Annotated in this window: 53 protein-coding genes and 1 pseudogene (2 of these 54 cut by a window edge); 34 read left to right on the top strand and 20 right to left on the bottom strand. The window is 59.0% G+C overall.

From position 1 onward, the window contains the following. The 4 genes from relA to eno all read left to right on the top strand — a co-directional run. Nucleotides 1-328, top strand: the end of a protein-coding gene (gene relA / locus CK911_RS13140; protein ID WP_042023639.1) for a GTP diphosphokinase. Its footprint begins 1,886 nt before the window's first position; 328 of the gene's 2,214 nt are visible here — the last part of the coding sequence; its start codon lies off the left edge, out of view; its stop codon occupies nucleotides 326-328. Nucleotides 329-517: 189 nt separating this feature from the next. Beyond that, entirely contained in the window at nucleotides 518-1,315 is a 798-nt protein-coding gene (gene mazG, locus CK911_RS13135) for a nucleoside triphosphate pyrophosphohydrolase (RefSeq protein ID WP_098970468.1), read from the top strand. Nucleotides 1,316-1,456: 141 nt separating this feature from the next. Beyond that, on the top strand, nucleotides 1,457-3,094 hold the full coding sequence (gene pyrG / locus CK911_RS13130; protein WP_068977696.1) for a glutamine hydrolyzing CTP synthase: 1,638 nt from the start codon (nucleotides 1,457-1,459) through the stop codon (nucleotides 3,092-3,094). An 89-nt stretch (nucleotides 3,095-3,183) separates the two neighbouring features. Further along, nucleotides 3,184-4,485 (top strand): phosphopyruvate hydratase, encoded by a 1,302-nt coding sequence (gene eno / locus CK911_RS13125; RefSeq protein ID WP_042023643.1) that lies wholly within the window; start codon nucleotides 3,184-3,186, stop codon nucleotides 4,483-4,485. A gap of 123 nt (nucleotides 4,486-4,608) precedes the next feature. Here the strand turns inward: eno and CK911_RS13120 are convergent, their stop codons facing one another. The 4 genes from CK911_RS13120 to CK911_RS13100 all read right to left on the bottom strand — a co-directional run bounded on the left by CK911_RS13120 (nucleotide 4,609) and on the right by CK911_RS13100 (nucleotide 8,195). Beyond that, nucleotides 4,609-5,094 (bottom strand): GNAT family N-acetyltransferase, encoded by a 486-nt coding sequence (locus CK911_RS13120; RefSeq protein WP_098970466.1) that lies wholly within the window; start codon nucleotides 5,092-5,094, stop codon nucleotides 4,609-4,611. Nucleotides 5,095-5,340: 246 nt separating this feature from the next. Further along, on the bottom strand, nucleotides 5,341-5,805 hold the full coding sequence (locus CK911_RS13115) for a hypothetical protein (protein ID WP_172954016.1): 465 nt from the start codon (nucleotides 5,803-5,805) through the stop codon (nucleotides 5,341-5,343). Nucleotides 5,806-6,388: 583 nt separating this feature from the next. After that, nucleotides 6,389-7,033: a hypothetical protein gene (locus CK911_RS13105; RefSeq protein WP_098970464.1), complete on the bottom strand. Its 645-nt coding sequence runs from the start codon at nucleotides 7,031-7,033 to the stop codon at nucleotides 6,389-6,391. 565 nt (nucleotides 7,034-7,598) lie between these two features. Next, complete coding sequence (locus tag CK911_RS13100) at nucleotides 7,599-8,195, bottom strand: MliC family protein (protein WP_098970462.1); 597 nt, start codon at nucleotides 8,193-8,195, stop codon at nucleotides 7,599-7,601. Nucleotides 8,196-8,506: 311 nt separating this feature from the next. Here CK911_RS13100 and CK911_RS13095 point away from each other — a divergent pair, with 311 nt between their 5' ends. Continuing rightward, nucleotides 8,507-8,860 carry a hypothetical protein gene (locus CK911_RS13095; protein WP_223290163.1) on the top strand — a complete coding sequence of 118 codons (354 nt, stop codon included), beginning with the start codon at nucleotides 8,507-8,509 and terminating at the stop codon, nucleotides 8,858-8,860. Between the two features lie 189 nt (nucleotides 8,861-9,049). Here CK911_RS13095 and CK911_RS13090 read toward each other — a convergent pair whose 3' ends face one another. Beyond that, the gene (locus tag CK911_RS13090; RefSeq protein WP_068977701.1) at nucleotides 9,050-9,412 is read right to left on the bottom strand and encodes a DUF2061 domain-containing protein; all 363 of its coding nucleotides are present in this window, start codon (nucleotides 9,410-9,412) and stop codon (nucleotides 9,050-9,052) included. Nucleotides 9,413-9,604: 192 nt separating this feature from the next. Here CK911_RS13090 and CK911_RS13085 point away from each other — a divergent pair, with 192 nt between their 5' ends. Then, entirely contained in the window at nucleotides 9,605-9,811 is a 207-nt protein-coding gene (locus CK911_RS13085; protein WP_098970460.1) for a hypothetical protein, read from the top strand. A gap of 117 nt (nucleotides 9,812-9,928) precedes the next feature. Here CK911_RS13085 and CK911_RS13080 read toward each other — a convergent pair whose 3' ends face one another. Genes CK911_RS13080 through CK911_RS13070 form a run of 3 tightly spaced genes read right to left on the bottom strand, consistent with a single transcriptional unit; the run spans nucleotide 9,929 to nucleotide 13,156 of the window. Further along, the gene (locus tag CK911_RS13080; RefSeq protein WP_098970458.1) at nucleotides 9,929-10,798 is read right to left on the bottom strand and encodes a 23S rRNA (adenine(2030)-N(6))-methyltransferase RlmJ; all 870 of its coding nucleotides are present in this window, start codon (nucleotides 10,796-10,798) and stop codon (nucleotides 9,929-9,931) included. Then, a complete protein-coding gene (locus CK911_RS13075; RefSeq protein ID WP_172954015.1) occupies nucleotides 10,792-11,253 on the bottom strand; it encodes a DUF2390 domain-containing protein in 462 nt (153 codons plus the stop codon). The genes CK911_RS13080 and CK911_RS13075 overlap by 7 nt, the downstream gene beginning before the upstream one ends. After that, nucleotides 11,246-13,156 carry an ABC transporter ATP-binding protein gene (locus CK911_RS13070; protein WP_098970456.1) on the bottom strand — a complete coding sequence of 637 codons (1,911 nt, stop codon included), beginning with the start codon at nucleotides 13,154-13,156 and terminating at the stop codon, nucleotides 11,246-11,248. The genes CK911_RS13075 and CK911_RS13070 overlap by 8 nt, the downstream gene beginning before the upstream one ends. 154 nt (nucleotides 13,157-13,310) lie before the next feature. On the opposite strand from CK911_RS13070, the gene CK911_RS13065 reads away from it, so the two are divergent. Then, complete coding sequence (locus CK911_RS13065) at nucleotides 13,311-13,724, top strand: CBS domain-containing protein (RefSeq protein ID WP_068977705.1); 414 nt, start codon at nucleotides 13,311-13,313, stop codon at nucleotides 13,722-13,724. 132 nt (nucleotides 13,725-13,856) lie between these two features. On the opposite strand, the gene CK911_RS13060 is transcribed toward CK911_RS13065, so the two are convergent. From CK911_RS13060 to CK911_RS13050, 3 genes are all read right to left on the bottom strand, one after another. After that, on the bottom strand, nucleotides 13,857-15,518 hold the full coding sequence (locus CK911_RS13060; protein ID WP_098970454.1) for a hypothetical protein: 1,662 nt from the start codon (nucleotides 15,516-15,518) through the stop codon (nucleotides 13,857-13,859). 169 nt (nucleotides 15,519-15,687) lie between these two features. Further along, nucleotides 15,688-16,155, bottom strand: coding sequence for a hypothetical protein (locus CK911_RS13055; RefSeq protein WP_098970452.1), 468 nt, complete (start codon nucleotides 16,153-16,155; stop codon nucleotides 15,688-15,690). 42 nt (nucleotides 16,156-16,197) lie between these two features. Further along, nucleotides 16,198-17,589 (bottom strand): PLP-dependent aminotransferase family protein, encoded by a 1,392-nt coding sequence (locus CK911_RS13050; RefSeq protein WP_098970450.1) that lies wholly within the window; start codon nucleotides 17,587-17,589, stop codon nucleotides 16,198-16,200. Nucleotides 17,590-17,707: 118 nt separating this feature from the next. Here CK911_RS13050 and CK911_RS13045 point away from each other — a divergent pair, with 118 nt between their 5' ends. From CK911_RS13045 to CK911_RS13010, 8 genes are all read left to right on the top strand, one after another. Further along, a complete protein-coding gene (locus tag CK911_RS13045; protein ID WP_098970448.1) occupies nucleotides 17,708-18,304 on the top strand; it encodes a LysE family translocator in 597 nt (198 codons plus the stop codon). A 125-nt stretch (nucleotides 18,305-18,429) separates the two neighbouring features. Then, nucleotides 18,430-19,020, top strand: a complete 591-nt coding sequence (locus tag CK911_RS13040) for a LysE family translocator (protein WP_042021424.1) — start codon at nucleotides 18,430-18,432, stop codon at nucleotides 19,018-19,020. A 126-nt stretch (nucleotides 19,021-19,146) separates the two neighbouring features. Then, a complete protein-coding gene (locus tag CK911_RS13035) occupies nucleotides 19,147-19,845 on the top strand; it encodes an aspartate/glutamate racemase family protein (RefSeq protein WP_098970446.1) in 699 nt (232 codons plus the stop codon). A gap of 129 nt (nucleotides 19,846-19,974) precedes the next feature. Further along, nucleotides 19,975-21,081 carry a 1-acyl-sn-glycerol-3-phosphate acyltransferase gene (locus CK911_RS13030; protein WP_098970444.1) on the top strand — a complete coding sequence of 369 codons (1,107 nt, stop codon included), beginning with the start codon at nucleotides 19,975-19,977 and terminating at the stop codon, nucleotides 21,079-21,081. Between the two features lie 314 nt (nucleotides 21,082-21,395). Then, entirely contained in the window at nucleotides 21,396-21,866 is a 471-nt protein-coding gene (locus CK911_RS13025; RefSeq protein ID WP_098970441.1) for a YhcH/YjgK/YiaL family protein, read from the top strand. A gap of 241 nt (nucleotides 21,867-22,107) precedes the next feature. Beyond that, nucleotides 22,108-23,307: an acetate kinase gene (locus tag CK911_RS13020; protein ID WP_042021432.1), complete on the top strand. Its 1,200-nt coding sequence runs from the start codon at nucleotides 22,108-22,110 to the stop codon at nucleotides 23,305-23,307. Between the two features lie 141 nt (nucleotides 23,308-23,448). After that, the gene (locus CK911_RS13015) at nucleotides 23,449-24,690 is read left to right on the top strand and encodes a mechanosensitive ion channel family protein (RefSeq protein ID WP_042021433.1); all 1,242 of its coding nucleotides are present in this window, start codon (nucleotides 23,449-23,451) and stop codon (nucleotides 24,688-24,690) included. A 187-nt stretch (nucleotides 24,691-24,877) separates the two neighbouring features. After that, entirely contained in the window at nucleotides 24,878-25,804 is a 927-nt protein-coding gene (locus tag CK911_RS13010) for a L,D-transpeptidase family protein (protein WP_068977714.1), read from the top strand. 68 nt (nucleotides 25,805-25,872) lie between these two features. Here CK911_RS13010 and CK911_RS13005 read toward each other — a convergent pair whose 3' ends face one another. Beyond that, nucleotides 25,873-26,766, bottom strand: coding sequence for a DUF535 family protein (locus tag CK911_RS13005; RefSeq protein ID WP_098970437.1), 894 nt, complete (start codon nucleotides 26,764-26,766; stop codon nucleotides 25,873-25,875). A 325-nt stretch (nucleotides 26,767-27,091) separates the two neighbouring features. On the opposite strand from CK911_RS13005, the gene putP reads away from it, so the two are divergent. From putP to rpoS, 10 genes are all read left to right on the top strand, one after another. Further along, complete coding sequence (putP, locus tag CK911_RS13000) at nucleotides 27,092-28,609, top strand: sodium/proline symporter PutP (protein WP_098970435.1); 1,518 nt, start codon at nucleotides 27,092-27,094, stop codon at nucleotides 28,607-28,609. Nucleotides 28,610-28,816: 207 nt separating this feature from the next. Next, nucleotides 28,817-29,134 (top strand): cell division protein FtsB, encoded by a 318-nt coding sequence (gene ftsB, locus CK911_RS12995; protein ID WP_042021440.1) that lies wholly within the window; start codon nucleotides 28,817-28,819, stop codon nucleotides 29,132-29,134. After that, on the top strand, nucleotides 29,127-29,819 hold the full coding sequence (gene ispD / locus CK911_RS12990; RefSeq protein ID WP_098970432.1) for a 2-C-methyl-D-erythritol 4-phosphate cytidylyltransferase: 693 nt from the start codon (nucleotides 29,127-29,129) through the stop codon (nucleotides 29,817-29,819). Before ftsB ends, ispD begins: the two co-directional genes overlap by 8 nt. 113 nt (nucleotides 29,820-29,932) lie before the next feature. Next, nucleotides 29,933-30,409 (top strand): 2-C-methyl-D-erythritol 2,4-cyclodiphosphate synthase, encoded by a 477-nt coding sequence (ispF, locus tag CK911_RS12985; protein WP_042021443.1) that lies wholly within the window; start codon nucleotides 29,933-29,935, stop codon nucleotides 30,407-30,409. After that, nucleotides 30,409-31,467, top strand: a complete 1,059-nt coding sequence (truD, locus tag CK911_RS12980; protein WP_098970429.1) for a tRNA pseudouridine(13) synthase TruD — start codon at nucleotides 30,409-30,411, stop codon at nucleotides 31,465-31,467. The genes ispF and truD overlap by 1 nt, the downstream gene beginning before the upstream one ends. Then, on the top strand, nucleotides 31,448-32,194 hold the full coding sequence (gene surE / locus CK911_RS12975) for a 5'/3'-nucleotidase SurE (RefSeq protein ID WP_068977720.1): 747 nt from the start codon (nucleotides 31,448-31,450) through the stop codon (nucleotides 32,192-32,194). The genes truD and surE overlap by 20 nt, the downstream gene beginning before the upstream one ends. Nucleotides 32,195-32,198: 4 nt before the next feature. Continuing rightward, complete coding sequence (locus tag CK911_RS12970) at nucleotides 32,199-32,816, top strand: protein-L-isoaspartate(D-aspartate) O-methyltransferase (RefSeq protein WP_098970427.1); 618 nt, start codon at nucleotides 32,199-32,201, stop codon at nucleotides 32,814-32,816. Next, a complete protein-coding gene (locus CK911_RS12965) occupies nucleotides 32,813-33,394 on the top strand; it encodes a YqaA family protein (RefSeq protein WP_042021449.1) in 582 nt (193 codons plus the stop codon). Before CK911_RS12970 ends, CK911_RS12965 begins: the two co-directional genes overlap by 4 nt. Nucleotides 33,395-33,403: 9 nt before the next feature. Continuing rightward, on the top strand, nucleotides 33,404-34,474 hold the full coding sequence (locus CK911_RS12960) for a peptidoglycan DD-metalloendopeptidase family protein (protein ID WP_042021451.1): 1,071 nt from the start codon (nucleotides 33,404-33,406) through the stop codon (nucleotides 34,472-34,474). A gap of 45 nt (nucleotides 34,475-34,519) precedes the next feature. Next, nucleotides 34,520-35,518 (top strand): RNA polymerase sigma factor RpoS, encoded by a 999-nt coding sequence (gene rpoS / locus CK911_RS12955; protein WP_042021453.1) that lies wholly within the window; start codon nucleotides 34,520-34,522, stop codon nucleotides 35,516-35,518. A gap of 113 nt (nucleotides 35,519-35,631) precedes the next feature. Here the strand turns inward: rpoS and CK911_RS12950 are convergent, their stop codons facing one another. Beyond that, complete coding sequence (locus tag CK911_RS12950) at nucleotides 35,632-36,669, bottom strand: alkene reductase (protein WP_172954014.1); 1,038 nt, start codon at nucleotides 36,667-36,669, stop codon at nucleotides 35,632-35,634. Nucleotides 36,670-36,869: 200 nt separating this feature from the next. On the opposite strand from CK911_RS12950, the gene CK911_RS12945 reads away from it, so the two are divergent. Further along, nucleotides 36,870-37,436: a TetR/AcrR family transcriptional regulator gene (locus tag CK911_RS12945; protein ID WP_005343372.1), complete on the top strand. Its 567-nt coding sequence runs from the start codon at nucleotides 36,870-36,872 to the stop codon at nucleotides 37,434-37,436. A 163-nt stretch (nucleotides 37,437-37,599) separates the two neighbouring features. Here CK911_RS12945 and CK911_RS12940 read toward each other — a convergent pair whose 3' ends face one another. After that, on the bottom strand, nucleotides 37,600-38,553 hold the full coding sequence (locus CK911_RS12940; protein WP_098970422.1) for a LysR family transcriptional regulator: 954 nt from the start codon (nucleotides 38,551-38,553) through the stop codon (nucleotides 37,600-37,602). Nucleotides 38,554-38,710: 157 nt separating this feature from the next. On the opposite strand from CK911_RS12940, the gene aguA reads away from it, so the two are divergent. Continuing rightward, nucleotides 38,711-39,808, top strand: coding sequence for an agmatine deiminase (gene aguA / locus CK911_RS12935; RefSeq protein ID WP_098970420.1), 1,098 nt, complete (start codon nucleotides 38,711-38,713; stop codon nucleotides 39,806-39,808). Nucleotides 39,809-40,088: 280 nt separating this feature from the next. Next, entirely contained in the window at nucleotides 40,089-41,792 is a 1,704-nt protein-coding gene (locus CK911_RS12930) for an amidase (protein WP_098970416.1), read from the top strand. A 163-nt stretch (nucleotides 41,793-41,955) separates the two neighbouring features. Here CK911_RS12930 and CK911_RS12925 read toward each other — a convergent pair whose 3' ends face one another. After that, nucleotides 41,956-42,810 (bottom strand): DUF4238 domain-containing protein, encoded by an 855-nt coding sequence (locus CK911_RS12925; RefSeq protein ID WP_098970413.1) that lies wholly within the window; start codon nucleotides 42,808-42,810, stop codon nucleotides 41,956-41,958. Nucleotides 42,811-43,279: 469 nt separating this feature from the next. Here CK911_RS12925 and CK911_RS12920 point away from each other — a divergent pair, with 469 nt between their 5' ends. Continuing rightward, nucleotides 43,280-44,029, top strand: a complete 750-nt coding sequence (locus CK911_RS12920; RefSeq protein WP_253860326.1) for a CphA family subclass B2 metallo-beta-lactamase — start codon at nucleotides 43,280-43,282, stop codon at nucleotides 44,027-44,029. Between the two features lie 227 nt (nucleotides 44,030-44,256). Beyond that, nucleotides 44,257-45,528 carry a hypothetical protein gene (locus CK911_RS12915; protein ID WP_098970409.1) on the top strand — a complete coding sequence of 424 codons (1,272 nt, stop codon included), beginning with the start codon at nucleotides 44,257-44,259 and terminating at the stop codon, nucleotides 45,526-45,528. An 82-nt stretch (nucleotides 45,529-45,610) separates the two neighbouring features. On the opposite strand, the gene CK911_RS12910 is transcribed toward CK911_RS12915, so the two are convergent. The 3 genes from CK911_RS12910 to CK911_RS12900 form a co-directional block, all read right to left on the bottom strand. Beyond that, nucleotides 45,611-46,870, bottom strand: a complete 1,260-nt coding sequence (locus CK911_RS12910; RefSeq protein ID WP_098970406.1) for a DEAD/DEAH box helicase — start codon at nucleotides 46,868-46,870, stop codon at nucleotides 45,611-45,613. 98 nt (nucleotides 46,871-46,968) lie between these two features. After that, nucleotides 46,969-48,444, bottom strand: a complete 1,476-nt coding sequence (locus CK911_RS12905; RefSeq protein ID WP_098970404.1) for a GGDEF domain-containing protein — start codon at nucleotides 48,442-48,444, stop codon at nucleotides 46,969-46,971. 156 nt (nucleotides 48,445-48,600) lie between these two features. Then, nucleotides 48,601-49,065 (bottom strand): hypothetical protein, encoded by a 465-nt coding sequence (locus tag CK911_RS12900; RefSeq protein WP_098970401.1) that lies wholly within the window; start codon nucleotides 49,063-49,065, stop codon nucleotides 48,601-48,603. 198 nt (nucleotides 49,066-49,263) lie between these two features. On the opposite strand from CK911_RS12900, the gene CK911_RS12895 reads away from it, so the two are divergent. Both CK911_RS12895 and CK911_RS12890 read left to right on the top strand, forming a co-directional pair. Next, on the top strand, nucleotides 49,264-50,172 hold the full coding sequence (locus CK911_RS12895) for an S-adenosyl-l-methionine hydroxide adenosyltransferase family protein (RefSeq protein ID WP_098970399.1): 909 nt from the start codon (nucleotides 49,264-49,266) through the stop codon (nucleotides 50,170-50,172). A gap of 193 nt (nucleotides 50,173-50,365) precedes the next feature. Next, entirely contained in the window at nucleotides 50,366-53,416 is a 3,051-nt protein-coding gene (locus CK911_RS12890) for a cytochrome c peroxidase (RefSeq protein WP_098970397.1), read from the top strand. Nucleotides 53,417-53,487: 71 nt separating this feature from the next. Here CK911_RS12890 and CK911_RS12885 read toward each other — a convergent pair whose 3' ends face one another. Continuing rightward, nucleotides 53,488-54,048 (bottom strand): carbonate dehydratase, encoded by a 561-nt coding sequence (locus CK911_RS12885; protein WP_005343397.1) that lies wholly within the window; start codon nucleotides 54,046-54,048, stop codon nucleotides 53,488-53,490. A 204-nt stretch (nucleotides 54,049-54,252) separates the two neighbouring features. Between CK911_RS12885 and CK911_RS12880 the strand changes: the two genes are divergently transcribed. Both CK911_RS12880 and CK911_RS12875 read left to right on the top strand, forming a co-directional pair. Further along, nucleotides 54,253-54,894, top strand: coding sequence for a ribonuclease (locus CK911_RS12880; protein ID WP_098970395.1), 642 nt, complete (start codon nucleotides 54,253-54,255; stop codon nucleotides 54,892-54,894). 131 nt (nucleotides 54,895-55,025) lie between these two features. Next, nucleotides 55,026-56,071 (top strand): annotated as a pseudogene (locus tag CK911_RS12875) (NAD(P)H-dependent flavin oxidoreductase). 124 nt (nucleotides 56,072-56,195) lie between these two features. Here CK911_RS12875 and CK911_RS21220 read toward each other — a convergent pair. Next, on the bottom strand, nucleotides 56,196-56,249 hold the end of the coding sequence (locus CK911_RS21220) for a hypothetical protein (protein WP_157774559.1). Its footprint extends 303 nt past the window's final position; 54 of the gene's 357 nt are visible here — the last part of the coding sequence; its start codon lies off the right edge, out of view; its stop codon occupies nucleotides 56,196-56,198.

Here is a 56,249-nt window from a genome sequence, read left to right as displayed (position 1 = left end):
CCATCGCGAGGATTGCGAGCAGCTCAAGGAGCTTTGCCGTCGTAACCCTGAGCGGCTGATCGATGCGGTGTGGGGGGAGAACTACTCCGGCGGCTACGGCCTCACCATCCGGATCATCTCCAACGATCGCTCCGGCTTGCTGCGCGATATCACCACTGTGCTGGCTAACGAGAAGATCAATGTGATGGGGGTACGCTCGCGCTCCAACGTGCGCGAACAGACCGCCGAGATCGACATGGAGCTGGAGATCTACAACATCAACGCCTTCAACCGGGCGTTGGCCAAGTTGAGCCAGCTTAACGACGTGATCAGCGCCAAGCGTCTCTGATTGTCATCAAGAACCAACTCGTGACCGACCGCCAGGTCGGTCACTGTTTTCCCCCAGTGGTACGCATCAACAAGCGAATACCCCATGTTCCAGCGTTACGACCGCTCTCACTTGCTCGACATGAGATTGACCGGCTGCGCGGCTTGATGTTGCTTGATCCCCCTTTAACGAATCGATAGTGAGTTGCCCATGTCCCAACGTTACGACCTTCCCCAACTGCTCGACATCATGGCTCGTCTGCGCGATCCGCAAACCGGTTGCCCCTGGGATCTGAAGCAGAACTTCCAGAGCATAGTGCCGCACACCCTGGAAGAGGCCTATGAAGTGGCTGATGCCATCGAGACCGAGGATTGGCAGGGATTGAAAGGGGAGTTGGGCGATCTGCTGTTTCAGGTGGTGTTTTATGCCCAGCTTGGTAAGGAACGAGGACTGTTCGATTTTGCCGATATCATCGATACGGTGAGTGAAAAGCTCATTCGCCGCCATCCTCACGTCTTTTCTGATGCAGACCTCGATAATGAGCAGGCGGTGAAGGCCAATTGGGAAGCGGAAAAAGCCAAAGAGCGCGCTGCCCTTGATAAAGAGAGCGTGCTGGACGATATCCCGCTCTCCTTGCCCGCCTTGAGCCGCGCCGCAAAAATTCAGAAACGCTGCGCCACCGTCGGCTTTGACTGGAAGACTCTCGGGCCGGTGGTGGACAAGATCCACGAAGAGATCGACGAAGTGATGGAAGAGGCCTTGATGGCCGATGTGGACGAGGCGCGGGTCAGCGACGAACTCGGCGATCTGCTGTTTGCCACCGTCAATCTGGTGCGCCATTTGGGCAAGGATCCGGAGCAGGTACTGCGGGGCGCCAATGGCAAGTTCGAGCGGCGCTTTCGTCAGGTTGAGCAGTTTATCGCCGCCGAAGGCTTGAAAATGACCGATTGCACCCTTGAAAAGCTAGATGCTGCCTGGGATCGGGCCAAGGAAACCGAGCAAAATTGATTTGGCGCAAGATGGGGTGACGATGAGCCTGATAGATTTTTGTTCATTGTTTGGGAGAGGGGTTTTTGCTATATTGTTTCCCCGTCCTGCTTCATCCCCGAAGCACCCCTTAAAACTCCCTAAACTTCTTTCAGGTTCAGCATGACGACAAAATATATTTTTGTAACTGGTGGCGTTGTTTCATCCCTCGGCAAAGGCATTGCCGCAGCTTCTCTGGCGGCCATTCTGGAAGCCCGTGGTCTGGATGTGACCATCATGAAACTGGACCCCTATATCAACGTGGATCCGGGCACCATGAGCCCGACCCAGCATGGTGAAGTGTTCGTAACCGAGGACGGGGCCGAAACCGATCTGGATTTGGGCCACTACGAGCGTTTCATCCGCACCAAGATGACCCGTCGCAACAACTTTACCACCGGCCGTATCTACGCCGATGTACTGCGTAAAGAGCGCCGTGGTGACTATCTGGGTGCCACCATTCAGGTTATCCCGCACATCACCAACGCCATCAAAGAGCGGGTGATTGCCGGTGCCGAAGGCCATCAGGTTGCCATCGTCGAAGTGGGCGGCACCGTGGGTGACATCGAATCCCTGCCGTTCCTCGAAGCGATTCGCCAGCTGGCGACCATCGTTGGCCGCAACAACGCCATGTTCATGCACCTGACGCTGGTGCCTTACCTGGCGGCTGCCGGTGAAGTGAAGACCAAGCCGACCCAGCACTCCGTTAAAGAGCTGCTCTCCATCGGTATTCAGCCTGATGTGCTGATCTGCCGCTCTGACCGTGCCATTCCGGCCAATGAGCGCGCCAAAATTGCCCTGTTCTGCAACGTGCCAGAGCGCGCCGTCATCTCCATGAAAGACGTTGACTCCATCTACAAGATCCCGGCACTGCTCAAGTCCCAGAATCTGGACTCCTACTTCACCGAGCGTTTCGGTCTGGAGTGCAAAGAAGCTGACTTGTCCGAGTGGGAGCAGGTTGTGTTCGAAGAGGCCAACCCGACTGCAGAAGTGACCATCGGTATGGTCGGCAAGTACGTATCCCTGCCGGATGCCTACAAGTCGGTCAACGAAGCACTCAAGCACGGTGGTCTCAAGACCCGTCTTTCCGTCACCATCAAGTACATCGACTCCCAGGATATCGAGACCCGTGGCTCCGAGCTGCTGGAAGGTCTGGATGCGATTCTGGTCCCGGGTGGCTTCGGTGAGCGTGGTGTGGAAGGCAAAATTCTGGCGGCCCAGTATGCCCGTGAGAACAAGATCCCCTACCTGGGTATCTGCCTCGGCATGCAGGTTGCCATGATCGAATTTGCTCGCAACGTTGCGGGTATGGCTGGCGCGCACTCTTCTGAGTTCAAGAAAGATTGTGCCTATCCGGTTGTCGGCCTCATCACCGAGTGGGTGGATGAAGAAGGTAACGTCGAGACCCGTACCGAAGGCTCTGATCTGGGCGGCACCATGCGTCTGGGTTCCCAGCTCTGCCACCTGGTCGAAGGTTCCAAGGTGCGTCAGATGTACGGCAGCCCGACCATTTACGAGCGTCACCGTCACCGTTACGAAGTGAACAACAAGCTGCTGCCGCAAATTGAAGCAGCCGGTTTGAAAGTGACCGGTCTCTCCGCCGACAAGAAGTTGGTGGAAATTATCGAGATCCCGGATCACCCCTGGTTTGTGGCAGCGCAGTTCCACCCGGAGTTCACTTCCACTCCTCGTGATGGCCACGCTCTGTTCGCCGGGTTTGTGAAGGCGGCAGGCGAGTATCAGAAGCGTAATTTGAAGTAATTTAAAATAAATGCGGTTGGGGCTCTGTGCCACAGCCGCTTTTTTTGGCATATTTTTGTTGTTTTTTTACGAAACCTGAGGAAATACACATGTCCAAGATCGTTAAAGTAATCGGTCGTGAAATCATCGACTCCCGTGGTAACCCGACCGTTGAGGCCGAAGTTCACCTGGAAGGTGGTTTTGTTGGTATGGCAGCAGCTCCGTCTGGCGCATCTACCGGTTCCCGCGAAGCGCTGGAACTGCGTGACGGCGACAAGAGCCGTTTCCTGGGTAAAGGCGTGCTGAAAGCCCTCGAAGCCGTAAACGGCCCGATTGCTCAAGCTCTGCTGGGTAAAGATGCCAAGGACCAGGCCGCTATCGACCAGATCATGATCGACCTCGACGGCACCGAGAACAAATCCAAGTTTGGCGCCAACGCCATCCTGGCTGTTTCCCTGGCTAACGCCAAAGCCGCCGCTGCTGCCAAAGGCATGCCGCTGTACGCTCACATCGCTGAGCTGAACGGCACCGCGGGTGTTTACTCCATGCCGCTGCCGATGATGAACATCATCAACGGTGGTGAGCACGCCGACAACAACGTCGACATTCAGGAGTTCATGATCCAGCCGGTTGGCGCCAAGACCCTGAAAGAAGCTGTCCGCATGGGCGCTGAAGTGTTCCACAACCTGGCCAAAGTGCTGAAGTCCAAGGGCTACAACACTGCAGTCGGTGACGAAGGTGGTTTCGCTCCTAACCTGAAATCCAACGCCGAAGCACTGGAAGTAATCGCTGAAGCCGTTGCTGCTGCCGGTTACAAGCTGGGCACCGACATCACTCTGGCGATGGACTGTGCTGCTTCCGAGTTCTACGACGCAGAGAAGAAAGAGTACAACCTGAAAGGCGAAGGTCGTATCTTCACCTCCAACGGTTTCTCTGACTACCTGGCTGACCTGACCACCAAGTTCCCGATCGTCTCCATCGAAGATGGCCTGGACGAATCTGACTGGGACGGTTTTGCTTACCAGACTGCTGAACTGGGCAAGAAAATCCAGATCGTTGGTGACGACCTGTTCGTGACCAACACCAAGATCCTGAAGCGCGGTATCGACAACGGCGTTGCCAACTCCATCCTGATCAAGTTCAACCAGATCGGTTCCCTGACCGAAACTCTGGCTGCCATCAAGATGGCCAAAGACGCTGGCTACACTGCCGTCATCTCCCACCGTTCCGGTGAGACCGAAGACGCGACCATCGCCGACCTGGCTGTTGGTACTGCTGCTGGCCAGATCAAGACCGGTTCCATGAGCCGTTCTGACCGTGTTGCCAAGTACAACCAGCTGATCCGTATCGAAGAAGCTCTGGGTGCCAAAGCTCCTTTCCGCGGTCTGAAAGAAGTTAAAAACCAGGCTTAATTTGCTGGTTTACCAGCCTCGGCTGGAATGAAAAAAACCGGAACCCAAGGGTTCCGGTTTTTTTATGGCTGATCCTTGCCACAACGGCCTGAGAGGCGAGGGCGTTGTGTCTCTGGTCTCGGGTCAGACAAACGGGAGCGTGCGCTGATAGCGCCCTGCATGCGCCTTGAAGCCCAGTTTTTCAAACAGGGCGATAGAGCGGACGTTATCTGCATCGATATCTGCGGTAAGGCGGGTGACTCCCAGCGTGCCTGCATGGGTGAACAGCAATCGCAGCGCTTCCGACATAAACCCTCTGCGCCAATAGGCCGCATTGAGCAGACAGCCCACCTCGCAGCAGTGGCCCGCCTCGCTGAAACTGTGCAGGCCGCAGGTGCCGATCACCTTGTTGCTCTCCAGCTCGACAATCGCCCACTCCAGCGACTCACCCGTTTGCTCCAGCCGCACCACGCTCGCCATCATCTGCGCCACCATGGTGGGGGAGGTAAAGCAGGGCTCAGAGGCAAACTCCATGGTCAGTGGATTGCCATAAATCTCGAACAGATCGGCGGCATCCTGCGGGCCAATGGTGCGCAGCACAATCCGTCTGCCGGTTAAGTCAGGCTTCATCTATCTCCTTGGGAAAGATACAGGTGAAAAACGAGACAGCATGAAAGTCGGTCTGTGAAGGCAACTGGTACTATCACGAAATATTTGTATCGCGAACGTCCGATTACGCTTCGCTAATCGAACCTACGGGCTCCTTGGCGCGGGTGTTACGTCAGCAAAGATACAGGTGAAAAACGAGACTGCGTGAAAGTCGGTCTCTGAAGGCAATTGGTGCTATCACGAAATATTTCTATCGTGAACGTCCGATTACGCTTCGCTAATCGACCTACGGGCTTTGTTATTCATTAACCTTGCATCTATTTTATTCGAAAAATCTGAGAAGCCATCCAGGTCAAAAGGGGCGTAAATTTTCTTGCGACTGTTAGTACGAATGACCATGCAATCCACTATGAGTAATTTTCCCATACTCACACCGATCATCTCTGTATAGGGTATGGATACTTTCTGGAAAAAGCGGTTTCTACCTACCACATCCTCGCTCCTCAATTCGACGGAAAACAATCTGGAGGCTTGAGCCATTGCGAACAATACAACGAAGGATGCTAGCAGGATTTTTAAATATTGGTAAAAGAGCCAAGAGCCCAACTCCATGTCGAGTTGGGTTTTGTATGTACTGAGTGCAACAAACCCGACAAAAATCAATGTGATAAATATAAAGAACCGCTTGCTCATAGAGAGTAATGGTTGTTTCCAATTTAATGAATATTGCATTGTCTATTCCCGTTGGATAAAAATAACATCTACTTAATCAGTGAATGACAGAGGATTTCCACCTTGTCAGGAAAGTTTGCTATAGAGATAGTGGATTTTCCGGATTTTTTTGGCCGGTTTATTCGCGATTGTCCGAATACGCTTCGCTATTCGAACCTACGAGCTACCTACCACATCCTCACTTCTTAATTCGACAGAAAACAATCTGGAGGCTTGAGCTATTGCGAACAATACAATGAAGGCTGCTAGCAGTATTTTTAGGTATTGGTAAAAGAGCCAGAAACCCAGCTCCATATTCAGTTGTGTCTTGTATGTGCTGAGAGCAACGCCTCCTGAAAAAATCAATGTAATAAATATAAAGGATCGCTTGCTCATGGAGAGTAATGGTTGTTTCCAATTTAATGAATATTTCATTGTTTATTCCAACTGGATAAAAATAACGTCCACTTAATCAGTGCATGGCAGAGGATCTCCGCCTTGTCAGGGAGGTTTGCTATCGAGATCGTGGGTTCTCCGGATTTTTTTTGGGGCCGATTTATTCGCGATTGTCCGAATACGCTTCGCTAATCTAACCTACGGGCTGTTATGTATCTGACTTCATATTTAAACCAAATTCAAATATGAACATCTCAACTTGCCCATGTGATGCTGAATATTTTTTCGAAAAATCATCTATAAGTTGCAAAAAATCAGGATATCTTTTTTCGGCATTGCCTGTATTTATACCTTTGAGAGTATAAAATCCAGACAAAAAGCTTTTATTAATTGAGTCAATTATGCGTTTGTCCAAGATGACACAAGGAAATGAATTCACTTTTGCATTGATGAAATAAAGAAACTTTGTGTACGTGGATAAACCTAAACCTTGTATCGATTTGGTCGCATTGTAATGCGAATCCCAATCTGTTATTCCATTGCTCGCCTCTTTCAATAAGGATACAACTATATCTAATTTATCTGTTATATTCTTGAAATGATTGCCTCTCATGCCTGCGGGATAACCCCAAAGTATTACTGCAATTACTAAAGTCTCATAATCACCAGAGTTTGCTAACTTAAACAAGTCTTTTCGTGATATTTCTACCTCATCATTTTTTTTGAATAGACTAAAGAGAATGACGCTTGTTTTATTATTTTTTGATAAAAATTTTTCCCATGTACTCTTCTTTGAAGTGAATGATTGATAATCCATTGGCATACACTTAATTAATTTTTCAAATCGATTCATGACGGGAATCCATAGATGCATAACAGTGATTAGATGGAAGGCAGTACTAACACATTAATACCGTCTTCCATCTAACTCCGCTTCGGCCTAATTCAGAATGCGATAAATGGTGCTGTAAATAAACCATTTGCCACCATGCCTATAAAGCTGAACGTGTTCGCTTGACTTTCTTTGTTAGAGCAACAATTACAACAGTTAAGGCCTTGGTCATGGAAAGCACCGGCATGGCTACCGCCCCTGAATTTCAGCCTCCAGTCTGCTGCTTTTTACCTGCGAGATAGCTGGCATGGCTCATGGGGAGACTCCGACGAGGCGTGTGTTGCCAATTGGCTATATTACTGGCGGGCGGGCTGAGGGAAAGGGGGAGATGGCGGATTCCTGAGCAAGATCAATAAATTAATGAGTAAGGCCGTTTGATCGCCAGTTGGCGGGATGGGGCGAGTCTTGATCGGGAAGGTGAAAGGTTGGCAGGGAGTGGTGTAGAGGGCGCGGTTTGCTGTCGCTCGCCGCTTGTTGGTTTTCAGATTTCAAAGCAGCGGAGCGGCAGTGCCGCCCCGTATCAGAGTCAGCCCTTGGTCGGATTTTCCATGCAAGTGAGGGTTGGCTGGCCATAACGCTCCAGCGTGGCGTCGTCCCCTTTGGTGAAGAAGGTGAGATTTTGCCCTTCATAACGGGCGCCGCTGGCGCTGGGGGTTTCATAGGCGAGCACTTGTTGCTGCTTGTCGCCCTCGCTCAGGTTGATCACCGCGGCGGGCAGCTTGGCATCGTTATAGAAGTAGGTGGAGAGAGTGACGCTCTTGCCGCACTGGTAGTTGACCGGGGTTGGCACCATCAGTTGGCCGCCGCTGATCTGCAATTCGGTGATCCGCAGCAGGTAGTTATCCTCCACGCACTGGCGCAGATCCTGCCCCTTCCAGCAGTCATTGCGCCCCTTGATCCAGCCGCGCTGCATGGCACGCTCGGTCTTGAGCTGTTCGGGAGAGAGCTGCGCAATCGCCTTGGGGTAGAGGGCCGCCAGTTCGTTATCAAGGGCGGCCAGTCCGGCATCCTTGCAGATCAGGGTTTCGACCGCTCCGGCTGCTTTGCCGCAGTCAAAGGAGGGGGTCGCAGCGCTGGCCAGCAGAGGGGCAAACAGCAGGGTGGCAAGCAAGGTCTTGTTCATCGATAGATTCCAGCAATGAAGAGGGCGTATCGGCCTACTACAGCACACTCTAAGGGGCAATGCAGCTGTGGGGGCGAGCGCTTTTTGCAGGGGGAGGGGCGGTTGTGGCATAGCTTACTCGGGCGCGGAGGCGTTTGTTGTTGGCTGAGACAATAACGGGTTAACAACAGCGCGGAGGCGTCGCTATTTTGAACGAACGCCCCAGCGGGTGGCATTGCGCTTTCGCTCCGCCTCAAGTGACGTGCTAGATTGCCGACTTTTGTTTATAACAAGCAGGCTAAAATATGTTCAGGTTTTTGATGGGAGCCTTGTTGGCTATCACGCTGTCCGGTTGCGCCGCCATGTTCAATGGCACCAGCCAACAGGTTTCTATCCGCAGTCAGGATCCGGATGCGGAGATTTACGTCAACGATATGCTGCTGGGCCATGGCAATGTGATCACCTCGTTCAAGAAGAAAGAGAACTACATCATCACGGTCAGGCGTGCCGACTGCTACTCGGTGAGCATCCCGGTCTCCAAGTCGTTTGACGCCACCACTCTGCTCGGGATCTTTATCGATTTTGGCGTTGTCTCCATTCTGGTGGTCGATGGTGTCGGCACCGGTGCCTGGCAGAAGTTTGATCAGAGCGCCTATATCGTGGATCCACTCTGCAAGAAAGCCTGATAAGACCTGATGGGGGCATCGGGTGATGCATCCAGCCAACGGTTTTTGCTGATGTGAAAAACCCGACCTTCCTTGCCGGAATGTCGGGTTTTTTGTGCGGGTAACGCGGGGCCGAGGGGCGGGTTATCCAGTTGCTTAGTTTGCCGCCGTTGCTTGGTTTGGCGCAGCTGCTTGGTGTGTCGCAGTTGCTTAGGCCAGCGCCAGTTGCTGGCGGCTACGCCACAGCCGCTCGTGGAAGAAGAACACCACGGTATTGATGGCCGGTTCGATCGCCGCCATCACGCCACCGGTGAGCAGCTCGCCGCTCAGCAGGAAGGCAACCCCGAAGGCGATGCTGAAGTGCACCAGTGCGAAGCTGCTGGTCTTGGCCTGCAGGCTGTGGTTTGGCTTGAACTTGTGCCAGCCAAGGTCATGAAAGTAGAAGGCGACCGTGTTGACGGCGGGCTCGATCAGGGCGATCAGGCTGGCGGTCAGCAGCTCCCCGGTCAGCAGGTAGGCCACAGTAAAGGCAACGATAAAGTGCAGGATGGCAAAGCTGATGGTTTTTTTCATGATGGCGGCTCCCTCTGTTGATGAGATGAGTATCCGCTAGAATGAGACTAAATGAAAACTATTCTCATCTATTGCCAGAATAGAGAGAACCTATCAACGGGCGAGTTGTCGATGCGGTTCAGAGGTTGCCAATCGCAGCCAAGGCGATAAAGTACGGGTTCATCCACATTTGCCCATGAAAAAGGATCTTTCATGAATATCAATGCCACCCTGCTTGGCCAGTTCATTGCCTTGCTGATGATCATCGTCGGCGCCATCGCCTGGCGACTGGCGCGCCGCAAGAGCGAGCATCCGGCGCTGGTCACCCTTATCTGCTCCCTGCTCTGCCTGTTTCCCCCCTTTGGCCTGCTGGCCCTGTTGCTGGTTGCGCTGAAACAGGATCTGCCCGCCCGTTCATAGGGGGCGCAGCGGTTGGCGCACAGGTTCAGACAGCCCCATAAACGGGCCACATCAATAGAAAAAGCCCCGTGATGGGGCTTTTGCGTTTCAACTTTGTGGTCGCTGCGGGGCGAGGGATTAATCCTCGGCCTTGTTGAGCCACTCCACCTTGTACTGGGCGCCGGCACCCTGCGCCAGCTTGGCACACAGCGGTTTGAGGAAGGCCTCGATCTGCTCGTCCAGCATCCAGGGCGGGCTGATGATCAGCATCCCTGAGCCGTTCATGCCCCAGTCGCTGGTCTGAGCGGCCACTTCCAGCTCGGCTACCAAGACGTTACCGAAGTTTTCCCGCTTGATGGCGCGCAGCATGTCGCGGGATTTGTCCGCCTCTTGCCCGAGGATTGGATACCAGAGGGCGTAGATGCCGGTCGCCCAGCGTTTCTGCGCCTTTTTCAGGGTATCGACCACGGCGAAGTAATCTTCCTTCAGCTCGTAGGGCGGATCGATCAGCACCAGCCCGCGGCGTGGGGTCGGCGGCAGCAGGGCGATCAGCCCCTCGAAGCCGTCACGGTGGTGCACGGCAACGCGGGGGTCATAGCCCATGTTGGCGCGCAGATCGTCCACTTCATTGTTGTGCAGCTCCATCAGCGCCAGCTTGTCCTGCTCGCGGGTGAGGCGGCGTGACAGCTCGGGGGAGCCCGGGTAGTAGTGCAGCTCGCCGCCGTCTCCTTCTTGACCGGGGTTCATCTCTTCGATGACGCCCAGATAGGGAGCCATGGCAGACCACTGGGCCCGCTCATCCCACAGGCGGCCGATGCCGTCGGCATACTCGGCCTTCTTCTGGGACCAGTCGCCGCGCAGGTCGTAGAGACCGCCACCGGCATGGGTGTCCAGCACGATGAAGGGCTTATCCTTCTTCTTGAGGGATTCGATGATCAGGGCCTGAACGGCGTGTTTCAGCACGTCGGCGTGGTTGCCGGCGTGAAAGGCGTGGCGGTAGCTCAGCATATTAGGTCTCTGAGGGGCCCCTGTTGGGCACCCAATAACGATAGATAGTTCAACAAATTGCGGCTGTTGCCGCGATACAGGGAGAGGCTGCGCAGGGTCTGCAGCAAGACCCCTTGCTGCAGCCGTTCCAGCTCCAGCTCGTGGGCCAACATGGTTTGGTACTCCTGCGCATCGACCCGCGCCTTGGCGCTCTGGCGCAGGGCGCGCCACGGGGTCAGCACTGCTTCGGTCTGCACCAGCGCCGGTTGCAGATCGGTGAGATCAACCACGATGCCGAGCTGATCGAGCCGGTGCAACAGCAGCGCCAGATTGACGTTGCCCCCCAGCGTTTGCACGGTGAGCCAGTCCTGACTGCGCTCACCATAGATCTTGCCACTCCAGTGCCAGAAGCCCAGCGGCGTCGGTAACTCATGTACCGCGATCCGCTCGCTTGCCATCAGCTGATCATCACGCAAAGAAGGCCTGCTCCATGGTTTCCAGCTCCTCTGAGAGGCTCATCCACTCCAGCTCAACTTCCTCCAGCTGCTCCTTGAGGGGGCCCTGGGATTTGAGCAGTTCGGAGAGCTGGTTCTTGGCGCTCTCTTCATAGATGGCAGGATCGGCCAGCTGACTCTCGATGTCGCCAAGCTTGCCCTGCAGCTTCGCCATGCTCGCTTCAAGTTTTTCGAGCTTTTGACGCAGCGGGCGGGTCTGCTGGCGGAACTGGGCTTCAAGTCGTTTCTGATCCTTGCGTGCCACTGCAGAGTTGGCAGAGACCGGGCCATCAGCCGGTTTGGCGTTGGCCTCTTTCTCCTGCTCGCCGAGCCACTTGTGGTAGTCGTCGAGATCGCCGTCGAATGGCTCGACCCGGCCACCGTGCACCAGATAGAAGTCATCGGTAGTGGTACGCAGCAGGTGACGGTCGTGCGACACCACCACCATGGCCCCTTCGAAGCCTTGCAACGCCATGGTCAGGGCGTGGCGCATCTCCAGATCCAGGTGGTTGGTCGGTTCATCCAGCAGCAGCAGGTTCGGTTTTTGCCAGGTGACGAGAGCCAGCACTAGCCGCGCTTTTTCGCCGCCGGAGAAGGGGGCCACCTTGTCGAGGGCCTTGTCGCCGTGAAAGCCGAAGCTGCCCAGATAGTTGCGCAGCTCCTGCTCGGATTTGTCCGGCGCGAGGCGGGCCAGATGATCGAGGGGGGTATCGTCGAGACGCAGGGTCTCCAGCTGATGCTGGGCGAAGTAGCCGATGCTGACCCCGGCGCTCACCTCCAGCTTGCCAGACAGCGGCGGGTTGGAGCCTGACAGCATCTTGATGAAGGTGGATTTACCGGCGCCGTTGCGACCGAGCAGACCGATCCGTGAACCCGGTACCAGGTTCATTTTGATCTTCTCCAGAATGACCTTGTCACTGTAACCGGCGCACAGGTTCTCCATGGCGATCAGCGGGGTCGGCAGGGCTGACGGCTGGCGAAACTCGAAGCTGAATTCGGAATCGGCGTGGGCGGGCAGGATCTTCTCCATCCGCTCCATCGCTTTGAGGCGGCTCTGGGCCTGACGAGCCTTGGAGGCTTTGTAGCGGAAGCGATCGACATACGCCTGCATGTGGGTCATCTCCCGCTGCTGCTTCTCGTACATGGATTGCTGCTGGGCCAGCTGCTCGGCGCGCTGCAGTTCGAAATCGGAGTAGCCGCCGGTGTACTCGTTGAGCTTGCCGTTCTCGATATGGATGATGCGGTTGATCACCGAATCGAGGAAATCGCGGTCGTGAGAGATAAGGACCAGCGTGCCCTGATAGCCCTTGAGCCACTTCTCCAGCCAGATCACCGCATCGAGATCCAGGTGGTTGGTCGGTTCATCGAGCAGCAGCAGATCGGATCGGCAAAGCAGCGCCTGAGCGAGGTTTAGACGCATTCGCCAGCCACCGGAGAAGCTGCGCACCGGCGAGCCGAGCTGTTCGTCGCTAAAACCCAGACCATGGAGCAGTTCGGCCGCGCGGGCGCGAATGCTGTAGGCGCCAATGGTGTCGAGCTTGCCATGCAGCTCGGCGACCAGCAGGCCATTGTCATCATGTTCGGCCTGCTGCAGCTGGCCTTCCAGAATGCGGAACTCTTTGTCGCCGTCGATCACGTAGTCGAGGGCGGAGCAATCGAGCGCCGGGGTTTCCTGGGCGACACCGGCAATCTGCCAGCCGACCGGCAGACTGAAGGCGCCGTTGTCGATGCTCAGCTCACCGCGAACCAGTGCAAAAAAGGTGGACTTGCCACAGCCATTTTTACCCACCAGGCCCACTTTGTGGCCGGGGTGAATGGTGGCGGATGCGTTGTCCAGCAGCTTGCGGCCGCCGCGGATCAGTTCGATTTGACTGGCAACTATCATGGAGAGGGTCTGCTTGCTCAAAATGGAGGAGAAAATCTGGCGCGGATCTTACGTGAAATGGCGAGGATTTGCACTTGAGCAAAGGGCTGGCCACTGGCTGGCGCGGTAAAAACATGCCATAACAGAGAAACCAGTTCAGTTCGCGGAGGTTAGCATGCATATCAGGGATATTATGACGACTCGAGTCGCCACCGTTTCTATGGATGATCGACTCAATGTCATCAAAGGTATCTTCGAGCAGGCTCACTTCCGCCATCTGCTGGTGTTGGAGGAGGATAAACTGGTGGGGGTTATTTCGGACCGGGATCTGTTTCGCGCCATCAGCCCCTACCTCGACTCCGAGGCCGAGATGAGCCGCGATACCGAGACCCTCAACCGACGGGCTCACCAGGTCATGAGCCGTCAGCTCATTACCATCGGCCCCCATCTCACTGTGCGCGACGGCGTCAAGCTGATGCTGGAAAAGGGGGTCTCCTGCCTGCCCGTGCTGGAGAATGGCGAGCTGGTCGGCATCATCAGCTGGAAGGATTTTCTCAAGGTGGCGCTGGAGAGTGACGCGCTGGATTGAGCCCGGCGTTCATCGCACCAAGCTGACACAGAGCACTAAAAGAGAGAGGGGAGCCAAGGCTCCCCTCTCTCTATTTGAGCGCAACAGACTAGAGCGCAACTGATGGCACCGGTTGGCGCGCCGTCTGCATCATCATGACTCGGGCCGCCTTTCGACAAGGCATGAGGGACCGTTGCCGGAGAGGTGTGGCTGCAAATGGGTGCGGATCTCGCGCAGGGTGCGCTGGTACTGCTGTCCATGTTGATCGAGAAACGCGGGGCTGTGTTTGAGGCGTCGCTCCAGAGTGTCGACCAGCAGCGCCACCTTGGGGGCCGCCATGCCCGCAGGCCAGCCGTGTTGCAACAACTCCAGCAGGTGCCAGGCATCGCCGGGCAGGGCGGGGAACTCCACCAGCAACTGCAAGCCCGCCTGCAGAGCAGTCTGATACTGGTTGGCCTGCATCGCCTTGTGGCGCAGCTGGCGCAGTTCGCTCAGCCGTTGTTCTCGCGCCGTCAGGCGCTGGCCCAGCTCGGTCACCAGATGATGAAACAGCTGGCGGGTCAGTGGGTGGGGTGCCACTCTGGCGCGGTAATGGGTCAGCTGGGTCAGGTAACGCTGGGCGTGGTGGGGCAGGCCACAGAACTGGCTGACCGCAAAGCCCAGCAGCAAGGCGAGATGGTTGTCGCTCGCATCGTCCGGATGGTGATGGGCAATCAGGATCAGCGCCTCGTCAAAGCGGTACTCCAGCCCCAGCATCAGTGCATGCAGCAGCCCATATTCGTGGGGTTCCAGCGTGGTCGTCCGTTTGAGGTGATCCCACTGCTGTTGCAGGGAACGAAGCCGGTTGCCGGACGGGGTTCCCCACAGTACCGCCAGACTGGCATTGAGCATAAAGCCGTCGATGGTGAGGCGGATGTGCTGTTCGGTGAAGTGGCGCAGGGTCAGGCTGTTGGCCTGCTCCAGCACTTTCTCCTCATTTTTCTGCACCAGCCCGAGCAACATGGCCAGTTGATGCCAGCGCGGCTGATGGGGGCGGATCTGCTGCAGTTCCCCCATGGTTTCCCACGCTGCCTGCCACTGATGCTGGTGCAGCTGGCTGGCCAGTGTCAGCTCCAGCCGAGTGGCGGCAGGCAATTTGGCCTGATGGCGCTGCAAGTCGGTCTGGGCGTTCTGCAGTTTGCCCAGCCCCAGCATGGCGTAGAAGAACCCGGCGCGTGGCCAGCTCGCCAGATACTCGTTGGTACAGAGAGCGTAGTGCTGGGCGGCGGCGATCCCCTCGGCCGATTGCAGCAGCAGGTAACCCTTGAGCCGATCCAGCCAGGGGGCCAGCGAGCGATGCTCCCGCTGAAACAGCAAGTCTTCGCACAGGGCGGTGGCCAGTTGCCACTCTCGCAGCAGGATGGGGGCGGCCAGGGTGCGAGTCAGGCTGCTTAATTTCACCAGTTGCTCGAGCACGACGGTGAGCTGCTGGGTCATGAAGGGGAGCTGCAGATAGAGGGAGAAGTAGAGATCCGAGGGGAGAAAATCCTGCTCACTCTGATCGGCATCCAGCAACAGCAGTACGCAACCGGGTTGCAGCAGGCCGAGGTAGTGAGCTTCGTGCAGCAGGCGAGCTCCCTCGAGCCCCTGCTGTTTGTCCTGCTGGCAGATGATGGCGCTGAACGCCTGTTGTTGCAGCAGGGCAAACAGGCCGCTGTGTACGTGGCCAGGATGACTGTGGTAGTGGATCTGGTCGGCGGGCACACCCTGTTCGGTCAGTTGTCGGGTGATGGCGCTGCGGAGCAGGGGAGCCTCTTCAAGCAGCAGTATCGTCATGCGCGCACTTCCTGTGAGCAAACCATTAAGTTGATTATGGTAGACCCAATGGGAACATCGGCCCAGTACTTAATAAGTGAAAAGTCAACAGTAGCAGGCAGGGTGGCGGAGGGGGCACTATAAGCTGCTATTTCAATCGGTTGTTGCCATCTCTCATGGCTGATATCGGTTATTGCCGAGGGCGGGCCTGCGCTGCAAAGGGGCAGTCGGCCTGGTGGATCAGCCGCGAGCCCTGGCCATGTTCCCCCTGCCAGCGTAATTCCAGCTTGCCGAGGCGGCCCAGATGGCGCAGCTCGAACTCGTAGCGCTGGCAGAGGTTGTCCTGAGGCAGGGTCGCCATGCCCGTTGGCAGCAGGTAGCGATAGCTGAGCAGCGGCCCATCCTCCAGCTTGCTGCTCACTGGCACCAGCCCCTCCTGCGTGGGCTGCGGTGCACTGAGTGCGCGGCGCAGGCTCAAGGGGGCATCGATCGCCTTTTGATAGTGCAGGCCGTTCATCGCCGCCAGCTCCTCTTCCAGCCGTTGCAACTCCCCTTCCAGCCCATTGAGCGCGGCCCCCAACTGCTGGTGGGTCGATGATGAGGCGCAGCCACCCAGCAGCAGGGTGGCAAGCAGCAGGGCGGCTCTGATGGGGGGCATGGCATCTCCTTGGCGAATGAGGGTCAGTTTGGGTGGCCCTGACTATAGCAGGGGGTTGCTGGGGGGCGTCCCCAGCAGCAGTTGTGCCAGACGGGCCAGCCCTTCGCCGACCCGGGCGTCGGTGGCGGGCTGGCTCAGGCTCAGACGTACCCCTTGCGGAGCGGCAAACTGGCCAGCGGCGAAGTGTTCCCCGCTCGCCACGCCGACGTCAAGGGCATCGGCGGCGGCGGCAAACTGCTGGCTGCGCCAGGGTTCCGGCAGCGGCAGCCAGGCGTGCATGCTCCCTTGCTGCCAGCGGGCGGCGGGCAGCAGATGGCGCAGCAGTTCGCCACGGCGTTTCAGTATCTCTCTCTGTTGTTGGATCAGCGGCATGATCTGGCGCTGGCTGACCATCTTGCAGGCCAGTTCAACCAGCAATGGGCTCACCATCCAGCTCGACAGCCGCATGGTCTGGGCGAAGGCGCTGCGCAGGGCGGGGGGCGTCAGCACGAAGCCGACCCGCAGGCCGCCGCAGGCGATCTTGGCCAGACTGCCCAGATAGATGACCCGCTCCGGCGCCAGATTGACCAGCGGCTGCGGGTGGGGCTCCGGCAGCAGGCCGTTGACGTCATCCTCGATGATCAGCAGACCGTGGCGGCGGGCGATGGCGACGATGGCCTCCCGCCGCGCCAGACTCATGATGGCGGTAGTGGGGTTTTGCAGGGTCGGGGTGAGGTAGAGCAGCTTTGCCCGGCGGGTGCGACAGGCGGCCTCCAGCGCCTCGGGCAGCAGCCCCTCCTCGTCCATTGCCAGCCCCACCACCTGATTTTTCAGCTGGCGGGCGTTGCCCAGCATGCCGGGGTAACTCAATCCTTCGCACAAAATGGTCTCCCCCACGCAGTTGGTGGCCAGCAGCGCCAGCATGATGCCGTGCTGGGCGCCGTGGCTGAACAGCAGACGATCCTCACTGCAGTCCACCCCTTGCTCCACCAGCCAGTCGACGAACTGCTGGCGCTGATCCGGCCGCCCCGCCTCCTGGTCGTAGCCGAGCAGGGCGTTGAGATCCCCGTCCGCGACTTCCCCCAGCAGGGGACGAATGATGGCGGCCCGATCCAGCTGCACCGGCAGGTTCTGCCACAACTCGATGCGGTGCCCCTCCTCTTTGCGGATCACCCACTCATTGGCAGGATCCGTGTTCGCCCCCTTAACCCCGTTTCCCTTAACCCAAGTGCCGTGGCCTACTCGGGCTGCCAGCAGGCCGCGCCGCTCTGCCTCGCTGTAGGCGCGGGTGATGGTGCCAACGGTGACACCCAAGCGATCCGCCAGGGAGCGGTGGGTGGGCAATCGGGTCTGCGGGGGCAGTTCGCCGCTTGCGATCCCCTGTTCGATCGCCTTGACCAGCTTGAGGTAGAGGGGGCCATCGAAGGCCGCCAGGTCGGGGGTCCAAATTGTCATGGTGACAATAAATCCATTGATCCAAATTTGTTCCCAATATAGCGTAAATTTCATCCCAATCACAACCAGATAGCGCACATTGTATCGATACAATGTGGCAAATATAAGGAGTCACAATATGACGATGGAGTGGTATGTCACCCTGTTCGGTTTTGCCGTACTCACCTGCGGTACGCCGGGGCCCAACAACCTGATGCTGACGGCCTCCGGCGCCAACTTCGGGGTGCGGCGCACCCTGCCACATCTGCTCGGGGTGGGGGTGGGGCAGCCGGTGTTGCAGCTGGTACTGGCCTTGGGGCTCTATCCCCTGTTCGAGCGTTGGCCGCTGCTGCGCCTCGCTTTGCAGATCTTCGGCAGCCTCTACCTGCTGTGGCTGGCCTGGCGCATCGCGGTGGCCGGTGCACCGGGAGATCCGGCCCGGCGCGCCCGTCCGCTGACCATGCTGGAAGGGCTGGGTTTTCAGTTCCTGAATCCCAAGGCGTGGATGATGGGGATCTCCGCCATCAGTCTGTTCAGCCTCTCCGGTGCCAGTTACTGGCCGAGTCAGCTGGCGGTGATGACCATGTTTGTGCTGGTGGCGCTGCCGGTCTGCTTTGTCTGGGTGCTGTTCGGCCATCAGCTGAGCAACTGGATCAGCTCGGATCGGGGCTGGCGGCGGCTCAATGGATCCCTCGGCCTGCTGACGGCGCTCTGCGTGGTGATGCTCTGGTATTGAACCGCGCTGCGTTGATGGACGAGGTGGCCAAGAAAGAGGCATTTCTGACTTGTCGCCACGGGGTTGGCTCTGCATATTAGAAGGCTTTCCCCATAACGGGCGCTTTGCATCTACAAGAGGTTGAGATGGATCTGAACTGGTTACTGCCCCTGGCGGGGTTTGCCTTGGTCACCTGCGGCACGCCGGGGCCCAACAATATGCTGCTCACCAGCGCCGGCGCGGCGCAGGGCTTTCGCCGCACACTTCCCTTGCTGGTAGGGGTGGTGGGGGGGATCAATTTGATGATCCTCGCCACCGCGCTGGGGCTCGGCGTGGTGTTTGAGAAAGTGCCGCTGCTGCACGACGGCCTCAAGCTTATCGGCTCGGCTTATCTGCTCTGGCTGGCGTGGAAGGTGGCGACCGCCAGCGGCCCGGCCGAGGGCAATCGACCACTCATTCCCGCCCATCAGGGGGCCATGCTGCAACTGCTCAACCCCAAGGCGTGGATGATGGCGCTCTCCGCCATCAGCGGTTTCACCCTGGCGGGGGAGGCTTACTGGCCCTCCGCACTCTGGGTGTTGGCGATCTTCTTTATTACCGGCCTCTACACCGGGGCGTTCTGGGTGCTTTTTGGTGCCCAGGTGCGGCAAATCATTCGCACCGCCCGGGGTTGGCGACGTTTCAATCTTGGCATGGGGCTGGCGACGGCCGCCTGTGTCGGGATGATCTGGCTTTAGCCCAGGGCTGACCCGGGCCTTTACCGGCTGTCTTGTTGGCCCTGCGGGGCCTTTTTTATCTCGCCCGCGTTGCCTTGCCTGCAAGGTGGCGTGGTACTGCCCTCCCTTGGGGTGAAAGGAGTTCATATGAAATGTATCGGTCTGCTGGGTGGCATGAGCTGGGAGTCCACCGTCAGTTACTATCAGGCGCTCAACCGCGGGGTGCGGGCACAGCTTGGCGGTTTGCACTCGGCGCGGGTACTGCTCAACAGTGTCGACTTTGCCGAGATAGAGCGGTTGCAACATGCCGGTGACTGGCCCGCCACTGCCCGTTTGCTGGCGGCGGAGGCGCGCAAGCTGCAGGATGGCAGCGCCGATTTCTTGCTGATCGGCACCAACACCATGCACAAGGTCGCCCCCGAGATTGAGGCGGCCATCGATATCCCGCTGCTCCATATCGCCGATGCCACCGCCGCCAAATTACGGGCAGACGGGATCACCCGAGTCGGCCTGCTCGGCACCCGCTTCACCATGGAGCAGGATTTCTACAAGGGGCGCTTGCAGGATCGCTTCGGGTTGGCGGTGCTGGTGCCCGATGAGGCAGGGCGGGAGCGGGTGCATCGGATCATCTATGACGAGCTCTGCCTTGGCGAGATCCGCGAATCCTCCCGCGCCGAGTATCTGGCCATTATCGAGGAACTGGCGGCCGCTGGCGCCGAGGCGGTGATCCTCGGTTGTACCGAGATTGCCCTGCTGGTGGGCGATGCCAGAGCCGCCGTGCCGCTCTACGACACCACCGCCATTCATGCCGAGGCAGCCGTAGCACTGGCGTTGAGCCTTGATTAATTAACTGGTCAGATCTCACTATTGTTGCTTGCTGCATACCCCTTGCCATAAAAGCGTGTAAAATCGCGCCCTGAATTCTCCCGGCCAACGCAGGTTGGCCGCGACTCCCTAGCATGCAAGGCTGACATTGTGACTGACGTAGATAGATTCGCGGATATTCGCCCCTACCGTGATGAAGAAGTACCGGCCGCCATCGAACGACTGATCCAGGATGATGAGTTTATCGGGGCCATTGCCAGATATCGTTTCGGTTCTCTGATGAGCTGGCTGGGTTGGGCCATTCGCCCGCTGATCCGCCTGTTCCTGCGCCGCAAGTGGTCCAAGGTCACTACTGTGCGTCAGGTGCAGCTCGGCGTGACCCGTTATATGTCGCGGATGATTGCCACTTCCACCAAGGGGATCACCTTCTCCGGGATAGAGCATCTGAAAAAAGAGCAGGGCTACCTGTTTGTCTCCAACCACAGAGACATCGCCATGGATCCGGCGTTCGTCAACTGGGGGCTGCATAGCCATGGTTTTGATACCGTGCGTATCGCCATCGGCGACAACCTGCTGCGCAAGCCCTGCGCCACCGAGCTGATGAAGCTCAACAAGAGTTTTATCGTCAAGCGATCGGCCAAAGGGCCGCGCGAGATGATGAAGATGCTCGGTGAATTGTCGGCTTATATCGGCAACTCGGTGCACGAAGGTCACTCCATCTGGATCGCCCAGAAAGAGGGGCGCGCCAAGAATGGTGATGACAAGACAGATCCGGCCATCCTCAAGATGTTCTACCTTGACGGCAAGAAGCAGAAGATCGACTTCGTTGATTACATGCGCAGCCTCAACATAGTGCCGGTCAGCATCAGCTATGAGCTGGATCCGACCGACAAGGCGAAAGCGCGCGAGCTCTATGAAAAGTCGGTCAACGGCTGCTATGAGAAGGGCGAGTTCGAGGACATCGAGAGTATCGTCGCCGGTATTGTCGGCATGAAGGGGCGGGTACACGTCTCCTTCGGCGCCCCTATCAGCGAGGGGTTCAGCGATCCGGACGAACTGGCCGCGCTGATCGACAAGGCGATCTGGAGCAGCTACCGCCTCTTCCCCAGCAACTATCTGGCGGCCGATGTCTCTGGCAAGGCCAATACCATCGAACAGGCCGCCTTCCTGACCCGTCAGTCGGAAGTGCCCCAAGAGCACAAAGATATCTGGCGTGCCATGTATGCCAAACCGGTGGAAAACGCCAAAAAGGCTTGAATGAAACCGGTTGTAACGCGGTTTGATGAAAAAAATGGGCGCTGATGCGCCCGTTTTTGCGTCTGGTCAAAGTCGACAGTGAAAGGGTGGTGAATAATATGGTTTCAGCTGGTACGATCACCGTGAAAATGGGACTATGCCTCTTGGCAGGTACCTGATGAGTGTGTAACAGTGCTTGAGCGCTGAACATCAGCAAAAGATTTAAACCCCCTTTGCACGGATTGCAGAGGGCATTATTGAGGGACCTGTCACAGGTCCTTTTTCATTGGCTGGCAAAGATGCCACGCAGATATACCTAACAGGAAACAGACGCCATGATCACCGGTAGCCTGAACACCCTGCAGCGTACACCGCTGCCCGCCCCGCTGGCCCGTATCATGGCCGAGGTGGTGAAGAGCGTGGCTCACTGGGGTGAGGCGCCGCTCGGCAAGACCGAGATCGATGGCCTGAACCTGTTTTGTCTGGTGAGCGATGATCTGACCGAGCCAGCCGCAGATCGCCGTGGCGAATTTCATCAGCACTATCTTGATATCCAGCTGCTGCTGCGCGGTGAAGAGTGGATTGGTGTGGGCCCCCACGATTACGTGAGCGACGGCGCTGACCATCCCCATCCCGACCTCTGGTTTGTCGATGACGAGCAGACCAGCTATCTGGCACTGCAGCCCGGTGATTTCGCCATCTTCTGGCCGGGCGAGCTGCATCGTCCGCTCTGCACCTTCAATCAGCCCGCCCGCGTCAAGAAGCTGGTGGTCAAGGTGCATAAAGATCTGCTGATCACCAGTTGATCGCTATTCTTGGGTGCCAGACACCCGACCACGACAGGGTCGCTTGAGATCAGCGCTGGCCTGTCGCGAATTGAAACGAGCGCCATGCACTCTTGATGCGTTACGACTCTTTCAACAGCAAGAATTTAAAAATTGGGCGCACACCCTCCTGCGACCATAAGCCCCCGGCAGGGGAATCCCATCCTCTTTTGGATGACACGACACTGTCGGCATAAAGCCGAAGCACAGGAAGATGTAGAACATGAGCAAGTTGGTATTGATCCTTAACTGCGGTAGCTCTTCCCTGAAATTTGCCGTAATGGACGCCGAAACAGGTGAGGACATGCTGTCCGGCCTGGCCGAATGCTTCAATCTGGATGATGCACGTATCAAATGGAAACTCCACGGGGTCAAGGGCGAAGCCATGCTGGGAGCGGGTGCCGCTCACCAGGCCGCCCTCGACCATATCGTGGGTCACATCCTGCCGCAGGATCCGACTCTTACCGAGCAACTGGTGGCCATCGGTCACCGCATCGTGCACGGTGGCGAGCAGTTCTCCCGCTCCGTGCGTATTGATGACGGCGTGATCGCCGGTATCGAAGCCGCCATTCCGTTCGCCCCGCTGCACAACCCGGCCCACCTCATCGGCATTCGTGCCGCGCTGAAGGTGTTCCCGCAGCTGGCCGAGAAGAACGTAGCCGTCTTCGACACCGCGTTCCACCAGACCCTGCCGCAAGAGGCTTACCTCTATGCGTTGCCGCACAAGCTTTATCGTGAACACGGCATCCGTCGTTACGGCGCCCACGGCACTTCCCACCGCTATATCGCGGAAGAAGTGGCCAAGGAGCTGGGCAAGCCATTGCATGAACTGAACATCATCAACTGCCACCTGGGCAACGGTGCCTCTGTTTGCGCCATCAAGAACGGCGAGTCTGTTGACACCTCCATGGGGCTGACTCCGCTGGAAGGGCTGGCGATGGGTACCCGCAGTGGTGATATCGATCCGGCTGTGGTGTTCTTCATGCATGACCAGCTTGGTTACAGCGTGGACGAGATTAACCATGTCCTGACCCGCGAATCCGGTCTGTTGGGCCTGACTGAAGCGAGCAGCGATTGCCGCTACGTCACCAGCAACTACGCCACCGACGCCGGTGCCAAGCGTGCGCTGGATGTGTTCACCTACCGTGTTGCCAAGTATGTCGGTGCCTATGCTGCCGCCATGGATGGTCGTCTGGATGCCCTGGTGTTCACCGGTGGTATCGGTGAGAACGCCGCCATGGTGCGCGAGATGGTGCTGGCTCGTCTGGCCCTGTTCGGCTTCAAGGTGGACCAAGAGGCCAACAACGCCGCGGTACTGGGTGGCGAAGGTCGCATCACCACCGCCGACAGCCGTTGCGCCCTGGTGATCCCGACCAACGAAGAACTGGTCATCGCCCGCGATGCCCTGAGCCTGGTCTGCTAAGTCAGCCTTGCTTTGAAACAACGCCCGGCCTGTGCCGGGCGTTGTCGTTTCTGGCGTCCGCCGATTTGACATGGGGGAGGGGAGCGGTACCCTGACCTCACTGTTTTTGCAGCCAGCGGCTGCCAGGTTCGGGAGAGAACAATGAAAGAGGCGTTTTTTAACTGGTTGTCGGGCCTTGGGGTGGAAGTGACCAACCTGATGGCGCTGGTGATCGCGCTGGGTTTTATCGTCATCACCTCGTTGCTGCTGCACATGGTGCTGCACCGGGTGTTGCTGGTACGGCTGGTGGGGCTCCTCGGCAAGGCCAAGCAGGTGTGGCTGCCGCCCGAGCTGCAACAGCGCCTCTTCAACCGGCTCGCCTTCGTGCTGCAGGGGGCCGTGTTGCTCGGTCAGGCGGAGATCTGGCTGCCGCGTCAATCGGATAGCCTCAAGCTGATCGAGATGGTGGCCCAGTTCTGGATCCTGCTGTTCCTGTTGCTGGCCTTCTTCGCCCTGCTCGACTGTGTATTGTCGGTGAGCCGCTATACCCGGCTTGGCAGGGATTTGCCCCTGCGCGGTATCTTCCAGGGGGCCAAGCTGGTAGGCAGCATTCTGGTGGGCATCCTGATGATTGCCCTGCTGCTTGGCAAGTCGCCGCTGTTCCTGTTCAGCGGTCTGGGTGCCATGACTGCGGTGCTGATGTTGGTGTTCAAGGACCCCATTCTCGGGCTGGTGGCGGGGATCCAGCTCTCCGCCAACCGGATGCTGAGCGTCGGCAACTGGCTGCAGATGGACAAGTACGGCGCCGATGGCGAGGTGACCGACATCGGCCTCACCACGGTCAAGGTGTCAAACTGGGACAAGACCATCACCACCATTCCCACCTATGCGCTGATCTCCGATTCTTTCAAGAACTGGCAGGGGATGACCGAATCGGGCGGCCGTCGCATCAAGCGCAGCGTCAATATCGACATGACCAGCGTGCGCTTTCTGACTGCCGATGAGCAGTTGCAGCTCAAGCAGGCGCAACTGCTGGCACCCTATCTCAGCCGCAAGGAGCAGGAGCTGAGCGCCTACAACCAGCAGCTGAGTGATGCCTTGAGCTGCCCCATCAACGGTCGCCACCTCACCAACCTCGGTACCCTGCGCGCCTATCTGGATGCCTACCTGCGTGCCCACACCGGCATTCGCAAGGAGATGACCCTGATGGTGCGCCAGCTGGCGCCCACTTCAGATGGCCTGCCGCTGGAGATTTACTGCTTTACCGCGACGACCGCATGGGCCGATTACGAAGGGATCCAGGCCGATATTTTCGACCATATCTTTGCCGTTATTGAGCAATTTCATCTGCGGTTGCATCAATCTCCCACAGGTTACGACATGCGTGGCTGGCAACGGGGATAAGCCAGGAGATCGGGCGGGTCGAGGACGCGGAAAAATCCGTATATTAATCATCGACCCATCGCTACTTGTCGGTTGAAATTTGCCGTGCAGAGGAGAAAAATGGCGGCCTTCTCTTCGCGCCCCTGATCCCAGCTTGATCAGCTGCCAGCCCAGAGACGTCACTTCAAGTCATCATCATGGGAAAGTTATGAAGCTCCTTCGCAATAGTGTGGCAACCCTCTGCTACAGCCTGCTGCTGACCGCTGCGCCGGTTTTCGCTGTTGAATATGCTCTGCCTGCGGCCAACAGCCGTCTGGTGGGGGAAAATCTGCAATACGTAGTCCCGGCTGAAGAGAACGGCCAGCCGCTGGAGGCCATTGCGGCGAAATTCCAGCTGGGGCTCACCAACATGACTGAAGCCAACCCCGATGCGGATCCCCTGCTGGTACAGACCGGCGAGAAGCTGGTGATCCCCCAGCAGCTGATCCTGCCGGATGCCCCGCGGGAAGGGTTGGTGCTCAACGTGGCCGAAATGCGCCTCTACTACTACCCCAAGGGTAAAAAAGTGGTGGAAGTGCTGCCAATCGGCATCGGCCAGCTCGGCACCGACACCCCGGAAAACTGGGTGACCAGCGTACAGCGCAAGAAAGCGGGCCCGACCTGGACCCCCACCGCCAAGATGCACGCTGAATATGCCGCCAATGGCAAGAGTCTGCCGGCAGTCTGGCCGGCGGGTCCTGACAACCCCATGGGGCTGTTCGCCCTCTACATCGGCAAGATGTACGCCATCCACGGCACCAACGCCAACTTCGGTATCGGCCTGCGGGTGAGCCACGGTTGTGTGCGTCTGCGTAACGACGACATCGCCTACCTGTTCAAGCAGGTACCGGTCGGCACTCGCGTCCAGTTCGTCAACCAGCCGATCAAGGCCTCTGTGGAACAGGATGGTCACCGTTATCTGGAAGTGCACCAGCCGCTTTCGCGCAGCGAGGAGGAGTTCAACTCCAAGCTGCCGGCGCCGCTGCCGATGACCCCGGCGGTGACTCGCTTCATCGCTCACGCCGATAGCGACTCCCAGCTAGTGAAACAGGCGCTGGAACAGCGCAACGGCATGCCGATGGCAATCAACCGCTAAGTCAGATCCCCGTCATGACAAAGGGCGAACAGCATGCTGTTCGCCCTTTTTGTTTCTGCTGGTCTGACTCAGCTTCGCAGCAGATTTGCCTGCAGCTCGCTGCCGAGCTGATCGAGCAACTGGTAGCGTGCCTTGTAGCTGGCCCGCTTGCGGGAGGGGATCTCCTCCAGCGTTTTGCGTGGCACCTCCAGCGGCAGGCTCATCCAGAGTGCATCCTGCACGCTGCCCTGATGCTCCTGCCACAAGCCATCCAGATCAAATTTGACCCGTTCGGCGGTGCGTTTGCTGCTCTGATAGACGTGGCTTTGGGTGCGGATCCCGAGCAGGCTCTTGCACGCCAGCCCCCGGGCCAGCTCGGCGGCCATATAGACCAGCAGGGACATGGGGCGCAGCCCGCCGCACGCCTTGGTGACCTGCTTGATCTCCTCGCTCTGCCCCTTGCCGCCCTGCAGCGAGCAGATCTCGAGGGTCGGGTTCGGCGCGGGGCGCAGATTGAGGGCCATGTAATAGAGGGCCGCGTCACCCAGCTTGAGGGTCAGGCTCATCTCCCCCTCTTTGCCCATGTGGGTTTGGTAATCCAGTTGCAGGGTCAGCGGTGCCGTCAGCTTGTCGCTCTGCCACTGAGCCAGCAGCAGGCCGCGCCCGCTGTAGATCGCCAGTTGTTGCGCTTTGGGCAGCTGACGTGCCAGCTGCTGGTAGTGGCCGCTGATAAGCCCGGCTCGCAGGCGCTTGCTGAGCCCCTTGTGGCGATAGGGGTGGATCGGCTTTTCCAGAATATCGGGGAAGCGGCTGATCGCTTGTGCCAGCAGCGGTTGCTCCTGCTGCTGGCGATAGAGGGCGCGGGCGCCGGAATTGAGCCAGAGACGCCCCACATACTTGGCCCGTCTGATCAGATGACCCGATTCTTCTACCGGATAAAGGCGGCGGGCGAGGGTTCGCAGGTGTGACAGATGAGATGACATGGTGCCGACCTCTGACTGGTGTGATGAGACAGGGCGGGGAGTGTAGGAGCGGGGCGCAGGCTTGTAAAAAATGGATAGTAACAAAATGTGAAAACATAACGCTCAATAGCCGCTGGCGCGGCGATATGGCCGCCACGGTCACGGCAGAAAATCTGGTGCCATCCTCTTGATGCGGCAGATGATTTGATGCGCAAAGGTTTTTATTGTGTTTTGTGTTTGTTAAAAGTGGTTGAGCTGGCGCGAACGGCTGATTAAGCTAGGTCGGTTTTTTAGGGATGAGCCCGTCACCAGAGCGGGCAGAAAATGACACAAAACGGAGTTTTGCATGACAGCTAGCACACCCATGTTAATCACCTTCCTGGTGTATATCCTCGGAATGGTGCTGATCGGCTTCGTCGCCTATCGCGCCACCCGCAACTTTGATGACTACATTCTGGGCGGCCGCCGGATGGGGAGCTGGGTTACCGCTCTCTCTGCCGGTGCCTCTGATATGAGCGGCTGGCTGCTGATGGGCCTGCCCGGCGCCGTCTTCGTCAGCGGCATCTCCGAGAGCTGGATCGCCATTGGTCTGGTCATTGGCGCTTACCTCAACTGGCGCTGGGTGGCGGGTCGCCTGCGGGTACATACCGAGAAGAACCGCAACGCCCTGACCCTGCCGGACTACTTCACCTACCGCTTTGAAGATCACAGCAAGGTGCTGCGCATCCTCTCGGCGCTGGTGATCCTGCTGTTCTTCACCATCTATTGCGCCTCTGGCGTGGTAGCCGGTGCCCGTCTGTTCGAGAGCACCTTCGGCATGGATTACAACACCGCCCTCTGGGTCGGTACCGCTGCCACCATCACCTACACCTTCTTCGGCGGCTTCCTCGCGGTGAGCTGGACCGACACTGTGCAGGCGACCCTGATGATCTTCGCCCTGATCCTGACCCCGGTGTTCGTCATCATCGCCGTCGGCGGGGTGGATAGCGCCATGATCGAAGTGGCCGCCAAGAGCGCCACCAACCTCGACATGTTCAAGAATCTGGATGTGATCGCCATTGTCTCGCTGATGGCCTGGGGCCTGGGCTACTTCGGTCAGCCCCACATTCTGGCCCGCTTCATGGCGGCGGATTCCCACCACTCCATGGCCAATGCCCGTCGCATCAGCATGACCTGGATGGTGTTCTGCCTCGCTGGCGCGGTGGCCATCGGCTTCTTCGGGTTGGCCTACTTTGCCCGTTTCCCGGAAGTGGCGGCTGGGGTGACCGGCAACCCGGAGCGGGTCTTTATCGAGCTCTCCAAGATCCTGTTCAACCCCTGGATTGCCGGTGTACTGCTCTCCGCCATTCTGGCGGCGGTGATGAGTACCCTGAGCTGTCAGCTGCTGGTCTGCTCCAGCGCTATCACCGAGGATCTCTACAAACCCTTCCTGCGCAAGAATGCCTCCCAGCGTGAGCTGGTGTGGGTGGGGCGCCTGATGGTGCTGCTGATCTCGGTGATTGCCATCGCCGTCGCCATGAATCCGGAGAACCGGGTGCTGGGACTGGTGAGCTACGCCTGGGCCGGTTTTGGTGCCGCCTTCGGCCCTGTGGTGCTGCTCTCGGTGCTGTGGCCGCGGATGACCCGCAACGGCGCGCTGGCAGGCATGCTGGTTGGTGCCATCACCGTCATCGTCTGGAAGCAGTTCGGCTGGCTGGGGCTGTATGAGATCATTCCGGGCTTCCTGTTCGCGCTGCTGGCTATCGTGGTGGGCAGTCTGCTGAGCGAAGCGCCATCAAACGCGATGCTGGAGCGTTTCCGCGAGGCAGAGGAGGAGTTTAATACCCCTGCCGAGAGCGTGGGAGAGCCGGTCGCGGTCAACTGAACGGGTTAATCCCGCTCTGATAAAGAGCCCCGCCCCGGATGAGGTGTGCCCAGGTTGGCCATCCTTGTACCGGTTTGGCGGGGCTTTGCGCTATCTGATTCACTCTTGGGCACTTTTTTCTGTTCGGCCAGTGGCTCTGGGGTGCTGGCTTTCTTTTGTCTTGCCACCGAATATGGGACACTAGGCCGCCTGAAGGAGACCTAGTGCATGCGGCTATTCACCCTGATCCTGATCCTCCTGCTGGGGGGACTGCAATATGACCTCTGGCTGGGGAAGAACGGGCTATCCGATTATCAGAACCTGTCGGAGGCCATCTCGCAGCAACAGCGGGACAACCAGACTCTCAAGGATCGTAACGACCTCATCTACCGCGAGATAGATGATCTCACCTCTGGCCTTGCGGCCATTGAGGAGCTGTCGCGCAACGATCTGGGTTACATCAAGCAGGGGGAGACCTTCTACCGGATCATCCCCAAAGAGAAAGACAAAGAGACAGCGCCGGACGATGAGCCCTACGATGACTGATGCCAGCCGGGTATTCGGCCTGACGGCGATCGTCCCTGCCGCTGGTATCGGCAGCCGGATGGGGGCTGATTGCCCCAAGCAGTACCTGCAACTGGCAGGCAAGACCATTCTCGAACATACCCTGGCGCGGCTGCTCGCTCACCCCGCCATCGCGCAGGTGATTGTGGCACTGGCGCCCCATGATCGCTGGTTTGAGGCCCTGCCCGTGGCGACTGACCCGCGCATTGTGCGGGTAGAGGGAGGCGCCGAGCGCGCCTTTTCCGTCCTCAATGGCCTCCATGTGGCGCAAGGGGAGTGGGTGCTGGTGCACGATGCAGCCCGCCCCTGCCTGACTCACGGCGATCTCGATGCGCTGATTGCCGCTGCCATGGACTGCGGTGGCGCCATTCTTGGCAGTCGGGTGCGCGATACCATGAAGCGCTCCGATGGGGAGGGCAATATCATCGCCACCGTCGAGCGCGAGCAGCTCTGGCATGCCCTGACGCCGCAGATGTTCCCGACCCGCACCCTGCAACGGGCGCTGGAAGAGGGATTGCTGCTGGGGGCCACCATCACCGACGAGGCGTCAGCCATGGAGCGCGCCGGTTTCACCGTGCGGATGGTGGAGGGGCGCGCCGACAATATCAAAGTGACCCGGCCTGAAGATCTCTCTTTGGCGGGGTTGTTTCTAAGCCAGCAGGCATAAGCCATTTTTGCAAGAGCAGTGACTAAAGGAGCTGACATGGTCCGGATTGGACAGGGTATTGAGGTGCACCAGTGTGACGGGGTCCTTCCCTGCATGTGTGGAGGATGCCAAGTATGATGCGCATTGGTCATGGTTTTGATGTACACAAGTTTGGTGGGGAAGGCCCCTGCATGCTGGGCGGGGTGCCGGTTCCCTACGAGCAGGGACTGATTGCCCACTCCGACGGTGACGTGGTGCTGCACGCGGTAAGCGATGCCTTGCTGGGCGCCATCGGCGCCGGTGACATCGGTCGCCACTTCCCCGATACCGCCGCCGAGTTCAAGGGGATCGACAGCCGTATCCTGCTGCGTGACGTGTTTGCCCGGGTACAGCAAGCGGGTTATGCCATCGGCAATCTGGATGTCACCATCATCGCTCAGGCTCCCAAAATGGCTCCCCATATCGACGCCATGTGCGCCGTGCTGGCCGCCGATCTGCAATGTGATTTGAACCGGGTGAACGTCAAGGCGACCACCACCGAACAGCTTGGGTTTACGGGGCGCAAGGAAGGGATCGCCACCGAAGCCGTCGTCCTACTGGTGAAACAATAATGCTGGAACAACTTGCCTATCTGCACGGGGCACCCACTGCCCGCGGTATCCTCAAGGCTGAGGCCGCCGATTTCGTGGTGAATGAAGATCTTGGTTTCGAGCCCTGCGGGGAAGGGGAGCATATCTTCGTCCGGGTGCGCAAAACCGGCGAGAACACTGCCTGGGTGGCGGGTCTGCTGGCCGATGCGGCCGGGGTCAATCGCAATGCGGTGAGCTGGGCGGGCCTCAAAGATCGCCACGCGGTCACCGAGCAGTGGTTCGGCATTCACCTGCCGGGCAAGGCCGAACCGGACTTGTCAGTCATCGAGAGTGCCAGTATCCAGATCCTGCAAGCCAAGCGCCACAACAAGAAGCTGCGGGTGGGTTACCTCAAGGGCAACCACTTCACCCTGCGCTTGACCGGTGTCAGCCAGGCCGAGGCGCTGGAAGATCGCCTGCAGGCCATCGCCACTGAGGGCGTCCCCAATTATTATGGTGAGCAGCGGTTTGGCCGGGATGGCAACAACCTGGAAGCGGCCAAGGCGATGTTCGCTGGTAAGCGGATCAAGGATCGCAACAAGCGCTCCCTCTACCTCTCTGCCGCCCGCAGCATGCTGTTCAACGCCATTGTTAGCGCTCGCATCGAGCAGGGGCTGGCTCATCAGCTGCTGGCCGGTGATTGCGTGATGCTCAAGGGTAGCCACTCCATCTTCAGTGAAGAGGGTGTCACCCCTGAGCTGGCGGCCCGCCTCGCCTCCGGCGACGTACAGCTCACCGCGCCCCAGTGGGGTCGTGGCCGTTTGGCCAGCCAGGGCGCCGCAGCCGAGTTCGAACAGGGCGTGCTGGCCCCGTATGCCGAGTGGTGTGACGGGCTGGAGAAAGCCGGGCTGGATCAGGATCGCCGCCCGCTGCTGCTCAAGCCGGAGCAGATGAGCTGGCAGCTGGATGGCGAGGCGCTGACCCTCTCCTTCTTCCTGCCAGCGGGCGCGTTTGCCACCAGCGTGGTGCGCGAGTTAATGCTGGCCGAAGAGGCCGATCATGGTTTCAGGAATCAGACCGATGCGAATTCTGGTCAGTAATGATGATGGTGTGCATGCCGAGGGCATTGGTGCCCTCAGCGAGGCGCTGCGCGCCTGCGGTGAGGTCATTGTGGTGGCGCCGGATCGCAACCGCAGCGGCGCGAGTCACTCCCTGACGCTGGAAGTACCGCTGCGGGTCACCCGCATCAACGAAAGCGGTTACTATGCGGTGAAAGGCACGCCGACCGACTGCGTGCATCTGGCGGTCAACGAGCTGGTGCGCCCGGAACCGGACATGGTGGTGGCTGGCATCAATCACGGCGCCAATCTGGGGGATGATGTCATCTACTCGGGAACGGTCGCAGCGGCCACCGAGGGGCGCCATCTTGGCTACCCCTCCATCGCCATTTCGCTGGTGGGCAAGACCCACTTTGCCACGGCGGCCCACTATGCGGCCCTGCTGGTGAAGGGGCTGATGAAGCACCCGCTGCCTGCCGATCAGATCCTCAACGTCAACGTGCCGGACTTGCCCCTCGCGCAGATCAAGGGGATCAAGACCACCCGCCTTGGCAATCGCCATCGGGCGGAGTCGGTGATCCGCACCGAGGATCCCCGTGGCCAGCCGATCTACTGGATTGGCCCGCCAGGCAGCCAGCAGGATGCTGGAGAAGGTACCGACTTTGCTGCCATCGAGCAGGGTTATGTCTCGATTACTCCCCTGACCATCGATATGACTGCCTATGACAGTCTCGCCGGTCTGGGAGCCTGGTTAGATCTGCAGGGATGAGGGTGTGATAGTACAGCGCCTGTTAAATCAGCTTATTGCGCAGGATATTCGTGATTTTCGCGTGCTGGCGACGATTGCGAAAGTGCCGCGCCAGCTGTTTGTGGACGAAGCCATGGCGCACAAGGCGTGGGACAACACGGCGCTGCCCATTGGCCACGGTCAGACCATTTCGCAGCCCTATATGGTGGCGCGAATGACTGAATTGCTGATGCAAAATAATCCGGCCCATGTGCTGGAGATCGGCACTGGCTCCGGTTACCAGACGGCCATTCTCGCCCATCTGGTGGAGCATGTTTATACCGTGGAGCGGATCAAGTCGTTGCAATTTTTGGCCAGACGCCGATTGCGCCAGCTCGATCTGCACAATGTCTCGGCCAAGCACGGCAACGGCTGGCTGGGGTGGTCCAACAAGGGACCTTATGACGCCATTTTGGTGACGGCTGCGGCGAGTGAAATTCCGACCGCGTTGACCGACCAGCTGGCTGAGGGTGGCCGACTGGTATTGCCGGTAGGCGACAGCCAGCAAACCTTGCAATTGATTGAACGGTCCGGCTCCCAGTTGACCAGTCGTATTCTGGAGCCGGTCCGTTTTGTTCCCCTGATCGACGGAGATGTTGAGTGAAGTTGTTTTCCCGTTTGTATGTATTGGTAATGCAGTGGGCGCGCCACAAGTATGCCCCCTGGTATCTCTCCATCACCGCCTTTATCGAGTCAGTGTTCTGGCCGATCCCTGTGGATGTGATGCTGGCGCCCATGGCGCTCGCCAAGCCCCATAAAGCGTGGCATTACGCCGGGTTAGCAACGACCTTTTCGGTGCTGGGCGCCCTGTTTGGCTATGCCCTGGGCTACGCCCTGTGGGATCCGGTGGTAGAACCGCTGGTGGCATCGGTTGGCTATCAGAGCAAGATCGAGATCGCCCGCCACTGGTTTGAACAGTGGGGTATCTGGGTCATCTTCATTGCCAGCTTCACCCCCATTCCCTACAAGGTTTTTACCGTGACGGCAGGGTTGTTGCAAATGGCTCTGCTGCCCTTCATCATCACCTCCCTCATCGGTCGTGGCATGCGTTTCTTCCTGGTTGCGGGCCTGATGCGTTGGGGCGGTGAAAAGATGGAACGCAAACTGATGCACTATGTAGATGTGCTCGGTTGGCTCTGTATTGGTCTGGCCGTTGTGGCCTATTTCTGGTTTAGTCGTTAAGGATCCATTATGCGTTCGCCTATTTGGCAAGGAAGCTGTGTTGTGGTGTTGTCATGGCTGTTGCTTGCCTGCGCTTCCAGTAAAACGGCAGCTCCAGTGGACGGTGTCGGTGATGATCAGTTCGTCTCGACCATCCCGGCTCGCCAGGGTGGAGTCCAGGGGGGAGCCCCCATTCAGGGTGGCGGCTATGTAGTCAAGAAAGGGGATACCCTCTACTCCATCGCATTCAATTCCGGTAGCGATGTCCCCTCGCTGGCCAGTCTCAACAACATCAGCCCTCCCTATAACATCTATCCGGGTCAGCGGCTGCGGTTTGATTCATCCAGTTCTGTAACCACGGCCAGCAGAAGTGCCAGCACCTATGAGGTGCGTCGGGGCGATACCCTGAGCAGTATCGGCCGCCAGTTTGGTATGGCGCCGCAAACACTGGCACAGAGCAACAACTTGAGTGCCCCCTATGCGTTGCAGCCGGGTCAGGTGCTTAACGTCCAGTCTGCTGGTGGTGGTTCCACCCAGATGGTCGCGGCGACTCGTCCGGTAACTGTGACGCCGGTAGCCGTGAGCCAGCAGAGCAGTGGGCCACGTCCGCTGGCTGAGCCAAGCGGGTCAGGTCAGACCACGCCATTCATTTCGCAGAAATCCGTTGCTCCGGCAGCACCGAAAGAATACGCTCAGGTCAAAGAACAAAAAACAAGCAGCTCCCAGTCGAAACTTGTTTGGCACTGGCCCGCAAAAGGCCGGATCGTCGAGGGTTTCTCTGTTGCAGAACAGGGTAACAAGGGGATCGACATAGCAGGCCAGAAGGGGCAACCCGTCTACGCGGCCAGCAGCGGCAAGGTGGTATACGCCGGTAGCGCTTTAAGGGGGTACGGCAAGCTGATCATCCTCAAGCATGATGATGACTATCTCTCCGCTTACGCTCACAACGATGAGTTGCGGGTGAAGGAAGGGGATAGCGTCAAGGGGGGCTCGGTGATTGCCAACATGGGTAGCACGGACGCGCCGGATGTGCGATTGCATTTCGAGATCCGGTACCGAGGCAAGTCGATCAATCCGATGAGCTATTTGCCAAAGCGTTAACCCCAGAGATCGAGTCTTACTCTGGTAACGTCAGGGAGACACACCATGAGCCAAGAACAACTGGTAATGCAGGATGCAGAGTTAGAGTTTGACGCTGAGTCTCATTCCCATGAGGATGACGATGAGGTAGAAGCAGAAGGGTTGCAGGAGGTCACTGCCGAGGCAGAAGAGACGATCTCCGATGAGTTGCTGGCACCGGAACTGAACAAGGTGATGGATGCCACGCAACTCTATCTGGGGGAGATAGGTTTCTCCCCGCTGCTTACTGCCGAAGAGGAAGTCTACTACGCCCGTCGTGCCTTGCGGGGTGACAAAGCAGCCCGCAAGCGCATGATCGAGTCCAACCTTCGACTGGTGGTGAAAATCGCCCGTCGCTACAACAACCGCGGCCTGGTGCTGCTGGATCTCATCGAAGAGGGCAACCTCGGTCTTATCCGTGCGGTCGAAAAGTTCGACCCCGAGCGCGGCTTCCGTTTCTCCACCTATGCCACCTGGTGGATCCGCCAGACCATAGAGCGGGCCATCATGAACCAGACCCGCACCATTCGTCTGCCCATTCATGTGGTCAAGGAGTTAAACGTTTACCTGCGTACCGCGCGCGAGCTCTCTCACCGTCTCGACCACGAACCCACAGCCGAGGATATTGCCTTCGCGCTGGATCGTTCGGTAGCCGACGTGAACCGCATGCTCAAGCTCAACGAGAAGATCACCTCGGTGGATACCCCCATCGGCGGCGATCGCGACAAGGCGCTGCTGGATGTGATCTCCGACGAGCGTGGCATGGGGCCTGAGCTGGAATCCCAGGATGACGACATGCGCGCCAGCATAGTGCACTGGCTGGAAGAGCTGAATCCCAAGCAGCGTGAAGTGCTGGCTCGCCGATTTGGCTTGCTGGGTTATGAGCCTGCCACTTTGGAAGATGTCGGTGCCGAGATTGGCCTGACCCGCGAGCGGGTGCGCCAGATCCAGGTCGAGGGGCTGCGCCGTCTGCGGGAGATCCTGCTGAGTCAGGGGCTCTCCATTGAGGCACTGTTTCGCACCTGAGAAGGTTGCCATGATGGCAAAAAATGGCTGAACGGTAGAACAAGTAGATAGCACGAGGGGAGCAACAGCTCCCCTCGTTTTTTATTGCCTGTCGTCTGGCGATGGCTTCGCGGTTATACCAGCTCAGCCAGCATGGTGTCGGCGTAGGGCACCAGCGCTTCGCCATTCTTCACCTTGGTGAGGTAATCCGGGTTGGCGATGAGCGGACGACCGATTGCCACCAGATCGAAGCGGTTGGCCTCGATGGCCACGGCTGCGCGCTCGGCGTCGTAGTTGCCCACCCCGACCAGATTGCCCTTGTAGTTGGCGCGCAGATAGTCGGAGGCGCGGCCACCCAGATAATCGAAGGTGAGGTTGTCATCGAAGATGCCGAGGTGGATATAGGCTAGCGGGCGATCGTTGAGCTTGCCCAGCAGATGGTCGAACACGGCGCGATCTTCCGGGCTGCCCTCCAGATGAACATAGGCACCGGGGGAGAGGCGAATGCCTACCCGATCACCGCCGATACGGGCGCTGATGGCATCGACCACTTCCAGCGCGAAGCGGCTCATCTTCTCCGGGCTGCCACCGTAGTTGTCAGTGCGCAGGTTGGTGGAGTGGTGCAGGAACTGATCGATCAGGTAGCCGTTGGCTCCGTGGATCTCCACCCCGTCAAAACCGGCTTCGATGGCGTTGGCACCGGCCGTCGCGTAATCCTCTACCAGCTGGGCGATGTCGGCTTCGGTCAGGGCGCGCGGCACCAGATAGGTCAGCTCGCGCATGCGCGGCATGGTGCCCTCATGGGCCACGGCAGAGGGGGCCAGCACTTCGCCCTGATGGAAGAAGGGGTGGGAGAGACGACCGACGTGCCACAGCTGAGCGAAGATCTTGCCGCCCTTGGCGTGCACGGCGCTGGTCACTTTCTTCCAGCCATCGATCTGGGCCTGGGTGAACAGGCCCGGGGTATTGGGGTAGCCCTGCGCGTCGGGGCGAATGATGACGGCCTCGGAAATAATCAGACCGATGTCGGCGCGGCGGCCGTAATAGGCAGCCATCTGCTCGGTCGGCACCAGACCTGGGCCTGCCATGCAGCGGGTCAGCGGGGCCATCATGAAGCGGTTGGCCAGGGTCAGAGTGTCATTAAGGCGATACGGCTGAAACAGGGTATTCATGATAGGTTGTCCTGAACGGGTTATTCTTGAACGTGCATTCAAGACGTTTTTTACGTCGGGCGCAAGCTTTTTTTTGAATGCGCGTTCAAGATGGTTGGCCCGAGCGGGCGGCTGGGGTAAACTTGCCGCCCTTTCCAGACACTCTTTATCGGCGGCCCTTTTTGCCCCCTGCCGATGAACCATTTCCCACGGGAGGAACCATGCGCATAGCCGAGTTTGATCGGGACGAAGTACTGCGAAATGCCATGGAAGCGTTTCGCGCCAAGGGATACGCCAAGACCACCATGCAGGAGCTGGTGGCCGCTACCGGCCTGCACCCGGGCAGCATCTACGGCGCCTTTGGCAACAAGCGCGGCCTGCTGCTGGCGGCGGTGGATCACTATGTCGAGGGCAAACGCACCCTGCGCCGCTCCCTGCTCGACAACCCGAGCCCGCTGGCGGGCCTTGCTGCCTATCTCGACCGGATTGTGGGGGAGGCGCTCTGCGGCTCCTGTCTGGTGACTCGCACCATGATGGAGCTGAGCGAACAGGATGAGGAGCTGACCCAGCGGGTCAAGGGGATCTACGGCGAGCTGGAGCAGGATCTGGCCGAGTTGCTGACGCAGGCGCAGGCAAAGGGCGAACTGGCCCCGGATAGCAATATCCGCACTCTGACCGCTCTGCTGCTGATCAACCTGCAAGGTCTGGTCACCTTCGCCCAGTGCCGCCCCGACCGCCCCCTGCTCGACGACGTAGTCGCCCAGCTGATGCGGGCCCTGCGGGCGTAACGCGATAGCGCAGAAACAACAGTGGCTCCTTCGGGAGCCACTGTTGTTTTCGGGAGATGAACCTCGGCCTTGCCTCGGCCCCACCAGCTCTTTCATCAAATCTTTCAGCCATACCAGTGCCGGTTGCTGCGCGTGGCGATGGGGTATGCCAGACGCAGTGGCCTTACCTCGGCCCCACCAGCTCTTTCATTAAATCTTTCAGCCATACCAGCGCGGGTTGCTGGGCATGTACGGGATGCCAGACGCAGTTGAGGTGATAATCCGGTACGTCTTCGGGCAGCGGCAGGCTTTTCAGCGGCCAGTGGGTGGCGAGCAGCTCGGCCACCATGCTGGGCAGCACCAGCAGGTGATCGCTCTGGCTGACGATGGCGGCGGCGGACATATAGCTCTGGCTGTTGACCGAGATGGTGCGGCTAAAGCCCTGACTCTTCAGATAGCGGTCGAGGCTCGCCTCCGAGGTGCCCAGCGGCGAGTGGAACACATGGGGCATGGCGATCAGCTGCGGCAAGGTGATGCGCTCCATCCACTGGGAGGGGTCATCCTCAGCACCGGCGGGGGCTGATGTGGCAATCGGCAGATCGGCGCGCACCAGCCCGGCCAGCGGCTCGGTGAGCCAGGTCTCCTTGCCGAGATACCCCGGCACCTGCATGTACTCGTCAAACCCCAGCACCAGATCGATCTCGCCGCTCGCCAGCTCCGCCTCCGGCAGGGTGTCGCGCAGTATGCGGATCTCTATGGTGACGCAGGGGGCCAGCCGCCTGAGCCGTTGAATGAGCGGCGGGATCAGCACGCACTCCACATAATCCGTGGTGCAGAGCACGAAGCGCCGCCTGGAATGGATCGGCTCGAACTCCTCCTCCTCCCAGAGCTGCTGCTCCAGCAGCCGCAGCGCCTGCTGCACCCCGAGATGCAGCCGCTGGGCGCGCGGGGTCGGCAGCATCCCCTGTGGGGTGCGTACCAGCAGCGGGTCGCCGAGAAAGGTACGCAGCCGGTTGAGCGCATGGCTCATGGCGGGCTGGCTGATAAAGAGCGTTTCGGCGGCGCGGGTGACGCTGCCCTGCGTCATCAGGGCGTCAAAGGCGAGCAGCAGATTGAGGTCGAGCTGGTGCAGTTTCATGGGGGGATTATTCGCCGTGTTTATGGGACAATCCATCCTATTCATTTGATGGATAGGGGCGCAACTTCTTACACTGCGACCCACTGTTATTTTTTCAGGGTTCCCGCGCCGCTTCGGGCGTCAATGGGGGGCCTCAATCCATGCAAGGAGCCTTGCGATGAGCATCAAGACCATTCATTCCACACCGGCCGCCGACGGCTTCACCATGCCCGCCGAGTGGGCGCACCAGCAGGCCGTCTGGATGATCTGGCCGTTTCGCCCTGACAACTGGCGTGAGGCCGGTCGCTTCGCCCAGCCCACCTTTGCCAAGGTAGCCGATGCCATCGGCGGTGCCACGCCGGTCTTTATGGGGGTGCCAGCCCAGTTTATGGAGCAGGCCCGCGCCATCATGCCCGCCCATGTGACCCTGGTCGAAATGAACAGCGATGACTGCTGGGCCCGCGATACCGGCCCGACCATCGTTACCAACGCCGCAGGCGAGTGCCGTGGGGTGGATTGGGGCTTCAACGCCTGGGGCGGCCACAAGGGCGGTCTCTACTACCCGTGGAATCAGGATGAGGAAGTGGCGGCCCAGATGCTGGCCCAGCACGGCATGGCCCGTTACGACGCGCCGCTCATTCTGGAAGGTGGCTCCATCCACGTCGATGGCGAAGGCACCTGCCTGACCAGCGCCGAGTGCCTGCTCAACGAGAACCGCAACCCGCACCTGAGCAAAGCGCAGATCGAAGCTCACTTGCGCGACTATCTGGGCGTCACCAGCTTTATCTGGCTGGACGAAGGCGTCTACATGGACGAAACCGACGGTCACATCGACAACATGTGCTGCTTCGTGCGTCCGGGTGAAGTGGCCCTGCACTGGACTGATGACCAGAACGATCCCCAGTACGCCCGCTCCGTGGCCGCCCTCAAGGTGCTGGAAGCTGCGGTCGATGCCAAGGGTCGCAAGCTGAAAGTGTGGAAGCTACCCCAGCCGGGCCCGCTGTTCTGCACCGAGGAAGAGTCTGCTGGCGTCGAGAGCGGCAGCGGTGTGCCGCGCGAGGCGGAAGGCCGTCTGGCCGGTTCCTATGTGAACTTCCTGATCACCAACGATCGCATCGTTTACCCGCTGCTGGATGCCGCCACCGATGGCGAAGCCCAGCGAATTCTGGAAGAGATCTTCCCGGAGCACACCGTGATCGGCGTACCGGCCCGCGAGATCCTGCTGGGCGGTGGCAATATCCACTGCATTACTCAGCAGATCCCCTCCGGCCAGTAAGAACCGGATGACGATCCTGCTGCGAGGCCGTGATCAAGGCTCATGTGCAGCTCGCTTATGTGGAACAAACGGCTCATGTATTCACATACGCTCCGGTTCCTGTGCTGCTCTTCACCTTGCTGACGACCTCTCGCGACGGGTCGTAAACCGGTTCTAAGCCAGCTGAGGTTGGTATTCAAAACCCCACGCAGTGGGGTTTTATCTCTTGATAGTGTGATGGTCGCAGGCGCTGATGCGGCGATCATCATGACAAACAGTCACCCTTTTACAGGAGATCCCCATGATCGAAGTGACAGAGGTTTCCATTGCCGAGCTGCGTGCCGCGCTCGGATCAGGCCGCACCACCGCGGTCGAACTGGTCAAGGCCTATCTGGCCCGTATCGCCGCCTACAACGGCCCCGAGAGTGCCACCAAACTCAACGCCGTGGTGGTCGCCAATCCCGATGCGCTGAAAGAAGCCGAGGCTTCCGATGCCCGCCGCGCCCGTGGTGAAACCCTGGGGCCGCTCGATGGCATCCCCTACACAGCCAAAGACAGCTATCTGGTCAAGGGGCTGACCGCCGCCTCCGGCAGCCCGGCCTTCAAGGATCTGGTGGCCCAGCGCGATGCCTTTACCGTTGAGCGCCTGCGCGCCGCCGGTGCCATCTGCCTTGGCAAAACCAATATGCCACCGATGGCCAATGGCGGCATGCAGCGCGGCGTCTATGGCCGTGCCGAGAGCCCCTACAACGCCAGCTACCTGACCGCGCCGTTTGCTTCTGGTTCTTCCAACGGGGCCGGTACTGCCACCGCCGCCAGCTTCTCCGCCTTTGGTCTGGCCGAAGAGACCTGGTCGAGCGGCCGTGGCCCCGCTTCCAACAACGGTCTGTGCGCCTACACCCCGTCCCGTGGCGTGATTTCGGTGCGCGGTAACTGGCCGCTGACTCCGACCATGGATGTGGTGGTGCCCTATGCCCGCACCATGAACGACCTGCTGGAAGTGCTCGACGTAGTGGTGGCTGACGATGCCGACACCCGTGGCGATCTGTGGCGCATGCAGCCCTGGGTGAAGCTGCCCAAGGCCTCTGAAGTGCGTCCGGCATCCTATCTGGAACTGGCGGCCAAGCCTGATGCCCTCAAGGGCAAGCGCCTCGGTGTGCCGCGCATGTTTATCAACAAGGATGAACTGGCTGGCACCAGCGAAAACCCCGGTATCGGTGGCCCGACCGGTCAGCGCATCCATACCCGCGACTCCGTGATTGCCCTCTGGGAAGAAGCGCGCAAGGCGCTGGAAGCAGCTGGCGCTGAAGTCATCGAAGTGGACTTCCCGCTGGTCTCCAACTGCGAAGGGGACCGACTCGGCGCGCCGACCGTGTTCAATCGTGGCATCGTGAGCCCCGAGTTTCTCAACGACGAGCTGTGGGAGCTCTCCGGCTGGGCGTTCGACGACTTCCTGCGCGCCAATGGCGATCCCAAGTTGAACAAACTTGAAGATGTCGATGGGCCCCAGATCTTCCCCCACGATCCGGGCACCTTGCCGAATCGCGAGGGCGAGCTGGCGGCGGGCATGGACGAGTACGTCAAGATGGCCAAGCGCGGCATCAAGCGCTTTGACGAGATCCCCACAGTGCCGGACGGCCTGCGTGGTCTGGAAAAGACCCGCAAGCTGGATCTGGAGGAGTGGATGGACGGGCTCAAGCTCGACGCCGTGCTGTTCCCCACCGTCGCCGACGTCGGCCCGGCTGACGCGGATGTGAATCCGATCTGCGCCGATATCGCCTGGAGCAATGGCATCTGGGTTGCCAACGGCAACCTCGCCATTCGCCATCTCGGCGTGCCGACCGTCACCGTCCCCATGGGGGTGATGGCCGATATCGGTATGCCGGTGGGCCTGACCTTCGCCGGTCGCGCCTATGACGACAACAACCTGCTGCGCTTTGCCTCGGCCTTCGAGTCCACCGGCAGCAAGCGTATGGTGCCGCCACGGACGCCGCCGTTGGGGTGATTGGTGGTTGGGGCTAAATAGCCCGTGTTCGTCTGGGGATAATGAAAATATAACCACCCATCACTATGTGGGTGGTTTTTTATTTTCCATCCTCAACCCAATAAGCAAATATAAGCAAGTGATTGGAATTAATTTCCATAGTTAGATGGATGTGTGGAAAGTGTTATTTTTGATGCCAGCCTTCTGATGGCTTAAATAAATGTTCATATGTTTTCATGTCTTTATCTAACAAAAGTACAGAGTCTTCTGCTGTGAAGAAACACCTCTGAGCAGTTCCCGCTATTTTTGTGTTTAATAGCGAAACAAATTTTTCATCTGCTTTAAATGTTGACTGTTTACAAGGTTCATTTCTCGCTATCACTGCCATGTTTTTATTAATAGGAAAACAGATTTCATTTTCAGGTGTATCGAGACCTAAATATATTCCTTTCATCATATCTCGATGGCTGATATAACATGGGTTATCAGATGTAATGAACTTTTGTGAAGGCTCAGATATGAAGAGTTGAAAGTGTTTATTACTAAAGGAGTTAATAGCTATTTTTAACGATGTTAGCTCCGCTGATATGATATTACCTTTTGTTGCCATGAGTTTATGTCTGTTAGTTACTTTGATTCCATCACTTAAGCCATCATCAATGAAGTTCTCTATATAAAGTAAATTTTCAGTTAGTAAGTTTCTTCTCTTTGGGTTCCTTAACCACAAAGTGGCACCTAATAAAAATAGGCCAGTCAAATCTTCTTTAGATGGTATAGTTTTATTATTTTCCATAAAATCTAAAGTAAGTTTTATTTTTGGTTCAATATCTGTGGCATAGAATTTTTCAATTGATAAGCTGTCTGCCAATCCAGGCAGGGAGTAATAATCTCTTGATTTACAAACATTGGTAGGGCTAGTTTTATAAGTTTTTTTTCCATCGACGGGAACTACACAAAATTGTGCACTTTTATTATTGTCCATGGTAAATCCAGCTAAATAGCTAGCAGGAATATAATGGTGCCCAGCTTGCCTTCCCATCTATATCTCCAAGTGAAGCTGTTGAAGGTGATTTTCCTGCTCATTGTAACTTGGGATATTCAGGGATTCCCAGCATTTCGACTCATGTACATTTCGTATGTTGTGCGCCATATGCTCATCTCGTAGAGCCGTAGAAACTGAATAGCGCAGCGTATTCGGACGATCGCGAAAGGTGGCCGAGAAGCCGCTGGTATCCAGAGTTTCCTGTCGGTCTTGCCGTAACTCGGTGCGCGGCGGTATGCGGACGATTACGCTGCGCTAATCGTCCCTACGTGGTTTGGGGTGGCCTGCTATGTCGTGTCTGGCGGGATTGGCGACGACGTCCCCCCGACTTCACCGTCTCTTCACACAACCTCATTTTCCCCTCACAAATCCCCCGTATCTTCTGCCCACTGCTTAAAAGGCCCGGCTTGCCACAGGGGTGGCGAGGGGGCGGTTGGTTCGAGGGAGCAAGATGATGAAAGGTTGGATGAAGTGCACATTGGCCGGAGCCGTGGTGCTGATGGCGAGTTTCTGGGGCGGCAGCGTGCGGGCGGCTGGGATTGAGCTCAAGCAGGTGAGCGGCCCGGTCTATGTGGTGGAGGATAACTACTACGTCAAAGAGAACTCCATGGTCTATTTCGGGGCCAAGGGGGTGACGGTGGTGGGGGCGACCTGGACGCCGGATACCGCCCGCGAGCTGCACAAGCTGATCAAACGGGTCAGCAGCAAGCCGGTGCTGGAGGTGATCAACACCAACTACCACACCGATCGGGCGGGCGGTAACGCCTACTGGAAGTCCATCGGGGCCAAGGTGGTGGCGACGCGCCAGACCCGGGATCTGATGAAGAGCGACTGGGCCGAGATTGTCGCCTTTACCCGCAAGGGGCTGCCGGAGTATCCGGATCTGCCGCTGGTGCTGCCAAACGTGGTGCACGATGGCGACTTCATCCTGCAAGAGGGCAAGGTGCGCGCCTTCTATGCGGGCCCGGCCCATACGCCGGACGGCATCTTTGTCTACTTCCCCGACGAGCAGGTGCTCTATGGCAACTGCATCCTCAAGGAGAAGCTGGGCAACCTGAGCTTTGCCAATGTGAAGGCGTATCCGCAGACCATCGAGCGGCTCAAAGCGATGAAGCTGCCGATCAAGACGGTGATTGGCGGCCACGATTCGCCGCTGCACGGCCCCGAGTTGATTGATCACTATGAAGAGCTGATCAAGGCAGTGCCGCAGTCATAAGGGTTGTGCGACAGACTGGCAGCAAGCCGTGCCATCGCTGCAATCAGCAGCCATAACGGCACACCACAAAACGCCCGCTTTCAGGAAATAAGCGGGGGTTTTGCTGTTGCGGCTTTTCTGCGGCCACTTATTGCGGGCGTTGGCACTGCGAGATTAAGGCTGTTCAAGGGAGGGAGGCTTTCATAAGATGGCGTTCTGTCATTTTTTGAAAGTTATCCATTTTCGTTATGCAATATGCCTCTCTCGCGCGCCTCAAGCAGGCATTTATCACCGGGATGTGGGCCTCGCTGGTCAGCATCGTTATCGGCTTCGCCTTCAAGGTGTGGCTGGCGCAGTGGGTCGCCAAGGGGGAGCTGGCGCTGTTCAACAGCGTGGTGGATTTGATCTCCCTCTCCTTTATCCTGATGACAGGTTTTCGCTCCTCCATGGTGGTGAGCTACTCCCAGACCAAAAACGATCGGGACATCATCAATATCTTCCGCTACTTCCTCATCGGCATTGTGCTGCTCACCTGGGGGGCGGTGATCCCCTATATCAAGCACGGGCTCCATATCCGGGTGGAGTATCTGCAACTGGTGGGGGTCATCTTCGGGCTGGGGCTCAAGGTCTACTTCACCAATCTGGTGGCCATGTACCGGATGTATCAGCTCTCCAACCGGGTCACCTGGCTGGAGCCACTGGCCAACGGTCTGCTGTTTATGGCCTGTTACTTCGGGTTGGGGATGGATGCGCTTGCCTCGCTCTTCTACGGGCTGACCTTCTCGTCGCTCGCCATCGCCGGTTATATGTATGTCTCGCGCCGCCGAGCCATCGCTACCAAGCCGCTGGCCAAGGTGGCGCTCGGCCCCGAGATGGTGAGCTATGTGAAGAAGAGCTTTACCGCATCGCTGGAGGCGGGGGCCAGCATCCTGATGATCTACATCACAGTGCTGCTCACCATCCGCCACTTCAGCATCGACGAGCTGGGGGATTTTCAGGTGGTGGTGCGCCCCATCTTCACCTATATGACCACTCTGTTTGTCTTCCCCATCTACCGCTTTGTGCTGCCTGAGCTGGCGGTCAATCTGCGCAATGGCGATCACCGTCAGATCAGGATGATCCGGCGCTGGATCTTCCGTCTCTCCGCCATCGTCAGTCTGGCCTTCTTTGGCTTGATGCTGCTGGCGGGCAAGCCGCTGGTGCTGTTGTTCTTCCCCGCCGACTACGTGGGGGCGGTGCCTGTGCTGTTCCACTTCTCCATCTTCTTCATTTTTATGATGCTTAACGGCTATCAGCTTGCCTATATCAAGGCTCACGGTCACTTTACCCAGAGCTTGCTGATCCGGCTGGCGGGCATAGTGGCGCTGGTCGCCGCCTACTATCTGGTGGCCGAGTTCACCGCCAACGTGGTGGCGATTATCGTGGCGCTGGGGCTCGGTTATCTGGTGATGTTTATCCTCTCGACCCTGGCGGAGCGGCAGATCTTGCGATCCTTGCCACTGGTGCTGGCGACCCGCTAGGTTGCTACTCGCCAAGAGCTGGCCCCTGTCAGATAACAAAAAACGCCCGAGTGGGCGTTTTTTGTTGGCGGCGCAGGGCGGCTTAGCGTTTGCCCTTGCCACCCTTGCCACCCTTGTTGCCAGCGAGCGCCTGCTTTCTGGCGCGCTGCTTCTGGGCCGCCTTGCTGTTGCGGCGCGGCTCGGGCTCGAAGCGGGTGAGATCCGGCTCAAAACCGGGAAACCACTGCTGGGGCAGGCGGGTGTCGAGCACAGCTTCCACCTTCTCCAGCAGCGGCGCATCTTCCGGGCTGAACAGGGTGATGGCGAGCCCCTTGTTGCCTGCGCGGCCGGTGCGACCGATACGGTGGACGTAATCCTCCGCCACAAACGGGAACTCAAGGTTGATCACGTAGTTGAGATCCGTGATATCGAGGCCGCGGGCCGCCACATCGGTGGCGACCAGCGCCTGCAAGGTGCCAGCACGAAACTCCAGCAGCACTTTTTCTCGCGCGCTTTGCGACAGATCGCCATGGAAGGCGAGCGCATTGATGCCCGCCTTGCCAAGCTGCTGGGCCAGTTTGTCGGCCCCCTGCCGAGTGCGGCTGAAGATCAGCACCGGCGCCCACCCCTTCACCTTGATCAGGTGCTCCACCAAAGCCACCTTGCGATCGCCATCCACTGTGTAGACCCGCTGTTCCACCTCGGCCGCCGTGGTGTTGCGCGGGGCCACTTCAATTAATTCGGGGTCGCGCAGCAGCACCTTGCTCAAGGCAAACAGGTTGTCGTCGCAGGTGGCGGAGAAGAGCAGGGTCTGGCGATCCGCCGGGATCTGTTTTAGCAGGGCTTTGATCTCGTCCATAAAGCCCATGTCGAGCATGCGATCCGCTTCGTCAAATACCAGATGGCTGAGGCTATCAAGGCTCAATGCCCCCTGACGCAGATGGTCGAGCAGCCGACCCGGGGTGGCGATCAGCAGATCCACCCCGTTTTTCAGCGCGTCGACCTGCGCCGCGATACTCACCCCGCCGTAGACTTGCGTGCTGGTGAGACCGGTGCCTTGGCCGTAGCGCACTACACTCTCGGCGACCTGCACCACCAGCTCGCGGGTCGGCACCAGCACCAGCGCACGGATTGGGCGTGCGGTGTCGTTCGCCGGATGTTGCAGCAGCTGCTCCAGCAGCGGCAGCACAAAGGCGGCGGTCTTGCCGGTGCCGGTCTGGGCCCCCGCCATCAGATCCCGCCCCGCCAGAATGACCGGGATGGCGTTGGCCTGAATGGGAGTGGGGGCGGCATAGCCCAGCTCGCTCAGGGTCTGCTGCAGACGGGGGGAGAGGGCCAGTTCGGCGAATGAGGCAATAGACATAGAGGGCACCAGTCGGGGTTATCGCGGCCTGCGGCCACGATGCAGTGAGTGATCGTGGCCGCGATGGTAACAGAAGCAGGGGGAGCGGCAGAAGGCGGCTATGACTCTGCGTCGTCCGGCAACGGGCGGATCAGCCGGATCGCTTTGCCCGTGTAGCAGGCGATGTTGTGCTTGCCGTGCTGTTTGACGTGGTAGAGCAGCTCGTCGGCCAGATGCACCGCCTCGGTGACGGTGAGGTAGTCGCGAATGCGGATCACCCCGGCGGAGAAGGTGATGGGGGTGGGCAGCTCGGGGATCCGCAAGGGCCGATCCAGCAGGCGGCCAGCGGAGTGGATCATCATCTCGTCATCCTCCATCCCCTTGAACAGCAAGACAAACTCCTCGCCGCCCCAGCGGATGGCGGTATCGACCTTGCGGATGCTGCCTTTGATATGGCGGGAGAACGCCATCAGCGCCAGATCGCCGACGGCGTGACCATAGCGGTCGTTGATCGACTTGAAGTTGTCGATATCGAGGATCATCAGGTAGTCGTGCTCATGGAGCAGACTCTGGCTGAGAATGTCCCTGCGCGGCAGCCGGGTCAGGTGGTCGGTGTGGGCCAGGGCACGCAGCCGCAGATAGAGCTGCTTCCAGGTAATCATGCCCAACAGCAGCACGATGAGATAGACCTTGAAGGCGGCACCTTGCAGCGTCAGCTTGACGAAATCGAGCCAGCTGTAGGACCACTTGAGATAGAGATCTTCCCCCGCCTTGGTGCGCATAAAGGGTTTGCTCAGGCAGACGTGCCAGCGATGGCAGGGTTCGGCAGCTTCAAACGAGATGTTGGTGCGGGTCGGGTTGACGGTGTCGAAGGGGCGCAGCACATCGCGAAACGCCTCATCGACGGCGATGTCGATGCTGAGCCGCCCGTATTGGTAGCCGTCGCGCCCCGACGGATGAATGAAGGGGAAGCTCATTACTATGGTGCTGCGCATGCTGAAGCTGTCGATCTCGATATCGGAGACAAAGGCCTCATCGGCGCTGCAGAAGGGGCGGCCGGGCGCAAAGCTGGCGCAACCGAAGTAGTGGTACCAGGCGGGCAGTGTCATCAGATCCACCTTGATCGGTGCCAGTCTGACGGGCAACACATCGTTGTCGGCCACCATGCCGATCAGCCGGTAGTCATTCCAGATGGTGTAGATGTTGATCACTTCCGGATAGGAGAGGGCATAGCGGAAGGTGTTGAGGATATTGGCGGCCGGGTATTGCAGCGGAATATCGGCAAAGCGGTATTTGCTTCTCAGGTCGTAGCCATAGAGGTAGTTGGTGTTCGGCTTGTTGCGAACGAGGTGGTTGGGGGACTTCAGCGACTGCTGGTAGGCGAGATAGCTGGTGATGTTCTCCACCTCGAGGATCTTGGCCCGCTGATAGAAGACCTCGAACACGTTCTTCTGCTTGGCGGTGATGAGATCCATATCGTACCGCAGGCTCTGATAGGTGTAATAGAAGACGCAGCCCAACCCGGTCAGGGCGAGCAGGGCTAATCCGAGCACTTTGACGATGAACTGGCGAGCAAGCGCCGGTGGCCAGCGCAAGGCTGGGGGTTTACCTGAAAATAAGGTCATAGGTGTCTGGGTGCAGTACAGATGGGGACGCGGGCGCCGTGTGAGCCAAGTATACGCGAAAGAAATTCCGACAGGATCCACCGACAACCCTTGCCAGAAGCTGAAGCCCTCACCACTTATTTACCCTTACTCCACGATCAGCACGCTCTCGCTGGCCAGATGGTGCAGCCACTCCCTGACGGTCAGCAGCACGGCAGCAAAGTGCTCGTCGCGGGGCAGCAAGCTGGCGGCGAGGGGATCCCCTTCCGCCATGGCGGCCAGCTGGCAAAAGGCCTGCTCCACCAGATCCCGGCTCAGTTCATTGTCCCCCAGCACTTCGGCCAGTGACGGCTGGCTGCGCAGGGTCAGCTGCAAGCCGGGCGGGATCTGCGGGGCGATGCGCATCAGCTCATCTTCCACCACCATGATGGCCCGCTCCAGTTCGAGCGGGGTGGGCGGCGCATGGCGAAACGGCCCGGGCTGGATGGCGTGGGTGCCAAAGGCCAGCGGGATGGCCAATGGCGGCCCCTCGGGCTGGCTCAGCCAGACCTGGCTGCTCTGTTCACCAATCTCCAGCAGCAGGGTCATCATCTCCGGTACCGGTTGTGTCATGGTGCTGCGCTCCTGTATTGTAAACGTTTTCCCATTCTGCCTTTGATACCTCCCCCGCCGCCGTTTGGCGAGCACAATTTCTGCGAGTCGCCTCTCACTTTGTTGCAAACCCCTTGCAAAAAAATCTATAGGTGGCAGTCTGGATGTCTAAATGGCTGTTGCCGTTTCGTTATCCTCAGATGATTCAGGAGTTCAGATATGGATATTCGCACCGCTCCCCGCGCCATCGCGCTCGCCCTCATGCTGGCCAGTGGCATCGCCGCCGCCAACGAAGCGCTGGTGATCCAGACCGATTTCGGCCTCAAAGATGGCGCCGTGTCAGCCATGAAAGGGGTCGCTTTCGGGGTGGATCGCACCCTGCCGCTCTATGATCTGACCCACGAGATCCCGGCCTACAACATCTGGGAAGCCTCCTACCGCCTCTACCAGACCTTGCAGTACTGGCCCAAGGGCACCGTATTTGTCAGCGTGGTAGATCCCGGCGTGGGCACCGATCGCCACTCGGTGGTGCTCAAGACCAAGAGCGGTCACTACATCGTTACCCCGGACAACGGCACTTTGACCCTGGTGGCGGAGCACTTCGGTATCGACACAGTGCGCCAGATCGATGAGAAGACCAACCGGCTCAAGGGTTCCGAGAAGTCCTACACCTTCCACGGCCGCGATGTGTATGCCTATACCGGCGCGCGGCTCGCTTCCGGCGCCATCAGCTACGAGCAGGTAGGCCCGAAACTGCCTGCCGAGGTGGTGAAGATCCCCTATCAGCCTGCGGTAGCCGAGAAGGATGGCACCCTCAAGGGCACCATCCCGATCCTCGATGTGCAGTACGGCAACGTCTGGACCAACATCGACGATACCCAGCTGACCAAGGCGGGGATCAACAAGGGTGACAATGCCTGCATCAAGATCAGCGAAGGGTCTGCGGTCAAATATGACGGCAAGGCGCCTTACGTCAGTAGCTTCGGCGATGTGCCGGAAGGGCAGCCGCTGGTCTATCTCAACAGCCTGCTGCAGGTGTCGGTGGCGCTGAACATGGATAGCTTTGCCGCCAAGCATCAGGTGCAATCCGGCGCCAACTGGCATATCAGCCTGAAGAAGTGCTCCTGAAGATTGTCTGGCTTGTTCGACAAGCGGGTTTTAAGCAAGAGAGGGCAGCCAAAGAGGCTGCCCTCTCTCATTGGCTGATAAGGAGTTGCGGATAAGGAGTTGTTGTCAAAAAGCATATTAATTGAATGCAATTGATAATGATTGGCATTTGGTTGGATAATCGCGCACTTGTCTGACCACCTAACCATAACGAATGAAAACCAGCCTTTTACTGCTCAGCCTGCTGGCCCTGACCGCATGCAATGACAATCACAGCAATACGTCGATGACCCCCTCACCCGAGGTGACCCCGCCGGTCGTCAAGCCGACCGAACCGCCCGTCACGCCACCCATAGTGCCACCAACAGTGCAGCCAGAAACCCATACCCGGGTTCCCCTGACCATTGAGATCAAGGTGGCCGATCGGTTGGGGGTGGGGGTACAGCTCGAGGTGAAACAGGTCGCAACCGGGATCCGCGTGCAACAGGCCATCGAACCGGGCCAACCTGTCAGCATCACCTTGCCAGCGGGTCTGCAACTGGATCAGCCGCTGGAGCTGCTCGGTAGCGACGAGGGCTATCTGCTGCGTGCGGTATCGGTGCGGGTGGCGGATCTCTCGGCCGGGATCACTCTGGCGCGCCGCAACAGCGTGCCGCGGCTGGGATTGAACGAGGAGGAGACAGCGCTCTTCCTGCTGGCGGATCAGAGCGGAGATGGCTCCCTCAGTCAGGCCGAGTGGGGCAGGGCAGAGGAGATCCGCGTGCAGCAACAGGCGGCCATTGAGGATTACGCCGCTTTCCTGCTGGCCCAGCGCCAGCCGGGCGCCGTGCTCGACTATGCCGACAGTTGGCAGATGTTGCTGGCCCTGCGCGATGACAAGCAGGCGCGCAGCTGGTATCAGCGCAGCAACAGCGCCCAGATCCAGTCCGCCCGCTCTCAGCTCTATCCCGCCAATCCCAGCCAGCCGGACGAGCCGGAGACGGCGGATCTGCTGCGCCTTGATGAGCAGGGTCAGCTGGTGGCACGCGGTCCCTGGCAGTGCCTGCACGATGTGCGCACGGTCAGCGGGGTCAAGGGCAGCCAGTACTGGCTTTATGGCAGTGGTACTACAGCCCTGCCTGCTGCCACCCGGCCACAACTGGCGGCGGGGCCGACCGGTTGCAGCCGTAGCGACTGGCGCCTGCCGACCCTTACCGAATTCGAGCGACTGCTGAGCAGTGACAAGTCGGCATGGCGCTACCCCAATACCTTTGCTGTCGCCCTGCCCGCCCAGATCTGGCTGCAGGATGGTGCGGGTCAGCCCCGTCTCTATCAGCTGGCGACCCGAACCTGGCTGGATGAGGGGGAGGGCAGTCTGCTCTGGTATGCGCTGGCACCCTATCCGGTGCGCCCCTCCGTGGTGCGAGACAGCAGCAAGCCGGACATGGCGGCTCTGCGCGCCCAGTACAGCGGCGCGTCAGCCCAATGGCCTGCCGCCAGGGTGGACGAAGGGGTCGAATGGCAGGAGCTGGGGCCGCTGCCTGCCGTTCCCTTCCCGGCCGACAACCCCTATAGCCGAGCCAAGGTGGTGCTGGGTCAGCAGCTCTTTTTCGACAAACAGCTCTCCAAGGGACGGGACATCAGCTGTGCCAGTTGCCACGATCCGCAAAAGGGGTGGAGCGACGGCCTGAGCGTGTCGGTTGGTCATCTGGGTCAGAAGGGCAATCGCAACGCCCCCTCCATCCTCAACAGCGCCTTCAGCTCGACCCAGTTCTGGGACGGGCGGGTCGCCACGCTGGAGGAGCAGTCACTTCACCCGATCCAGAATCCCATCGAAATGGCGCTGAGCCATGATGAGCTGCTGGCCCGTTTGCAGGCCAGCCCCGACTATCAGGCAGCCTTTGCCATCGCCTTTGGCGATCAGGGAATCACGCTGGAGCGGATCGCCAAGGCGATCGCCACTTTCGAGCGCACCATCATCAGCCGCGACAGCGATTTTGAGCGCTTCGTCAAAGGGGATAGTCAGGCGCTCAGTGACAAGGCGCTGTGGGGGATGCACCTCTATCGCACCGATGGCCGCTGCATGAACTGCCACTCCGGCCCGCTACTGAGCCAGCACGGATTCGAGAGTGTGGGGCTCACCTATTACGGTCGCGGCAAGCAGGAAGATCGCGGTCGTTTCTTGCAGACCCGCAACAAGGCTGACGTCGGTCGCTTCAAGACCCCCAGCTTGCGGGATGTCGCCTTTACCGGCCCTTATATGCACAACGGCATCTTCCCGATCCTGGCCCAGCGCATCGGCGGCTCGGTGCAGGGGGTGGTGGCCATGTACAACTTTGGCGTGACCAAGTGGAGCAGCGGTGTCGGCTTCCCGACCGGTGCGGATCAATACGATCCCTTCTTCCCCAAAGCCTCCGATCATCTGCATGCCCTTGGCCTTAGCAATGACGAGCTGGATGCCATCGGCGAGTTTTTGCGCAGTGCCTCGGCCGAGCCGCGCCGCATTCCGGCCACGGTTGCTGATCTGGGAGTGAGTGAGGCGGATGACCCAACCCCGGTGGGGGCGGTGATCACCGGATTGGCGGTGCTGCCTGCTCAGCCTCAGCTGGAAGTAGGGCGGACTCTTCCTCTGCAACTGCAGTGGCAACTGAGCGATGGTTCTCTCAGCTCGTTAGATGCGCCAGTAGTGTGGCGCAGTGAACAGCCGGAGTTCGCCACCGTGAGCCCGGAGGGCGAGGTACGCGGTATGGCGGTCGGTACGGCACGACTGGTGGCGACCACGGCTCGTCATGCGTTGACCGTGACGGTGCAGGTGGTGGATGCCCAGCCCGATTTTGCCCGTGGCTGTCGTCAACCTGAGCTGGTGGCAGGCAAGCTAGCCTTTGTCTGCCAGCTGACTCAGGGCGAGGCACAGCGGATGGGCATTGCCTATGACGGTGTGAGCAGTGACAGCGATGGTGACTACAATCCCTTCCCGCTGGAGTATGTGACCATGAGCCAGACCCGGGCTCGCGACTACTGCCAGCAGCTGGTGGCGCGCGGTCATGATGACTGGCGTCTACCGACCCGGGCCGAGTTGGAGGCGCTGTTTGCCGCTTACAACAAGGATGGAGCGACGGAGCAGTTGCTCCAGCAGCAGGGGTGGCCGCTCTACAACCGTTATTGGAGCAGCGATGCGACTGCCAATGACGATGGTGAGTTGCCGCTGCTCGACCTGAGCACTGGCGACCTGTTGTGGGATCTGGCGGACGAGGCCTATGCCGCTACCTGCGTCAGGGCCATCTAGCCTTCATAGATAGTCAGACAACAAACGGGCGCCTCGGCGCCCGTTTTGTGGTCTGGTAATTAAAGAAGAGATCAGAACTCGTTGGAGAGCGCTTTGTACCCTTTGACCAGATCGATATTGGTGTGAGCTACGTCTTCGGAGAACTCGGCGGCATCTACCGAGACCCGCGGAATATGGGTCAGATCGCTCTGCTGGTTGATGCGGGTGGTGGAGGGGACGTAGAACTCCGGCGGCAGATCGCAGCCATCGATCACCGAGTTGTGACGCACCACGGCGCCATCGCCGATATGGCAGTTGAACAGCACGCTGTTGAAACCGATAAAGACCCGGTTCCCCACTTCACACGGCCCGTGGACGATGGAGCGGTGAGCGATGGAGGTGTATTCGCCGATGGTGACGGCGGCGCCGGATTTGGAGTGGATCACCACGCCATCCTGAATATTGGAGTTGGCGCCGATGACGATGGGTTCCATTTCGCCGTTGGCATCCACCTCGTCGGCGCGGATCACCGCATAGGGGCCGACGAAGACATTCTCTTTGATGATTACCTTGCCGCAGATGATAGCGGTCTTGTCGATATAGGCTGATTCGTCGATGACAGGCAGGTGGCCGGAGGGATTCTTGCGGATCATGTTACATCCTGTGGTTGCCAAGAGGGATTATCTGGTGGTGGACGAGGAGCCTACCGGTCGGTCAGCTTACCCCTGCTCGCCCTCCGGTGAAACCCCTGACTGGTCTGACCCTTGTCGCGCGCCGTCTCGGCATGGCTGTTTCCCGCCGCCAGAATATGGGAGCATGGCGGTCATCCAAGCGTCGCGTTAGATGGACATATATAGATGAAGAAGATGATTGCCCTGTTGGCGGGTGGTTTGTTGCTCTCCTCGGCCGTGCAGGCCAAAGGGGAGGCAGGGGCGTTTGACTATTACGCCATGGCGCTCTCCTGGTCGCCCGAGCATTGCGCCGTCAAACCGGCAGATCGGGATCAGTGTTCCCGCAAGCTAGGGTTCGTGCTGCACGGTATCTGGCCCCAGTACGATCGTGGTTACCCCAGCAACTGCACTCGCGAACGGCTCGATCCCGATATGGAGAGCGAGTTTGCCGACCTCTACCCCAGTCGTTTCCTCTATCGCCATGAGTGGGAGAAGCACGGCACCTGCTCCGGCTTGAGTCAGCCCCAGTTCCATCAGCTGGCAAGCGACCTGCGCCAGAAGGTGAAGATCCCGGCGGCCTATCAATCCCCGGAAGAGCCGCTGCGCAAAACCAGCTTCCAGCTCAAGGCCGATCTGGCGAGTGCCAACCAGTGGCTGGCCCCCGACAACATCACGGTGGCTTGCGCCGATGGTGGCCGCTTCCTGCGGGAGATCTATATCTGCGTCAATAAAGCGGGAACGGATGCGGTCACCTGCTCCGCCGAGATGCAAAAGCGCGAGCGCCGCTCCTGTGGTCAGCCGGACTTCCTGCTGCGCAGCGTGCGTTAAGCCTTCACTCTCTTCATCAGGCCCCTTGCGGGCCTGATGTTTAACCACGGCTATCGGAAAGGAGTCTGACAGATGGATGGCAACAACCGGTTTGGCCCGACAGAGCGGGCCCTGCTGCTCGGGGTGAACGGATGAGCCTGTTTGCCGAGCTGGGGATGCGTTATCCCATTATCCAGGCGCCCATGGCAGGTGTGCAGGGCAGCGAGCTGGCGCTGGCCGTGACCGGAGCGGGCGGTTTGGGCTCCGTGCCTGCCGCCATGCTCACGCCAGCTGAGCTGCGCGGCGAACTGGCGCGTCTTGCCCAACGTGGTCTTGGGCCATTTAACATCAACTTCTTCTGCCATCAGCAACGGGAGCCGGATCTCGTTGCGCTGGCCAGCTGGCAGCAACACCTTGCTCCCTACTATGCCGAGTTTGGCGTACAGCCCCCAGCGGTCACGACGGCGCCAAGCCGTGCCCCCTTCAATGAGGAGCATGCCGCCATCCTGACCGAGTTCAACCCCGCCGTAGTCAGCTTCCATTTCGGCCTGCCCGCTCCCGAGCTGCTTGCCCGGGTGAAAGCGGCGGGTGCCAGAGTCTTTGCCAGCGCCACCACGGTGGCGGAGGCCGAATGGCTCGCTCAACACGGCGCCGATGCCATCATCGCCCAGGGGTTGGAGGCGGGCGGTCATCGCGGTCATTTTCTCTCTGATGATCTCGCCTTGCAGCAGAACACCTTGACCTTGCTGGCGCAGATCCTCGCCGCGACCGATCTCCCGGTGATTGCTGCTGGTGGTATCGTCGATGGCAAGGGGATCGCCAATGCGCTGGCGCAGGGGGCGAGTGCCGTGCAGATGGGCACTGCCTTTCTCTGCTCTGATGAAGCGACCACCTCGGCGCTGCATCGCGCCATCCTCCACTCGCCCCAAGGCCAGCAGACGGCACTGACCAATCTGTTCAGTGGCCGTCCGGCGCGGGGTATCGTCAACCGTCTGATGCGTGAGCTGGGCTCGATCTCGGATCTTGCCCCTCACTTCCCCTCTGCCAGTGGTGCACTGGCACCGCTGCGCGCCGCAGCCGAAAAATGGGTGACAGCGGCTTCTCTCCGCTCTGGGCTGGGCAGAATGTCTCTGGCTGCCGGGATCTTCCCGCCAGCGAGCTGATGGCGTGCTGGGCTAAAGAGGCAGGATTGGGATAAGCACTGCTATATATGCCTCCTTATATAGAAGCGGTCGTTGGAACCGCGAGTCAGACGCGACGGTGCGGCGATGATGGATGAGTGCCGGTACCGTTGTGAGACATTTATCCGGTGCAAAACGTCCTCATTTCACCCGCACCTGTGGATAAGTCTGTATAAAGGCTGTGTGTTGATATGA

Origin of the sequence: Aeromonas sp. CU5 (assembly GCF_002586745.1) — a bacterium.
GTDB lineage: Bacteria > Pseudomonadota > Gammaproteobacteria > Enterobacterales > Aeromonadaceae > Aeromonas > Aeromonas sobria.
This window is presented reverse-complemented; position numbering and strand designations above follow the sequence as displayed.

What these genes read in the sequence shown, in the direction of transcription:
- mazG (WP_098970468.1), top strand. Translation starts at nt 518, where the DNA reads ATGTCCCAACGTTACGACCTTCCCCAACTGCTCGACATCATGGCTCGT.
- pyrG (WP_068977696.1), top strand. Translation starts at nt 1,457, where the DNA reads ATGACGACAAAATATATTTTTGTAACTGGTGGCGTTGTTTCATCCCTC.
- eno (WP_042023643.1), top strand. Translation starts at nt 3,184, where the DNA reads ATGTCCAAGATCGTTAAAGTAATCGGTCGTGAAATCATCGACTCCCGT.
- CK911_RS13120 (WP_098970466.1), bottom strand. Translation starts at nt 5,094, where the DNA reads ATGAAGCCTGACTTAACCGGCAGACGGATTGTGCTGCGCACCATTGGC.
- CK911_RS13115 (WP_172954016.1), bottom strand. Translation starts at nt 5,805, where the DNA reads ATGCAATATTCATTAAATTGGAAACAACCATTACTCTCTATGAGCAAG.
- CK911_RS13105 (WP_098970464.1), bottom strand. Translation starts at nt 7,033, where the DNA reads ATGAATCGATTTGAAAAATTAATTAAGTGTATGCCAATGGATTATCAA.
- CK911_RS13100 (WP_098970462.1), bottom strand. Translation starts at nt 8,195, where the DNA reads ATGAACAAGACCTTGCTTGCCACCCTGCTGTTTGCCCCTCTGCTGGCC.
- CK911_RS13090 (WP_068977701.1), bottom strand. Translation starts at nt 9,412, where the DNA reads ATGAAAAAAACCATCAGCTTTGCCATCCTGCACTTTATCGTTGCCTTT.
- CK911_RS13085 (WP_098970460.1), top strand. Translation starts at nt 9,605, where the DNA reads ATGAATATCAATGCCACCCTGCTTGGCCAGTTCATTGCCTTGCTGATG.
- CK911_RS13080 (WP_098970458.1), bottom strand. Translation starts at nt 10,798, where the DNA reads ATGCTGAGCTACCGCCACGCCTTTCACGCCGGCAACCACGCCGACGTG.
- CK911_RS13070 (WP_098970456.1), bottom strand. Translation starts at nt 13,156, where the DNA reads ATGATAGTTGCCAGTCAAATCGAACTGATCCGCGGCGGCCGCAAGCTG.
- CK911_RS13065 (WP_068977705.1), top strand. Translation starts at nt 13,311, where the DNA reads ATGCATATCAGGGATATTATGACGACTCGAGTCGCCACCGTTTCTATG.
- CK911_RS13060 (WP_098970454.1), bottom strand. Translation starts at nt 15,518, where the DNA reads ATGACGATACTGCTGCTTGAAGAGGCTCCCCTGCTCCGCAGCGCCATC.
- CK911_RS13055 (WP_098970452.1), bottom strand. Translation starts at nt 16,155, where the DNA reads ATGCCCCCCATCAGAGCCGCCCTGCTGCTTGCCACCCTGCTGCTGGGT.
- CK911_RS13050 (WP_098970450.1), bottom strand. Translation starts at nt 17,589, where the DNA reads ATGACAATTTGGACCCCCGACCTGGCGGCCTTCGATGGCCCCCTCTAC.
- CK911_RS13045 (WP_098970448.1), top strand. Translation starts at nt 17,708, where the DNA reads ATGACGATGGAGTGGTATGTCACCCTGTTCGGTTTTGCCGTACTCACC.
- CK911_RS13040 (WP_042021424.1), top strand. Translation starts at nt 18,430, where the DNA reads ATGGATCTGAACTGGTTACTGCCCCTGGCGGGGTTTGCCTTGGTCACC.
- CK911_RS13035 (WP_098970446.1), top strand. Translation starts at nt 19,147, where the DNA reads ATGAAATGTATCGGTCTGCTGGGTGGCATGAGCTGGGAGTCCACCGTC.
- CK911_RS13025 (WP_098970441.1), top strand. Translation starts at nt 21,396, where the DNA reads ATGATCACCGGTAGCCTGAACACCCTGCAGCGTACACCGCTGCCCGCC.
- CK911_RS13020 (WP_042021432.1), top strand. Translation starts at nt 22,108, where the DNA reads ATGAGCAAGTTGGTATTGATCCTTAACTGCGGTAGCTCTTCCCTGAAA.
- CK911_RS13015 (WP_042021433.1), top strand. Translation starts at nt 23,449, where the DNA reads ATGAAAGAGGCGTTTTTTAACTGGTTGTCGGGCCTTGGGGTGGAAGTG.
- CK911_RS13010 (WP_068977714.1), top strand. Translation starts at nt 24,878, where the DNA reads ATGAAGCTCCTTCGCAATAGTGTGGCAACCCTCTGCTACAGCCTGCTG.
- CK911_RS13005 (WP_098970437.1), bottom strand. Translation starts at nt 26,766, where the DNA reads ATGTCATCTCATCTGTCACACCTGCGAACCCTCGCCCGCCGCCTTTAT.
- putP (WP_098970435.1), top strand. Translation starts at nt 27,092, where the DNA reads ATGACAGCTAGCACACCCATGTTAATCACCTTCCTGGTGTATATCCTC.
- ftsB (WP_042021440.1), top strand. Translation starts at nt 28,817, where the DNA reads ATGCGGCTATTCACCCTGATCCTGATCCTCCTGCTGGGGGGACTGCAA.
- ispD (WP_098970432.1), top strand. Translation starts at nt 29,127, where the DNA reads ATGACTGATGCCAGCCGGGTATTCGGCCTGACGGCGATCGTCCCTGCC.
- ispF (WP_042021443.1), top strand. Translation starts at nt 29,933, where the DNA reads ATGATGCGCATTGGTCATGGTTTTGATGTACACAAGTTTGGTGGGGAA.
- truD (WP_098970429.1), top strand. Translation starts at nt 30,409, where the DNA reads ATGCTGGAACAACTTGCCTATCTGCACGGGGCACCCACTGCCCGCGGT.
- surE (WP_068977720.1), top strand. Translation starts at nt 31,448, where the DNA reads ATGCGAATTCTGGTCAGTAATGATGATGGTGTGCATGCCGAGGGCATT.
- CK911_RS12960 (WP_042021451.1), top strand. Translation starts at nt 33,404, where the DNA reads ATGCGTTCGCCTATTTGGCAAGGAAGCTGTGTTGTGGTGTTGTCATGG.
- rpoS (WP_042021453.1), top strand. Translation starts at nt 34,520, where the DNA reads ATGAGCCAAGAACAACTGGTAATGCAGGATGCAGAGTTAGAGTTTGAC.
- CK911_RS12950 (WP_172954014.1), bottom strand. Translation starts at nt 36,669, where the DNA reads ATGAATACCCTGTTTCAGCCGTATCGCCTTAATGACACTCTGACCCTG.
- CK911_RS12945 (WP_005343372.1), top strand. Translation starts at nt 36,870, where the DNA reads ATGCGCATAGCCGAGTTTGATCGGGACGAAGTACTGCGAAATGCCATG.
- CK911_RS12940 (WP_098970422.1), bottom strand. Translation starts at nt 38,553, where the DNA reads ATGAAACTGCACCAGCTCGACCTCAATCTGCTGCTCGCCTTTGACGCC.
- aguA (WP_098970420.1), top strand. Translation starts at nt 38,711, where the DNA reads ATGAGCATCAAGACCATTCATTCCACACCGGCCGCCGACGGCTTCACC.
- CK911_RS12930 (WP_098970416.1), top strand. Translation starts at nt 40,089, where the DNA reads ATGATCGAAGTGACAGAGGTTTCCATTGCCGAGCTGCGTGCCGCGCTC.
- CK911_RS12925 (WP_098970413.1), bottom strand. Translation starts at nt 42,810, where the DNA reads ATGGGAAGGCAAGCTGGGCACCATTATATTCCTGCTAGCTATTTAGCT.
- CK911_RS12920 (WP_253860326.1), top strand. Translation starts at nt 43,280, where the DNA reads ATGAAGTGCACATTGGCCGGAGCCGTGGTGCTGATGGCGAGTTTCTGG.
- CK911_RS12915 (WP_098970409.1), top strand. Translation starts at nt 44,257, where the DNA reads ATGCAATATGCCTCTCTCGCGCGCCTCAAGCAGGCATTTATCACCGGG.
- CK911_RS12910 (WP_098970406.1), bottom strand. Translation starts at nt 46,870, where the DNA reads ATGTCTATTGCCTCATTCGCCGAACTGGCCCTCTCCCCCCGTCTGCAG.
- CK911_RS12900 (WP_098970401.1), bottom strand. Translation starts at nt 49,065, where the DNA reads ATGACACAACCGGTACCGGAGATGATGACCCTGCTGCTGGAGATTGGT.
- CK911_RS12895 (WP_098970399.1), top strand. Translation starts at nt 49,264, where the DNA reads ATGGATATTCGCACCGCTCCCCGCGCCATCGCGCTCGCCCTCATGCTG.
- CK911_RS12890 (WP_098970397.1), top strand. Translation starts at nt 50,366, where the DNA reads ATGAAAACCAGCCTTTTACTGCTCAGCCTGCTGGCCCTGACCGCATGC.
- CK911_RS12885 (WP_005343397.1), bottom strand. Translation starts at nt 54,048, where the DNA reads ATGATCCGCAAGAATCCCTCCGGCCACCTGCCTGTCATCGACGAATCA.
- CK911_RS12880 (WP_098970395.1), top strand. Translation starts at nt 54,253, where the DNA reads ATGAAGAAGATGATTGCCCTGTTGGCGGGTGGTTTGTTGCTCTCCTCG.